The following is a 45,866-nucleotide window of genomic DNA, read 5'->3' on the forward strand; positions in this document are numbered from 1 at the left end:
CGCGCCCGACTGGTCGCGCGTTTTGGCGGTGCAGATAGATGCGGGCACGGCATTGGTGCGTGATTTAGGACCGGTTGGGCCGGGTGCGTTTGATCGGGCTTTGGCCTGTAAAGGGTAAGGGTAAGGGTGCGGGGGCGCTGCCCCCCGGCTGCGCCGTCCCCCGAGGTATTTTTGACCAGAAGAAGCGGTTAGGCCAGCGTGGCGAGGGCCATGAGGGCTGTGATTTCGGCGATTTGCTGGGATGCGCCAAGGATATCACCGGTTTGGCCGCCAATTTTGCGCCGGGCGATCAGCGCCCAAGCGGCGGATGTCGCCGTGATCATGATGATCGCGGGCAGGCTCGCCCAGCCAAGGCAAAGCAACGCGGCACCCAGAGCGACGCCTGTTGCGACCAGAAGCGTTGGCAAGGCCGGGCGGCCGACGGCATGGCTCAGTCCATTGCCACGCGCGTGGGGCAGGACGAAGGCCAGTGCGATCATGGGCAGGCGTGATACTGCGCCGATGGCCAGCGCCGCAGGCCAGAGCATCGTGTCCAAAAGCGTGATCCAAAGCATCCACCGCAGCAAGACTGACACGAGCAGTGCCAGCACGCCGTAGGTGCCGATTTGGCTGTCTTTCATGATCGCAAGACGGCGGTCTTTGTCCCAGCCGCCCCAGAGGCCGTCGATGCTGTCGGCCAGCCCGTCTTCGTGCATCGCACCGGTTACGATCATCTGAACCGCGATTAAGAGCAGGGCGCAGACCCCAAGGGGCAGACCGCACCACATTGCCGCTGCCGCTGCCAATGCTGCGATCGCGCCCACCGCGACTCCGGCCAGCGGCCACGCCCAAGCTGCCCGCGCGCCGCGCGCCGTGGCGTTGGCGGTGTTGACGCGCACCGGCAGGCGCGTCAGCAGGCCAAGGGCGGCGGGCAAATCGCCAAGGGTCATCAGTGCGTCAGTACGGGGCAAAGGCGTGTCCATCGAACAGGGTTTTCTTTCGTCCGCTTATGGTTAGACAGGTCGGGACCGAACCGCAACGAGGACGACCATGACTGCCCCATTTACCACGCTTAACGATTTTCGTGGCCTTCTTGCCGCTGCACCCCGGGCCGATCAGGTCGCTGTCGATGGGGCAGCCGCGAGGAACGGCCAGCTGACCAAACCGCCCGGTGCCCTTGGCCGGCTAGAGGATTTGGCCCTGTGGTTGGCCGGGTGGCAGGGCACGGACAGACCGCGCATTGTCGCGCCGCAGATCGTGATCTTTGCTGGCAATCATGGCATCTGCGCGCAGGGCGTTTCGGCCTTTCCGGCAGAGGTGACGGCGCAGATGGTCGGTAACTTCCAAGGCGGCGGCGCGGCCATAAACCAGCTTGCGAAGGCCTGCGGCGCGCGCCTTGATGTCGTGCCGCTGGATTTGGACACCCCGACGCAGGATTTTACCCAAGGCCCGGCGATGACCGAGGCAGAGGTTGTCGCAGCCCTAGCCGCTGGGTGGGATGCAGTTGATCCGGCGACGGACCTGCTGGTCGTGGGCGAAATGGGGATTGGCAATACAACATCGGCGGCGGCGATTGCCCATGCGCTGTATGGCGGCTCTCCGGCCGCATGGACGGGGCGCGGTACGGGGGTTGATGATGCGGGTCTTGCGCGCAAAACCGATGTTGTCGCGCGCGGGCTTGGTGCCAACCCGGCAGCAGGCACGGATGCGTTGCAGGCGCTGCGCTGCCTTGGCGGGCGCGAAGTTGCAGCCATGGCGGGGGCCATCGCGCGGGCGCGGGTGGACGGCATTCCGGTGATCCTTGACGGGTTCATCTGCTGCGCGGCTGCCGCGACACTCGCCGCTGCGGTGCCCGGCGCGCTGGATCATGCGGTTGCGGGTCATCAAAGCGCCGAGGCGGCCCATGCTACTTTGCTCGACCGCTTGGGCAAGCCGCCGCTGTTGCAGCTGGGCCTGCGCCTTGGCGAAGGGTCGGGGGCTGCGCTGGCGATCAGCATCGTCAAAGCCGCTGCCGCCTGCCATTCGGATATGGCAACCTTTGCCGAAGCGGCCGTCAGCGCAGGCTAGCTATTGCCGCCAGACGAGGTGTCGCCAGGCCGGCGGGGTAAAAGACGCTCTTTTTCTTCTGTCTCTTGGTTCTGGGCGCGGGCGGCGAGGGCGGTTTCAAGATCGCTGTTCAGCTGCCGCGCGCGGGCGATATAGTCGGGGTTGTCGGCAATCGGCACGCCCGGCTTCCACAGCTTGGCCAGATCGCGGACCATGTCGCGGTCAGAGTGATAGAACAGCGTTTCCGCCTCGGCGGCTTCGAAGTCCGTAAGGCCAAGGTTTTCCAGCGCATAGCGGCCTGCCCGCAAGGAACTGTCGAACATTTCGCGCACGATGTCGTCTGCGCCAGCGGCGTAAAGCTCGTAGGTATGCACCCGGTCGCGGGCGCGGGCGATGATGTGCAGATCGGGGCGCACCTTGCGGGCATAGGCGACAAGGCGTGTTGCCATGTCTTTGTCGTCGATGGCGACCAGCATCACGCGGGCGTCGTCGATCCCGGCAGCGGCCAGCAGATCGGGGCGGGTGGGGTCACCAAAGAAACCGCGATAGCCGAATTTCCGCATCATCTGAACGGCTGGCAGGTCATTGTCGATCACAACGGTGGAAAAGCCAGCGGATTGGATCAGCCGGTTCGCCATTTGGCCAAAGCGGCCGATGCCCGCGATGATAACCGCGCCTTGCTCGTCGACCTCGTCGTGTTCATGCTCTTCGCTGTCATCCATGCGGCGGGACAGCCAGTCGTAGCCGATGAACAGCGCGGGTGTGACCAGCATCGACAGGGCAATGACCAGCAGCAGCATTTCCGACAGACTGCCGGGCAGCACGCCTTGTTGGTCAGAGAAAGAGATCAGCACGAAGCCAAATTCCCCGGCCTGCGCAAGGCCAAGGGTGAACAGCCAGCGATCCTTGCCGCGCATCTTGAACAGGAAGGACAGGGCATAAAGCACCGCGCCTTTGATCACGATGATGCCGATGACATAGGTCGCAACCCGCACGGGCTGCGCCGCGAGCAAGGCAAAGTTAATGCCTGCGCCAACCGTGATAAAGAACAGGCCCAGCAACAGGCCTTTAAACGGCTCAAGGTCGCTTTCCAGCTCGTGCCGGAATTCAGAGTTCGCCAGCACAACGCCCGCCAAAAAGGTACCAAGCGCAGGTGACAGGCCGACCGTTCCCATCAGCACGGCGATCGCGGTGACCATCAACAGGGCGAGGGCGGTGTACATCTCCCTCAATTTCGCGTGGTGGATGTAGCGGAACACGGGGCGCGTCAGGTAGACGCCCGTCAGCACGACGGCGGCAACGGCACCAATGGTCACCAGCGTGACGCCCCAGCCGGGCAGCCCGTCGACAAGGGACAAGGCGGCATGGCTATCTTCGCCAAGGTTTCGCACCAGCGATCCATCGGGCGCGATACTGAGCTTATTGCCAGCCACCGCCAGCAGCGGCAGCAGTGCCAGCATCGGGATCACGGCAATATCCTGCGTCAGCAGGACCGAAAAGACAGATCGCCCGCCCCCCGTTTGCATCAGCCCCTTTTCCGACAGGGTCTGCAGTACGATGGCCGTCGACGACAGCGCCATAATCAGGCCAATCGCGAGCGAGGTCTGGATCGGATAGCCCAGAAACATGCCTGCGCCGGTGACGATGGCCGTCGTCAGTACGATCTGCAGGCCGCCAAGGCCGATCAAGCGTCCACGCATATCCCATAGGGCGCGCGGCTCTAGCTCTAGCCCGATCAGGAACAGCATCATCACGACGCCGAACTCGGCAAAGTGTTGGATGTCCTTCGCCTCTGTCCCGACCAATCCCGTCAGGGGACCGATCACGATACCGGCGGCCAGATAGCCAAGCACGCTGCCAAGACCGAGGCGGGCAGCAAAAGGCACCGCAATGACAGCGGCGCCTAGATAAATCGTAGCCTGAAGCAGAAATGTTTCCATGTGCCTGTCATACAAGGCGCTTGGCGTTACGCAATGGTGGTGCAATCACGGAAGGTTTCGAAGCCGTCACAAATGTGCGGCAAACGCCTTAGCCGGGCAGCACGAGGGCGTAGGTCTTTCCGCGTTTAACGAAGTTCAGCGCGGTATCGCCAATCGCCGTGACTTGGCCGCCATCAAGGGCGCTGCCAACTTCGACCTTAACAAAGCGGCCATTGCCCAGACGCACCAGCGCGCGGCGGGCGTTGGGTTTGCCGTAGACACCGACAAGGTTCATCTGGCGCAGGTTCATCGCATTGTCGACGGTCGCCGCTTGCGCCACGCCGCCGGGGACATTGCCGCTGGGGGCGACGATTGTGGGCGGGGCTGGCGTTGCGGCGACGGCTGCGGTGCGGGTTGGTGCTGGGGCGGCGGCCACGGGCGGCGGCGCTGCGGCTTGGCGCGAGCGGGCCACAACCTGCGCAAAATTATTGGGGCGTGCGTCGGGACGGCGGGCGACGCTGACAGCAAGCGCTGTGCGATTGCTAAACGATGACGCTGGGGCGGCGGCGGCGATGGCGGCGGCAACAGCGTTAATATCGGCGGTGACGATGGCACCGGGAAGGGGCTGCGGCTCTTCCGGTGCGGCTTCGACCTCTGGTGCAAGATCAGAGGGACGCAGAACAGGACGAGAGCCGGTATAGGCGGCGATGACGGCTTCAGCTTCGGTTGGGGTGGCGGCGGTGGCGATCAAGCCGCCGGGCCGCAGGCGCGGACGCACCCCAGTATAGGGAAGCGAAACAGGCAAGGTGGGCGCCTCTGCCACGTCGGTGGTCGGCAAAGTCAGCGCCGCCGCATCACCGGGCCGCAGCACCGGGCGCAGGGGCGGTGGCCCGGCGACGAAGGCAGGGCTGCCTGTCGCGGGCGCTGCTTCCGGCTCTGGCGCATCGGTCGGGACGGCAGCCGCAGCGGCCTCTGCCAGATCATCAGGTCGCACCACCGGATCCACCGGGGCGGTCGCCACACGCGGGGTGCCGGGGCGCAGGACCGGGCGCAGATCCGGCGCGCCTGCGATCACCAACGCGCCTTGCGGCGTCACGACCCCTTCTGGCGTGGCGGCGATATTGCCGCGCGCATCGCGGGCAAACACAACGCCCGCTGCGGGCGGCACTGGCTGGTCTGCGATCACGGCGTCGGGGGCAGCGGCGTCTTGGCCGGGCATGTCCGGCTGGTCCAGCGCCTGCGGTACATCGACGGTGGCGACCGGATCGACCCCTTCCAGCGCTGTGCTGCTGGGCGTTGCGGCAATGCGGGGCGCGCGTTGATAGACGCCGGTCGCGGCATAGATGCGGTCCGCTTCGTCAGGGGACAACACCCGCCCGGCGGGGGCGCGCACGATGGGCGCTGGGGGCACTACGGCCGCCATATCTTGTGGCACAATGGCAGAGGGGGCGGGTTCCGCCGCTTGCGCGACCTCGGCCGTAGGGGCGTCAGTTTCCTCTGCGGTGGCGACAGGTGTCTGAGGCGCGACATCTGTTTGCGGCGCAGGTTCGCCTTGCGCCAAATCAGCGGCAAGCGTGTCGTCGAAGGAAGGCTCTTGTGTCGCGGCTGCGATTTGCGGTTCGGCATCCGCGCCGGTGAACCAGCTTGTCACGGTGCCGCTTGGCAACGTCAGGGACCACAATCCCACCAGCAGCATTACCAAGAGCAAGATTGCAGTCAGGATCAACCCGAGGAAGCGCGTTTTGCCGCGTTCCTTGACGCGTCCCTTTGCAGGCTGCGGTGCGGCCTGCGCCTGCGCTGCAGGGCGGTCGTCGATGATCTGCACGCCGGACTGGGCCGCGATGGCGGCTGCAAGTGCGGACACCGGCTCTTTTGCACGCCCATTGGCGGCCACGGGGGCGGGGGGTTCTTTGCGGCGGGTGAACAACGGCTCTTGCGCGGGTGCGGCTAGGGGGGCGGCGGTCACGCCATCGGGCATGGCTGTGGCTTTGATTGCAGGCGCGGTGCCTGTTACCGGCTGGGCGATACGCGGGGGGGGCGATGCGGTGCTCGTGCTCTGTGCCAAGGCTGCTTCGCTTGGCGCGCGGCGTGCGGCCAAAGCTGTCGCGATTGCATTGTCGGCAGGTTGGGCTGATAGCGTGGACCGTTTGGCTGCGTCGATCGTCGGTGCCGCGATTTTACTGCGGGATGCAAAAACTGGTGCGTCGCCTGGCTCGATCGGGTCCGGTACGGCAGCGGGCTGATCTGCCTCTGGCGGCGGCGCAGATGCCTCTGCGGTTTGGGGCGCGGTGTCTTGGTCTGGCAACGCGTCGCTGACCGGCATGGGCGCATCGGACTGCGCGGCTGCTTCAGGCGCAGGATCAGGCTCGATTTCAGGTTCAGGCGCGGGCGCGGCGTCAGGCTCAGCCGCAGGTGCGGATTTTGGCAAATCGACGACGCCGGTTTGGACGACAGGCTTATCGGCCCGGGTCAGGTCCATAGTGCGCCCGGCGGGCAGGGCGCCAAAGAACACCTCTGCGTCAAAGGTGCCCGGTTCGGGTAGGGCGGCGCAGGCGACGGGATTGAACAGATTGTCCGTGGCAAAGGCCGTCGCCTCGACCAGCGTTTCTTGGGCGACAGCGGCGATATAGGTGCTGCCATTCGCGCGCACCGTATCAATGACCAGTTCATTCAGCGCATAGGGCGTTTCGCCGTCCAGCGCGTGGTGCACATCGTCCGCGGTCGTGTCTTCGCCCTGCAAAGTCATGTAGCGGATTTGATCGCTTGGGATCACCAGCTTTGTGCGCATGCCAGAAGGGTCCAGCGCAAGCGCTTGGTCCCGCAAAACTGACAGGGCCGCAGGTAGGTCGGCTGTCTCAAGCGGCACCTCGCCCACAAGGTGCCAGCCATCTGGCACCTGTTGCAGAAGGGCGATACCGTCGAATGAAAGCGAGAGTGCGAAATTAGGTGTCATCGATTGGCCATACGTCCGTGCGCAATACAAGAAATGTTCGGTATTCTTATGCGCAGGCTAACGCAGAACCGGGCCGGGGCCAAGGCGTTCGACACGGCGTTGGCGCTCGCTCGCTTGTGGTAAACCATTTGGAAAGAATAGAGCCATGATTAAGACATTACAGATCGCAAGCCTGCTGCTGTGCAGTGCAGCAATCCCGGCTGCGGCGCAGGACGCCGGGCTGACGGTAACGGGGACCGGCCAAGTCATGGCCAGCCCCGATATGGCCAGCCTGTCGCTGGGCGTTCTGGCGCAGGCCCCGACAGCGGCGCAGGCCGTGCGCGACATGAGCGCGGATATGGACAAGGTCATGGCCAGCCTGACCGCTGCCGGGATCGCGCCCGAGGATATCCAAACCAGCGGTCTGCGCGTTGATGTGCAGCAAAGTTATGACGAGGCGACACAGTCGTCGCGCATTACCGGCTATGTCGCGGCCACAGATGTCAGCGTGCAAGTGCTTGATTTGTCCCAATTGGGGCAGACGCTCGACGCCGTGGTCCAAGAGGGCGCGAACCAGATGAACGGCCTGACCTTCGATTTGCAGGACCGCAAGCCCGCCTTAGACGACGCGCGCCGCGCCGCAGTCGCCGACGCGATGGATAAGGCTGAGCTTTACGCGCAGGCGGCTGGCGTAGCCTTGGGTCCCGTGCAGTCGCTGACCGAAGGCGGCGCATCTGGCGGCGCGCCGCAGCCATATATGCGCATGGCGATGGACAGCGCCGAAAAGGTGCCCGTGGCGGCTGGCCAAATCACGATCAGCGCCGATGTCACTGTGACTTGGGGCTTTGGCGAATAATTAATGTGGGCGGGGCCGAAACCCCGCCCATTGTTTTTAGGCCGTCGCTTTTGACAGCGCCTGATCCAGATCCATAATCAGATCGTCCGCATCCTCGATCCCGATGGACACACGCACGATTTCCGGTGCTGCACCTGCCGCGCGCTGCTGGTTTTCGTCCAACTGGCGGTGGGTGGTGGACGCCGGGTGAATGATCAAGCTGCGCGTATCGCCAAGGTTCGCCACGTGGCTAAAGATCTCGAGGTTGTCGATCAGCTTGATGCAGGCCTCATAGCCGCCCTTGACCGCAAAGGTGAACAAGCCGCCCGCGCCTTTGGGACAGACTTTTTCGACGCGGTCAAAGTACTTGCTGCTCTTCAAACCAGCATAGGTGACATAGTCGACGCGGGGGTCGTCCTCTAGCCACTTGGCAATCTTTTGCGCGTTCTGCACATGGCGTTCCATACGCAGGGACAGCGTTTCAATCCCCATCAGGGTATAGTGGGCGCCCTGCGGGTTCATGGTCATGCCCAGATCGCGCAGACCAATAGCGATCCCGTGAAAGGTGAAGGCTAGCGGGCCAAAGGTCTCGGCGAACTTAAGGCCGTGATACGCAGGCTCGGGCTCTGACAGGGACGGGAATTTGCCCGAGGCGGCCCAGTCAAATTTGCCCGAATCCACAACGCAGCCACCGGTGACAGTGCCGTTACCCGTCAGGTATTTCGTGGTGGAATGAACGACCAGTGTCGCGCCAAGCTCGATCGGGCGGCACAGATATGGCGTGGCTGTGGTGTTGTCGATGATCAGGGGAATGCCTGCGTCATCGGCAATATCGGCAATCGCGCGCACGTCCATGATATAGCCGCCGGGGTTGGCAATCGCCTCGCCAAAGATCGCCTGCGTGTCGTCATTGATCGCGGCCTTCACCGCGTCCAGATCGTCAAAGTCGACAAAGGTCGCGGACCAGCCGAAACGCTTGATCGTCTGGGTGAACTGCGTGACCGTGCCGCCATAAAGCCGCGTGCTGGCGACGATGTTCTTGCCCGGTGCCATCAGCGGAAACAGCGCCATCAATTGCGCCGCATGACCAGACGAACAGCACACACCGCCTGCGCCGCCTTCAAGTGTCGCGATCCGTTCCTGCAGCGCTGCGACCGTGGGGTTGGTCAGGCGCGAATAGATATAGCCGACCTCTTGCAGGTTAAACAGCGCCGCCGCGTGGTCCGCATCGCGGAACACATAGGCCGTCGTTTGATAGATCGGCACCTGCCGCGCACCCGTGGCCGGGTCGGGGCGTGCACCCGCGTGAATCTGTAGCGTATCAAAACCGTAGGTAGGTTCGCCGGACATGTCTCTCTCCCTTTGCAATGCGTTGCGACAGGTTTAGGAGGTTTCAACCCACCACTCAACGACCAAGGAGCCGCCAATGCCTTACCCGTTCCATTTTGCCTATCATGTCAGCGATCTGGACGAAGCACGGGACTTCTATACCGGCGCGCTTGGCGCGGTTGAGGGGCGCTCGACGGACACTTGGGTCGATTTCGATTTCTACGGTCACCAATTATCGCTGCATCTGGGCGCGCCTTTCGCCAATGCCGCAACGGGCAAGGTCGGCGGTCACATGGTCCCAATGCCGCACTTTGGCATCATCCTGCCGCTGGACGAATGGAACAAGCTCGCAGGCCGGCTAGAAGAGCGCCAGACCGATTTCATTCTCGCCCCCTCTGTCCGCTTTAAGGGCGAGCCGGGCGAGCAATGGACAATGTTCTTCCGCGACCCCTCGGGTAATCCCATCGAAGTTAAAGGCCTTGCACCCGACTCGGATATCTTCGCCAAATAGCGCCGCGCCCCCCTTCTTCTGGTCAAAAATACCTCGGGGTTTGGGGCAGCGCCCCAAGATCCGATTTTTCGCCGAAAAATCGGAACCCTCTGTTTTCGCACAATTCCTAGCGGATCCAAAATCCCTTGGCTTTGATCTGATTGCGGATCTGTTGTTCGCGCTTTGGCAAATCATTGCGGTCGAACATCGCGCGCACTTTTTGGCCACGGCCCTGATAGATCATCCGCTTGTAGGCATCATACCCCTTCAGCAGTTTCTTGATCTTATTGGGGGCGGTGACGGCCTCCATCACCTGCACGGCGCGGTCGCTTTCGCGGGCATAGAACAGCGGCAGAATGCGGTAGTGGCAGGTCACATCGCCGTCGAGCCCGTCTAGCTCTGGCCCTGGTCGGCCGCCACCAAAGCTGTGGATCACCAGCGGCAGGACGATCTGGTCCAGCCATGGGTGAAGCGATTGGATCACCAGTTCCTCTGGCGCGTCGTCGCGCACGGTTTTGGCGTAGTCCAAAAACCGCTGGCCAAAGGCCGCCGGGTCCGCGCCAAAGAACCAACCGGCGTTGAAATACAGATACCGCTGCCAGTAATCATCCGGGTGCGACAGATCGAGGCTGGATGCGAAATCCAGCCCGAAGCGGTCGTAAAGCGACTTCCAAACCGCGGTGTAGCCCGGCCAATACAGCTCTTCTTGGGGCCAAGTGCCTTCGCGGCGCATGGACGCGGCGGGGCGGTTGAAATCTAGGGGCAGCTCCGACAGCTCTCCGGTGATCAGGGTGTCGGTGTCAAAGAACATGAACGGCTCGCCCGCAGGCAGGGCAGCCAGACCTTCAATCTTGTTGCCATAAGGATAGCTGCTGCCAAAAACATGGCTGTCAAAGGGCACGACCTGCGCGCCCATCTCAAGCAGCGCGTCGCGGATGTCTTGGCTCATGCGCGGGTCGTGATCCCACAGCGGGCCGGGCTGGGGTTCGACGACGAAAACCCCGCCTGAAAACTGCGGTGACATCTCGCGCAGCGACGCGACAAAGACCAAGGCCTCGTACTGCAGGCGCCCGCCTTGGCCCACGATCATGATGTTGAAGGGCTGCTGGCCCGCTTGCATCTTTGCCATGGTCTATGCGTCCTGTTTGGCCTTTCGGCGGACCATAACGGCTGCAAGGCAGGCTGACCAGACGCGAACAGGACTGGATTAAGATGGGGCAGAACACTTTCGCAGGCGCGTGCGCATTTCTGCCCCTCACATTCGCGGCCAGATCGCTTATGGCTGCTGTAACCTATGGAGGGTGAATGATGGCCTCGTCCAAGAACGTTGTCGAACTGGTTGCCGTATCGCGCGCGAATGCGCAGGCGGCGCAGGATACGATTGGTGAAATTTTGCGCACGGCGGGCGGCGCTGATGTCACCGGCGATCAGGCCGAGGCGCTGCGCGCTGCGACCGTCGCGCTAGAACTGGAAGCGATTGATATCTACACCGCCTTTGAAGCGCGGATGCAGCACCATTTCAAACGCGGACCGTTTTCGCGCAAGCTGCAGGCATTGCTGATTGAAAGCGGCAAGGCTGATTTGGCGGACCGGATTTACCAGTATTATCTGGCAGTGAACGTGCTGAAACATGGCAAGGGCGACAGCTACCGCGCGCTTGTGAAAGACCCGTCGCCTTTGGTCGTGCTGCGGCCTGCGCCGGACGCGGCGTTGTCAGAGGTTGAGGCTGAGGCTGAGGGCGCGGATCGCCCCGCCGGATTGGTGGATGTGACAGATCCCGGTTTCTTTGCCGGGCTGACCGATGCCATCTTGCAGGCGGCTGCGTTTCTTAAAAAGCGGTAAGCGCGGCGGGCCTAAATTTGCGCAGCGCCGCTGGAGCTGCGCACCATCAGCGTGCCTTGCAGCAGCACGTCGGCTGATCCGGCTTTGCAGTCAAATATCGCAGCGATGGACCGCTTGGCCAGTTGGTCCATCGGCTGTTGAAACGACGTCAGGCGCGGCACCACTAGCGACGCAAGGTCGATGTCGTCGAACCCTGTGACAGACACCTGCGCGGGCACTTCGATCTGTAAATCGCGCGCACAGCGCAGCACCCCGATGGCAAGCTGATCGTTCGCGGCTGCGATGGCCGTGACGCGCTGGGCGGCAGGGGCGGCAAAGATTGTGCGGGCGATATCCTCGCCGGATTGATAGCCGAAATGGCCGTTGTGGATTGTCAGTTCAACGGCAGGGTCACGCTGGCGCAGGGCGTCTATGCGGGACTGAAAGCCGGCCAGACGGGCGCGGCCGACAAACGTGTCCTGCGGTCCCGCGATATAGGCGATGCGGCGATGGCCCAGCCCGAACAGATGATCCGCAATCTGCGCCGACCCTTCGGCGTGATCGGTCGAAATCAGGCTGTAATCGGACAGGCGGCGGTCCACGGACACGATGGCTGTGTCGGTGACGTAGCGGTCTGACACCTCGTCCGACACGGCGCAGACGATGATGCCGCGCGGGGTGCGATCCAGCAGGGCCATGATCTGCCGATGCTCTGTCGGTTTGTCATCGTGGGAATTGGCCAGCATGACCATATGATCGCGCACCGCGGCCTCTGTCTCGATCGCTTTGGCAAGCTGGGCGAAATAGGGGTTGGAAATGTCGGGCACGACCAGTCCGATCACATTGACCATATTCGTGCGCAGGGCGCGGGCGGCCAGATTAGGGCGATAACCCAGCTGCGTGACCGCGTCGCGCACGCGGGTTTGCAGGGCGGGTTTGACCGTGGGATCGCCGCTTAGGACCTTGGATACGGTCCCGACGGATACGCCTGCCGTGGCTGCGACGTCCTTGATCGTGGCCATGTTCCGCTCCGTGATACCGCTGGTATCAACGGTTTAGCACTGCTTGGCACCGGACGCACGGCTGGAGATGAAAGTTGTCACCTCGCTGTGTGCGGGCAGGGACGCGGCCGCGCCGCGCCGGGTGGTGGCAAGGGCTGCGGCATGCAGGGCGTAAGTCACAGCATCCGCAACGAGTGCGCCTTGCGCCAGCGCAGTGGCAAGCGCACCGTTAAAGCAATCGCCAGCGGCGACCGTATCAATGGCATCAACCTTGCAGGCCGGGGCCGCACCGGATTGGCCGTCAATGCACCAGACCACACCGTCGCCCCCCATCGTCACAATCGCACCGCGCCCGCAATGCCGGGCAAGCTTTGCTGCGACCTGTGCGGGCGGGATGTCATCGCTAAGGCCGGACAGCAGGCGCGCCTCGGCGAGGTTGGGGGTGACGATGTCGAATTGGCTTAGGATATCCGGGCCCCAAGGTGTGTCTGGGGCAGGGGCGGGGTCCATGACCACCAACGCTCCCGCCGCCCGCGCCAGATGCGCAGCGGCGCTTGAGCCGTCCAAGGGAATTTCGTTTTGCAGTAGCAACACAGATACGCCTGCAAAGACATCTGCCTTGCGGGTCACAGTCTGCGCGGTCACGGCGTCATTTGCACCGGGGGACAGGCGGATGATGTTCTGACCATCCGGCCCCACGTCGATGCTGGCGATGCCAGTGGGCGTATCGTCCAAGCTATCGGCATAAAGCGCGACACCTTGCGCGATCAGCTCTGCACTGGCGCGGCTGCCAAAGCCGTCGCGGCCAAGTGCGCCGATCATGGTGACACGGGCCCCCAGCCGGGCTGCGGCGATGGCTTGGTTTGCGCCTTTGCCGCCCAATTGCACTAGCGTTTCGTGCGCGCGGATGGTTTCACCCACTGCGGGCCAGCGCGGCAGGTAAAGGGTCATGTCCATATTAATACTGCCGACGACAAGAACGCTCAAAACGCAACTCCGCTGATCAGGATGACATTGGCGTAGGGGGTGACCTCGCCAGTGCGGATGAAGGCGCGGGCGCTGGCTGTGCTTTCCTTGAACGCCTCATGCGTCAGCGTGCTGCGGGCGATAGGTCGGCCTTGATCGGCAGCCCAGCCATCACAAGCCGCAGTCAGATCGCGGGTCAGGTCGGCAGAGGCTTCTTGCGCCCAGACGATGCCTTCGATCACCAGTTCTGCGCGGATCGCCTGCAAGACCTGATCAAAGCACGGCACGCCCGCTGTGACAGCCAGATCAATGACCGGCACCCCCGGCGGCACAGGCAAGCCTGCGTCCGCCACGACGATGCAGTCGCCATGCCCAAGGGTCGCAATCAGTGCGCTGAGGTGGCGGTTCAGAAGGGCCGTGCGTTTCATGATGCGCTATACTTTGCACGGTAGTGGTCAAGGATGACGGCGACGATGATGACGACGCCGGTGATCATCTGGCGCAGAAAATCGCTGAGCCCCATCAGGATCAAACCATTGGCCAGCACGCCGATAATAAAGGCCCCCAGCAACGTGCCGATCACCGAACCGCGCCCGCCTGCAAGGCTGGTGCCGCCGATGATCACGGCTGCGATAGCGTTTAGCTCGAACCCAATGCCGGCAATCGGGCTCGCGATGTTCAGGCGCGCCATATAGATGATCGCGGCGAAACCGGCGGCCAGACCGCTGATCGAAAAGGCGATGACCTTGTACCAAAACACGGGATGCCCGGCGAGGCGGACAGCTTCTTCGTTATTGCCGATCCCGTACAGCAGGCGGCCAAACACAGTGCGGTTCAGCACAAACCACGCGATCAGCGTCATCACCAGCGCCACGATGAACACCACGGGCACGCCGCCGATCAGCATGGAGCCGAATTCCTCGAACGCGAGGGGGAAGGCATAGATGGTTTCGGCGTTCGACACCTGAAGCCCGGCGCCGCGCGCGATATTCAACATGCCCAGCGTAATGATAAACGACGGCAGGCCCCAATAGGCGCTGATCACGCCGTTGAGTAATCCGCAGATCATGCCGACGCCAAGACCCGCAACACAGGCCAGCAGGATCAGTTCTGTGTCGCCAAAGCCGGGCAGGGTGATCGCCTTGCCTGCGACGACGGCGGCGAAGGCCATGACCGACCCGACCGACAAATCGATGCCGCCGATCAGGATGACGAAGGTCATGCCGACGGCAAGGATAAGATTGATCGTGATCTGCGTCAGGATGTTGGTGATGTTATTCGCGGTCAGAAAGTATTCTGACGAAAACGAAAAGATGACGATCAGAAACAGTAGCGCCAGACCAATGCCGGCGTTGTTGATCAGGGACCGAAGGGCCGCCAGCTTTGGGGTTGCGGTGGTGGGGGATGCCATCAGCGGGCTCCTTCAATTTGCAAGTCTGCGATGGGGGAGGTGTCACTCTGGCCGTAAGCCAGATTGAGGATGCCCTCTTCGGTGAAATCGGGGCGGTGGACTGTGCCCATGATGCGGTGGTTGGCCATGACCATGATCCGGTCGGACAGGTTGGTCAGTTCCGGCAGTTCCGACGATACGATCAACAGGGCGACGCCTTGGGCGGCCAGATCGCGCAAGATGGCATAGATTTCGGCTTTGGCACCGACGTCGATCCCGCGGGTCGGCTCGTCCAGAATCAGGATGCGGGGATTGCGGGCCAGCCACTTGGCCAAGACGACCTTTTGCTGGTTGCCGCCCGACAGGCTAGAGGCGGGATCGCGCACAGAGCCGCATTTCAGCCGCAGCCGCGCGCCGCCTTCCTCTGCAATTTGCTGTTCGCGGGCAAAGCGCAGCAGCCCGCCTCGCGATATGTCCTTCATGCTGGCCAGCGCGATATTTGCGGCGATGGGCATATCAAGGATCAGGCCCTCGTCCTTGCGATCCTCGGTGACGAAGGCGATGCTGGCAGCGATGGCGTCGCGCGGGTCTTTGAAATGCACTGCGCTGCCGTTGCATTCCAGCGTGCCCGACAGCACCGGATCTGCGGCTACGATACCGCGTAGCAATTCCGTCCGGCCCGCGCCGACAAGGCCCGCGATGCCAAGGATTTCGCCGTAGTGCAGATCAAGGCTGACGCCCGCAGGGTTTGGGTCAGAGGCGACGCGCAGACCTTTGAGCGACAGCGCAACATCGCCGGGGATGCGGGCGGCGGTGGCGGCGCCCATCTGGGCCTCCAACTCTCGGCCGACCATGTTGCGCACGATGTTTTGCGGCGTGGTGTCGGGGATGTTCTCGGTGATGATCGTCTCGCCGCTGCGAAACACGGTGACGCGGTCACAAATGGCAAAGACTTCATCAAGGTAGTGCGTGACAAAAACGACGGTGACGCCCCGGTCGCGGATGCCGGTGACGATGTCGAACAGGCGGGTGGTTTCACGTTCGGTTAACGTAGCCGTCGGCTCGTCCAGGATCAGGATCGCACTGTCCGATTGCAGGGCGCGGGCGATTTCCACCAACTGACGATGCGCGATGCCAAGGCTGCTGACAGGGGCGCGCACGTCAACGTCGCTTAGCCCGATGGCGTCCAGCGCAACGCGGGCGCGGCGGTTCATCTCTGGCCGGTTCAACAGGCCGAACCGGTTGCGCGGCATTGCCTCGATCGAGATGTTCTCGGCCACGCTCAGGTGTTGCAGCAGGTTGAATTCTTGATGCACGACCTGCAATCCGCTGGCCTTGGCATCATGGGGGCTGGCGGGGCGATAGGGCGCGCCGTTCAGCGTGATCTGACCCGCGTCATGGGGAAATACCCCGGACAGGATCTTGATCAGCGTCGATTTGCCGGCACCGTTTTCGCCCACAAGCGCGTGGATTTCGCCGCGTCGCAGGGAAAAGCTGGCACCATCCAGCGCACGCACGCCGCCAAAGTGCTTTTTTAGACCCGTGACGGTCAGGATGTCATCCGGCGCGGCGACAGGGTTGGGATCAGGCACAGCTGAACACATCAAAACGACCACTTCTTTTGGGGGTATAGAAAAGGGGCGCGCCCGGCGGCCGGGCGCGCCGGACCGCTTACTTGGTGACAAGCTCGATAGGGGTCGTGACCCAGCCTTCCAGCTCTGGTCCGCCAGCGACGACCTCCAGCGCAAGATCGATGGCATTCGCCGCCATTTGCTGGCCGAACTGGTCAACCGACGCCAGCATGCGTCCGTCTTCGATCATGGGCAGCACGGCGGGGATCGCGTCAAAGCCCACAACGATGATGTCGCTGCGGCCTGCGTTTTCCAGCGCCTTGACGACACCGATCGCCATGGAATCGTTGGCGGCCATGACGCCCTGCAGGTCAGGGTGCGCGGTCAGCATGGTCGAGAAGACTTGGTTCGCCTCTTCGGTTTCCCAATGCGCAGTGCGGCTGTCCAGCAGGTCAAGGCTATGCTCTGCCACGGCGTCTTCAAAGCCTAAACGGCGCTGCGTCGCGTTGTCTGCGCTGGGGTTGCCTTCGATAATGACAACTTTCCCGCCAGCACCCAAAGCTTCGGCAAGGGCATCGCCCGCCATCTTTGCGCCGCCGCGGTTGTCGGGGCCGACAAAGGCCAGTTCCAACCCTTGCTGCGCCTTGGCGTCCGCGTCCAAGGCGACGTCAAAGTTGACGACCGTAATGCCGGCCGCGATCGCCTTTTTGATCGGGCGCACCATAGCTTTGGAATCGGCAGGGGCGATGACGATGGCATCGACGCCTTGCGTGATGAAATTCTCGACCGCGTTAATCTGGCTTTCAAAGTCCGTCTCGTTTTGCATGCCGACAGCGCGCAGTTCATAATCGCCGCGCTGGGCTGCGTGGGCCTCTGCGCCTTCCATCATGTTCTGGAAAAACTCGTTGGCCAGCGATTTCATCACCAGTCCCACGACGGGTTTGTCCTGCGCCATTACGGGTGCAGCAAGCAAAGCGATAGCGGCCGCAGCCGAGGCTGCGATTTTTGTAAAAGTCATTGGTTCCCTCCCAAGGATATATACCGCGCCGCCCCTAATCTGGTGCGATGCGATAGGGGGGAACTGACCATAGCGGCGGCGGATATGTCAATATGAAACGTTTCATATTTGCAAAAACGTCGATTGGGGCCGTTTGGGGCAGGGCAAAGGCGCGCGGTTGGTGCTGTTACAAACAGCTGTAACCGACTAGGTACGCTTGAAATGCGATGTGACTGCGCGCCCATGACCCAGAGAGCCTATCCCCTATGTCTAATCCGAGCATGAAAGTGGTTTTGGTCACGCCCGAAATTCCGTTCAACACAGGTGCAATTGGACGGACCTGCGTCGCGCTGGACCTAGAGCTGATCTTGATCAAGCCTTACGGATTTTCATTGGATGAAAAATCAGTACGCCGCGCGGGAACGGATTATTGGAAGCATGTTCACCTAAGTGAATATGAGAGCTGGCAAAGCTTTCTGGACGCACGCAAACCACCGCGGGATGGCCTGTATTTCTTCGAGGAACACGGTGCGCAAAGCGTCTTTGATCCGGTGTATCAACCTGATGCCTATCTTGTCTTTGGTTGTGAATCTGCCGGGCTTCCGGCTACAATCCTGAATGACATGGACGACCGTGTCTTTAGCCTGCCGATGCGCAATCCCCTTGTCCGATCGCTGAACCTAGCAAACGTGGCGACGGCTGTCGTTTATCAAGCAATGCGCACCCAACTGGGCGGTTGAGTGTAAGGTAGGTCATCCGCGACTTGTAAGTTGCGCGCGGCCGCAAAGCCCTGCTGCGCGCCAGGTGCAAGATAAGATGATTGGGTAACGCCAAAGGTTCGCAGAAACCGCATCAGGTTTTGCCGGATCAGGGATCAGGCCTACGTTAAGGGTCGTGTTCTGGGCGTATTCAGATTTTTCAAGCTGCGAAGGACAAGATAGATGACTGAAGTGAGCAAGCTGAAACAACCTATCGTGCGACACTCGGCCTCGACCGGGGCGGGCAGCCCAGATGTCTGGGGCATTTACGAACCGGGCACGGGGTCGATCCAATATATTTGCGCCGATCCAGCGACGAAAAAGGCGGCGCTGATCGATGTGGTCTGGAACTTTGACCCTGCCAGTTTCGCCACAAGCACCGAAAGTATCGATCAGGTGCTGGACCTTGTGCGCGACAACGGACTTGTCGTTGACCGTGTGCTCGACACCCACCCGCACGCCGATCACGTCATGGCCTCCACTTTGTTAAAGGCCCGCACTGGCGCGCCGAATGCCATCGGCGAAAAGGTGCGCGATATCGCAAAGCTTTGGCGCGATATCTACAACACGCCGGACGCCTTTGATCCTGATGCGGATTTCGATGATCTGTTCGCCGACGGGGACAGTTTTGCCCTAGGCGATCTGACGGTGCGGGTGATGCTGTCGCCGGGGCATACGCTTGGGTCGATCACCTATGTGTGCGGCAATGCGGCCTTTGTTCATGATACCTTTATGCAGCCGGACAGCGGCACGGCGCGTGCCGATTTCCCCGGCGGCAGTGCCACCGATCTGTGGGAATCGTTGCAAGCAATCCTCGCGCTGCCGGACGACACCCGGCTGTTCGTCGGTCACGATTACGGGGCGACCGGGCGGGACGCGCCAGAATGGGAAGCGAGCGTGGCGGACCACAAGGCGCACAATATCCATGTCAGCGACGGCACCGAAAAGGCCGCCTATATCAAAACCCGCATGGACCGGGACGCGACGCTGTCGCTGCCGCAGCGCATGCTGGCCGCCTTGCAGATCAACCTGCGCGCCGGGCAACTGCCCGCAGCAGAGGATGACGGGGCCGCGTATCTGAAAATCCCCGTCGACAAGTTCTGATCTTGGCGGACTGCAGGCGGCCGCGGGTGAGCGCCACCTGATCCGTCAACACCGCGCACGCTTTGCGCATCAGCTTGTGCGGGCGGCCAAGCGGCAAGCCCGACACAGCTTCGGTGGGTGGATGAAGTTCGAGAGCCGCGGTTCGGCTGAATACTTGATCAGGGGCCCTCTGTACGCTCGAATCGGATGTCATACGGTCGTCGCTCGCCCAAGACAAAGGATACGCTGCGCGCTTTCCGAGCGGGGCAGGCGCGGGCGCAAGATCAGATTTCTGGGTTCCGCCAACAGCTGTCAGACCGCGCGCCTATCTTGCGCGTCAGCGGGTTAATTTAGCAAAATTGTCCGCAAGCAGTCCCTAACTGTCTGTGAAAACTAGTGAAACCTGCGGCTGCCGGGCATTTCTGTGCGGTTGAATAGCCGTAAAGCAACTGCCTGCGTCATTCGGGGGTGGGGTGATACATTTTTAACACGCCTATTGCGGATCTTGATCCAGATCAAATCCGGTTCTTTCAGGAAACCATACCGTTAATACAAATTCATATTTGTGAATTTTGCGCGATCACAGGCCCGTGCGGTCTTGCGCGTTTGGGAGCACTGAAGGGGAAACAAATGAAAGTTATAAACTACAAGCTGGGCACAGTCGCACCTGCTGCGATATTGGCGCTGACGTGTAGCGCGTCATGGGCGGATACATTCGATACGAATCCCCTGATCGGCACATCTGGCGATGGTCTGATCTTTTCCGATCCAGCAGAGGGCGTGTTGGAACCGGGCCTTAAAGCTGTCACCTTTACCCAGACCAGAATTCCTGACGGTTCGGGCGGTTTTACCTACGTTGATCCGTTCGAAACTGTCGTCACTGACTTTTCCACGCTAGACTCGCGCGGTGCTGTGCCGAACTGCCTGATGGCGAACAACCCAGACATTTATTGCGATTCCGAAGGCGGTAGCGGCAAGCGTATCAAGACGCAGTTGACCGGCCGCAATCCATTTGACATCACGCTGCGCACAACCGCCAGCGCGGATCACCCGTCTGTCGATTACTTCACATTTGGCAAAGTCTCGAACTTTACCGGTGCGCGTATGACCGGTTTCTCTTTGGAATTGCTGGATGCTGACGGAAACCCCATGGGTCAGCTTGACCCGTCGAACGCCGTTCTTTTCAACCTTGATGCAGCAGACATTGGCCTCGGTGCCAGACTGCCTGACGGCTTGTTCGGCGCAGGCGGGCAAGAAGGCGAAGTCGGTTTCTTTTCTGACGGCCGCGCATCGCTCGCCTTGACGGCATCCGACGACGTCCTGACATTTGGCGCACTGAGCAACGAAGACTACGTGGCGAATTTCGGCACTGGCTTCATCGACAACACAATGACCCCGGACGGCCTGTTCTGGGATGACAACAACGATCCTGCAGACGAGGCGGCCCTAGTCGCATGGAATAACATCGCCGGCGGTGGGTGGACCTATGGCACGTTGGGCACCGATGCCGATATCGACGCACGGCTAGCCGAACTTGCATCCACACTTGGTGTCGATGTCGCGGCATTGGGATATGTCGACGGGCAACTTGTGCCGAGCGAAATCGTCGCCCTTGCCGAAGCGAACGGGCTGTTCGAAGTCGCCGAGGTCGAAGACCTGCGCAACGCCAACCTGAACTACACAATGACGGTCGGCACAGTGGATGGTGGCGAAGTCACCCTGCGCATCGTTCCGGTCTTCGCGCCCATCGTGTCGGGCGCACAGGACGACTATCAGTTCCAACTGGCCGGCTACTTTGATGCGGCGGCAAATCTGCCCTACTGGGACCTTGGCAACGCAGCAGAATATCAGGCGGCCATCGCGGATATTATGGCATTGCCCCAAAGCGAGCGGGCAACAGCCCTGAACAGCGTCGGCTTTAGCTATGCGCCAGCCTTTTCCAGCCTTGGGCTAGAAGCGGCACGCAATCAGGTTTCGACGATCACCTCATCCATGCCATGGGGCCACCATAGCGGCGAGGTTGACGCCATTTCCAGCAAGGGCAACGCGAATTCGTGGTCGATGCACGACGGCCTTTATGGCTTTGCCGCCGTGGGCGGATCGCAATCCTCGTTTTCGCCAACGATAGGATCGGTCGGCTACGACATTGGCCTCGTATCGGTCACGGCCGGTATCGAGAAACACATCAAGGGTGCCCATGCTTCAGTGGGTCTTGCTGTCGGGGCGGCATCTGGCTCTGCTGACGCTTACCAAGGACTTGGCGAAATCGACACCGACGGCTTTTCACTGACGGCATTTACCCGTGCAAAGTTTGGTCAGGGCGGTCTGGTTCAGGCGTTGGTCGGCTATCAGAACCTTACCTATGACTCGTCGCGGTATGTGATGGGCCAAACGGCAACTGGCAGCACAGACGGCTCGCAAACTTTCGCCGCGCTGAAGCTTGACTATATGAAGGACATGGGCGCGTTCAAACTAGGTCCAATCGCGTCGCTGGAATACTATAGCGGTTCAGTCGATGCATTCACGGAAACCGGTGCTGGCCTTTGGAATTTGGACGTCGCAGAGCAATCAGCTGATACGCTCCTTGCTTCGGTGGGTGTGCGCGGTGAATACCAAATGCCAAACACGGCGACCGACAGCCGCATGACGGGAAGCTTGGAATACACCAAGGCATCCGGCGATGACATGGTGGTGCAAAGCGGCTTTGTCGGCTTGCCGGGTCGATCCTTTACCGTCGCGGGTATGGATGACGACATGGTAAATGTCAGCTTTGGCTTTGAAAGTGTCCTGTCGTCGAACGCATCCAGAAAGGTCGCATTCCAAGGCGGCTACCGCGGGTCCTTTGGTAGCGAATATGACAGTCAGCAAGTGCAGGTTGGATTGAACATCCGCTTCTAATCTTCGACTTTGACTGACACGACATGGAAGCGGCACCCGAACTGGGCGCCGCTTTTTTTAACTGATCCGCGCTAGGTTTTCTGTAACAAATTACGTCGCTTAATGCGAATTGAATGAAGGCAGCGGTGACACGTCCAGCCGTGATAAGCCTCGGGCCTGCTTTCCTCATTCTTCTGCCTAAGCTGTTGCTGCATCCGTCGATCCTAATAGCTGTGCAACGCGATCTGCTGAACCGTCAGGGGATACGGCCTGAAGCGGTCGCCGCCCAATGGTGCGTGCAGTTCGGTTCTATTATCGAGGTAAGGCTTCAAATCCCAGGGGTGACGAGTCGTTCAAAAGAACCGGCCATCACGTTCCGTAAAGTATCGAAATCTGCCCGCTATCATGCAGCGTTTTGTAACCCCGAAAAGGGACAATGCGCCTGTAGCGTAAGGGTCTTTTTTGTTATCAAGGGGTTCAGATGGTGCTGTGAGAGAGGATTGAACTCTCGACCTCACCCTTACCAAAAGTGTAACCCATAAAGTTCGTCTTATTAAAGCGAATTGTGTCATGTAACAGATACAGAAAATTAAGTCCTGTATTGACTCATATTTGTAGCATGCGAAAATCACGGAGGATAGGGCAGGCCTCGCAAGTTGCTCGATGGGCACGAAAAGCGCCGTTAAACTGCAATCTCGTGCACACCCTTGCGTGATCCTGCGAAAATCGTATGATGAACGCGAAATTCTTTATGTAAGGGTGCCGAAATGTCCGAGAAAATGCTGGCTTGGCTCTATCCGCTTGCAGTCACCGCGTTTGCGATCTGCGCGATGATGCAGCCCGTCTTTCTGATCAACACCGAGCACAGCGCACTGTCGCTTGACGAACTGATGATGACGATCGCGCTTTTCGCTTCTGCCGCCGCCGTTGCATGGACATCCTTCGCCGCGGGCGAGATGATGAGCGGCGGTGACGGGATTCTGATCCAGATCTGGATCTTCGCTGGTGCTATCGCGCATATTTTCGTGCTGATGTGCAGCTTTTTCTTCGCACTTGTAGCGTGGATTGCAATCGCCGGCGGCGGCGAGTGGCTTCTGCTCACATGGTATGTCGCAGTGCCGATCAGCTGCCTGCTGCTGCTCGACGCTATGTAACCTCGAGTGCGGCGTGACATTCGCGCCAGCAGGCCAGCGTTTCGATGCGGCTTTCTGCGGGATCACGGTATGTCGAGCCGGGTCCAAGAAGTTTCGCTTGATCAGGGTGAGTGCAGGAGAGTTCAGCGCGCGGCATCGGTGATGCCGCGGGCGCTGCCGCGCGGGATGGGAAGACTGGAAGAAGAAACAGAAGTGCATGGCCAGCGAATATCTCAAGCGGATTAAACTGGCGGCACTCACTTGGCCTCTTGCTATGGAAATGACGGACGTTGATCTGGAGACGCTGCTGTTCCATCCGGTCGGTGGCGTCACTCATCTTGTCGAGGCACATCCCGAGCAGGGCTCCTGTTCGTGCCTCGGCATCATGCGCCTGGCGCAGCCATACGGGCCTGACGCGCTGGAGGCGGCCTGCGAGCGCGCCCTGACGATCGGGGCACAGTCCTATTCCTCAGTCCATTCGATCCCGAGCGACATGGCTTTTCCCGGTGCCGGGGCGCCAATCAGCACGACGTTCTCAGCTGCGTCCATGAACTCGCACCGATGGAGTTGCCGAACGAGGGCTTCGTTGACGTCGCTGGCGGCGAAGCCGAAACCGGAGAGGTCCTTTTAGGAAGGAAAGCGCGCGGCCTTCATATAATACCCTTGTACCTGGCGAAGGCGACAGTCTCGCCGTACCAGTAAAGCGCGAGGTCGGGGAAAATCAGGCTCAAAATTTCAACCTTGTCCGGGATCGCGTGGACGTAGTTCGAGCGCCCATTGCAGATGTAGTCTCCCGATGATGCGATCAGTGGATGTGTCGGTGACAAACGACAAATAGATAAAACCTTGGACCCGCAATGTCGATCTCGATGATGCCGACGGCAGGCACAGGAACTATGGCCCAACCTGCATCATCCTCGCGGGTGCGATCGACAATCTCTACCGGCAGAAAAAAACATCCCATGTTGCACTACCGTCCACAGCGAATGCGATCTCCGGTGCATAACGGGGATTTCGCAGCCATTTGAAAACAACATTCGCATTCACGGCGTAACGCCATGCGACCTGTGCCACCGAAACGCCGGGAGCCGTCGTCTGCAAGCAGATCGACCGCTTCTCTTCGTCCGTCCAAAGTCGCTTGGTCCGCCGTGCCATCGACTGCCCCAGAGTGCCCGCTATCCATGTTGGACACTATCGAACACTCTCTATGCGCGGTAGAGCAGCAACGCCGGACGTTTACACATAAAACATGCCAGACACCGCCGCTCCGACGGCACCTGGGGCGAGGATCAGGCGCAGGTTTGCGAAAGTCGACAGCATCAGCGTGTCCAAATGTTGCGCCAGTTGGACTTCAAGAACGGCCCCAAAAGACCGGTGGCTGGGCGCTGAGACGCGCAGTGTCGCTGCGAGCTGCACTACGCTGAACCGCCGGTCGATGCGATACAGCTCAGCCGCACCGCTCGCCGGGTTGCAATCGCGGCGTGATCAGTCGAGCCGCAGCGCGTCTGAGATGCCGTGCATGAAAAGCGGATGGTGATGCCCGTAGACCTGCATCACCATCTTCGTATCTTTGTGCCCCAACATCCCCGCGACTTTATGAGGGTCCACGCCCGCTTGCATCGCCCACGTCGCCGCAGTGTGTCGCAGTGCGTGCGGCGTAATAAAATCAGGGTTTAGCCCCGCGTCAATGACCGCTTTGCTGAACCCGTTTTTGATGCTGCTCAGCGGCTTGCCACGATATTCAATCACGAAGTCTGTCACGGCTCGCTCACGGGAGATCCGCAGTTCGTCGATGATCGTGCCTGCGATCGGCACATGCCCCCGTGCCTTCTGCCGCGGCACCGGTGCTTTTGCGCCGGCGCGGTGCTTGCGCGGGATTGGCTCAGCTCTGCGACGTAGATCGACGAGTCCATTCTCGAGATCGACTTGCGACCAACGCAGCTCGAGAAGTGCTTTGTGCCGTCCCGCAGTCGCGAGAGCGAGGCGGACAAAGAGACGGACGTGCGGCTTACTCGCTGCGGCAACCAGCCTTTCAGCTTCATCGCGCATCAGGAAGTCTTCGCGCGGCTCAGATGCAGACGGCAGGTCGAACGGGGGAACCGGAAGCGACGTCACACCGCGCCGCAGCGCCAGCGCCCAAGCCGCGGTCAACGACGATAGGTCCTGGCGGATTGTCGGCTCCTGCACTTCTTGCAGCCGTTCACGCACAAACTCTTTAGCCCAGTCCGGTGTGATCTCTTCCAGATGCCGCCGGCCGTCGCGCTTCCGAAGCCGCGCAATGAGATACCGCCACTTGTGCTCGTATGTATTCGCGTTGAGAGTGCGACGCTCTTGTTCGTAGACGTCGAGCACATCGGACAGCCTGACGCCGACTTTTGCCGCGACTGCCGCCTGCTTGTCGGAAATATATCTATGCAGGACGGCCGTTGCGCGACCGCGATCGGTCTCACGTGTGCTCACAAGTTTGTCGCCGTCTCTGATGTAAAGCCGGGTCGATCTCGTGTGCGGCACGAGGTAGGGCTTCGATTTTGACATGTTTTCTTAATCCCTATGCGGATTTACCAAGCCCATGACTTGCGCTGCTACGTCGAGCGGAAGATCGACATCAAGCTGCAGGCGGACCATTTCTGAGCTTTTCGGAGATGGCGTTATCCTGAACGCCTGCGGCGCTTCGACCTCTTCATCGTTTTCCACTGTCTTGTAGTCGCGGACCGGGTCGAGCTCAGTCACATCGACGCCGAAAACGCGGGCTATTGCGGCCAGCTTGTGCGGCGGTGGCATTGTCTTGCCGAGCATGTAGCGGCCGTATGCGTCTCTTTGGAGGCCGGCCCTGCGAGCGATCTCTGCTTGTGTGAGGCCTGATCGCTTCGTCAGTTGCGTGAGCTTGAAACTGATGTGCTTCAAGAGCTCTTCGTCAGATTCCATCTTTTCGATCATCGTTTTCCACTCAGCCGCGGAAATAGAATCGATGTCGAACGGTTCGTCTTGCATAGCTCAGCTCCATTCCGTCAATCTTCGCAGATTTGACGCGAAAAGTGTCTGATGTCAAATTAGATCGTTGACTGCTTAACTCGACTGGAAAAGAGCCGTTGAACTGAAAAAAAGACGTGAGAAGCGACTTTTTCTATATTGTCGACGAGTAAACGAGGCGCTGTCGGTTTTCGGGTAAACGCCATGCGAGCCGCATCCCGACAGCCTTCAAGTTCGTTGTCGCGCCGTTCACGCGCATGCTGCAGAGTGACACCTTAACGATCGCTGGCGCCGCTTGGCGTGACAGCTGCGATGTTCAATCCGTCAGAGGTGCGGGCGAACTGTCGTGGCCGCACTGCAACAGCGGTCTATCCGAGCGTGTCAGGTTCATGTGCGAGCTGCGCGGCCAACTTCGTGCGGCGGGATCGGCTGCACGGGTGTGTTGCGCGGCAATGCGAAGGGTGCTGTGCTGTAGAAGATCGGCAAACTGATCGACGCGGTGCCGATGTTGACTTTGATAGAAAATACGGTGTGCCGAGGGACGGGATGCGCTGTGGTTTTGTCGCGGTTTCCCGATCAATCGCAGCTGCTGCGAGACATCTTCGAGCCGGGGCGGCCGCGGGTAGTCTTGGACTTTCTCGATGGGAAGGGTCGGCATGTCCGAATCCTAAGTTCTTTGACATTGGTTCAAAACGTGACGAAATGGGTGTCTTCATCAGCGACTGGCGGCCCACTGAAGTCCTCCTCGTCCGGAATCCGGCCAAAGGCGATCTTGGCGCCGACATAGCCACCGGGGACCTCTGTCTGTGGTCCCAGCGACAGCGCCTGCGGTCCAAGCTTTGCACGCAGCCCGTCCATCAGATCGCTGACTTTCTCCCACTTGGCGCGGTCTGCCGTCTCAGATGCGCCACCTAATACGCCGGGTGATGCCGCGAGCAGGTCGCCCATGACCTCGGTGGTGCCGATCAGGCCGTGGATCATCACGCTCACCGATCGTGGCTGAAAGGGCAGCCTGAGCTCTGCCTCTGCAAGTCCCGCGCCGAGAGCTGTCATGAAAGTGTGGTCGTCGCGGGCCGGTGCGAATGATCCTTCCCAACTCCAGTGTTTGTCGTCCGATCGCCGGCCAGATGAATCCCGGGCTCCGCCGCCTTTAAAGCTCAGCGTCAGCTTTGTCGCGCGAACGTCGGCGCGGCGGACACGGCGGCCGGCGCTTTCAGTCAGCAGCCGCGCACAGATCTTCACCTTCTCAGGATTGCGCCAGTCCCGTGGCAATATGCGGCTGTGACCGAACATGCTCTTTTTGGTGGCCGGGCGTTCGGTGTGGTAGCCATGTAGCCCGTTCCAGAACCGCTCTCCCTCGACGCTGCCCCAGATCGCCCGCGCTTGTTTGGGGGCCAGCGCCCAGAGACCTGCAAAGTCATGAACCTGGGCTGCCTCAAGGCGCACGCGCATGCCCTTTGAGATGCCTGGGAGATCACCAAGGTCTATGCCGGACAGAGCCTGCGGCAGATCCTTGGCTTTGATAAGCTTGAACCCGTCCGGCTTATGCAATTCAGCTGCGATCTTGGCCAGAAGTTCGGTCGGTGCCATCCCGATCGAGCAGGTCAGCACGTCACTGAACGCGGTGGAGAGTGCGGTCTTCAGTTGCTGGGTAAGACCTTCAGCGCGTTCGCCTTCCGAAGGCAGCAGGTTGCAGACGACTTCGTCGATTGATCTCACGTGGGCGACGGGCACGACGGTTTCGATGACGTCGAGGATGCGCTTGTGCAGGCGCACGTAGACGTCGTGTCGTGCCACGACAAAGACCATGTCCGAGACGATCTCGCGCGCCTGTCGGATTGTCGCACTCGATTTGACGCCCCGCGCCTTGGCCTGGCGGCTGACCGCGATGCAGCCGGTGTGCAGCGCATCCAGTGGCACGACACCGACGGGACGGCCGCGCAGGTCCGGATTGAAATGCTGCTCGGCCGACGCGAAGAAGCTGTCGAAATCCAGATAGAGCCGCTCGATGCCGCGTGCCTGACCGCGTGAATGCTGTGTCATCGAGAGCTCCGGACTGGGAATGGTCATTATAGGCTTTGGTGCGTGTCGGACAATGCGACACGTCGCAAGATGCGGGCGCTTGGAAATCCGTGACCGTCTCACGAGCGCTGCTTGACAGGCGACACACTGGTATCAGATAGAGATGGAACATAACAAGAACAACACAGGAGTCGTGGATGCCCCTTCATCCCATCGAAGCCCCCATATTGGCAGACCGGCACATCATTGGCATGCCTGCCATGCGTGTTAGTGCAGGGTTTCCGTCTCCCGCAGGTGATGATCTCGAAGACGAGATTGATCCCATCGCTTGGGTTGTGCGGCACCCCGAATCGACCTTCTGGTGGCGCGTAGAGGGGGATTGCCTCTGGGATGTCGGCATTCGTGACGGTGATATCATTGCTGTCGATCGTGCAGGCAAGCGGCGGCTGGGACGGGCTGTCCTCGCGGTGGTCGAGGGGGCCGTAACGGCGAAGATCCTGCGCAAGCGAGATGGCAGATTCTACTTGGCACCGGCCAACAGCCGCGAGTCCTATCCGGACATCGAGCTCACCGAGGACAGTGAGATCTGGGGTGTCATTGCCGGCGTCGTGCGGCGGTATGATCTGGCGTGACCCGGCCCATCGCGATTAGCGATAGCGCGAACTTCTATGTCAGCGCCGAGCGGATCTTTGATCCGACGCTGAAGAACGTGCCCGTCATCGTGCTGTCGAACAACGACGGCTGTGCCGTGGCGCGCAGCGATGAAGCTAAGGCTCTGGGCATTAAGATGGGGGAGCCGCTGCACCTGATCCGTGACAAGGTTGAGGCGCATGGTATCCGCGTCTTCTCGTCAAACTACACACTCTACGGTGACATCAGCCGGCGGGTTGTGGAGGTCTATGAGGATTACACGCCCACGGTCGAAATCTACTCGATCGACGAGTGCTTTCTGGACTTCACCGGGTTTAAGGATCGCACCGCCCATGCCAAGGCGCTCCGGCGTGATGTGCTGCGTCGGGTGGGTGTGCCGGTGCGTGTCGGTATCGCGCCGACGAAGACCTTGGCGAAGTGTGCCAATGACATCGCGAAGAAGAACCCCATTTTTGCGGGTGTGCTGGACATGATGGATTTGGCGCTGGCCAACTGGCTGCTACCGCTGGTGCCGGTCGGTGACATCTGGGGGATCGGCCACAAGACGCAAGCCAAATTGCAGGGGATCGGCATCGGCACGGCGGCCGAACTGCGGGACATGCCGCTGCGGCAGGCCCGCGCCCTCGGCACCGTCGTGCTGGAACGGACCGTGCTGGAGCTACAGGGAGAGCCCTGCATCGCCTTCGACGATGTGGAGCCGCAGCGCAAGGGCATGGCGGTCACCCGGTCCTCCGGCACGCCGATGAAGGACTTCGATACGCTGTTTCAGGCGATCACTGCCCATGCGACACGTGCCGCAGAGAAGCTGCGGCAGCATGGACTGGTAGCGGGGACGCTGACGGTGTTCTTTCATACGAACCGCCACCGTCAAGATCGACCGCAGTATGCGGGCTCAAGGTCGACCCGGCTGACGCCGATGTCGTCGGACACGTTCGAACTTGTCGGGGCGGCGAAGCGCTGCGCGTTGGCCGCATGGCCGAAGATTGGTGCGGCATCCTACGGGTTCACTAAGGCCGGCGTCATGCTCGATGATCTGCTGCCCTTTGAGCAACGGCCGCTGACCTTATTCGACGCCTCTCGGGAGGGATCGCCAGAGCTGATGCAGGCCTTGGACGAGGTCAACGAGCGGTTCGGCAAGAAGACGATGGTCTTGGCGAGCGAGGGACTGTCGCGATCCTGGCAGCTGCGCGCGGATCACCGCAGCCCGCGCTACACGACAAGGCTGAGCGATTTGCCGGTGGTGAGGTGATCTTGTCCCCCTAGGGAATATCGGAAATGATTGGAACAACGCAGACCGGCCCCTGCACTTCCCACAAAATGATGCGTTTTCCCTCTCCGATAGGGGTATCGACATATTCATATAGACGGCCAGAATAGACCGCCCCTTCGGCATCGCCACTAGGCACTTGAAGGAAATACGTCCGTTCAAGCCGACCCCCTTCATGGATGAGCGCGCGCATGCCGCCTATCGTGAGCCAATCATTAGGATTGGCTGTCATGACACTCGATGTCACGCTGACCAGACCACCTGATCCTAAGGAGACCAAAAAGGGTAGGCCAGCTGTCGCGTAAGTCAAAATCGCAGATGCGCCGAAGGCAAAAACCGCGACCCGAGCATTATTATCTGAAACTTCAGATTCTCGAGATATAAGCCATCGCTGCAGCTGCCCTGCGATTTTTGCGTCTACGGGCACGATCGTCGGGTTTGGCAACATGCGCCGACCACCCTCAAGAACTGTCTTATCGATATCAGGTCGGGAAACAACGGCATAGCTTCCCCGCCGTGCCAGAGAGAAATTTTCAAAGCGCAAGTCACTTCGATCCGCTTTCGGGTATGGACTGAGTGCTGGAGCACTAAACCACTTTGACAATCCAACCGGATCATATTGACCAGATTTGGCTTGCGCAATCCATTTCGCGTTTAGGCAGCCAGCGGCATCCGCAGGACCAAATGCAAAAACGCTTACAAAAGTTACACAAATAATTTTTAAAGAATTTCGCATCTTATCTTGGGAAACTGAGACAAATTATTTCTTCTCTAATAGTATTGTTTCTCCCGCAGTCATTTTGCAGCCTAACCGTTGGAATCTTTTTTGGCGGTGACGGCGGTGGTGTGACAGGTTCTACAGGAACCGCTTTAATCGACACATCATCCGGACTTATAACATATCCAGAATTTTGCGCTATGGCAATCAACTCTGCATCTTGGCGACACATCCGAGATGAAAATCCGCTTTCACAAAATCTGCGATTCCATGTATCAAGTCGGTCATAGAAAACAAGTTCTTGAACAAGTGCCAGCATCGTGACTTGTCTTTCTTGCGCATTCTCAATTTCATTCAATTTCGTAATCGAAATATTTTTCGGGTTAAAGCTGTCAGCGGGTAAAGGCGTTTGCGCAACGATACGATAGAAGTTGAGGAAAAAATCTTCTGAGAAGATTGCATTATTGCCGTCGACGATGTCATCAGTTGCAGCCTCTCCAGAGAGACCGCCGACATGTAACTCGATATCATCAACTGCCTTGACCAGATCCTGCACTTCCTGAACCTTCATCGCAGCATCTTCGTTAATAGGGTCTGACCGAGAGGTTGCATTAGCTCCAACAGAGTTGGTTTCCAATCCAGACGGGACGCCGCCGCCTCCGGTGGAAGAGTTGGATGGTCCAGCATCTCCTGCACTCTCCAGCTCTTTAAGTATCTTTCGCAAGTCCTCAGCGACGGCACTTACTGCCTGGACTTGTCCACATTCTCGCGTCCTGTAGCAATGGTCGAATACGCGCTCCATGACAAAAAGATATCGCTGAACAATTGCTTTATTGTGAGATACTCGTTCGATCCCACCGAATATCTCCAATGAATTTTAATTATATTCCTGAATCCGTGAGCTTGCAGTCGTCATTCCGTGATTTACCTATTCGAGTAAAGCACTTAGCCTTCATCTGTGATTAACCTCGCAGGTGAGCTCAAGATGACCGACTTTGTTATTAAGAAACTGCCCTACGACCTCAGTTCCCACGCCGGACTGGCTTTGATCGGCAAGCATCTCAAGCGCATCAAGATCAACGCTCTGATCGATCCGGCGTTTCCGGTTCGTTCTGGTATTGCCAACAGCGCCATCATCAAAAGTTACGTGGGCCTGCTGTGTTTGGGTAAGAACGATTTTGACGCCGTGGAGAATTTTCGCAGCAACGCCTTCTTTATGCGCGCCTTGGGTTTGGACAGCGTGCCTTCGAGCCCGACTTTACGCCAACGCCTGGACACCCATGCGGCGTCCTGGTTCGATCTGGCAGCTGAATTGAACCAAAAGCTGCTCTCGAGCACCGTCAACGGCAAGCCTATAGATTTTGGCGCTTTGGCTTGTGGCTATACCCCAGTTGATCTTGATACCTTCGCGATGGACAACAGCGCGACCAAGAAAGAGCTGGTGGGGCGCACCTACGCGGGCGTGGACGGCTACTGCCCGTTTGCTGTGTATCTGGGCAGCCTGGGCTATTGTCTGGAGTTGGCCCTGCGTCCGGGTGTGCAGCATTCGGCATCCGAGAGCGAATACAACTTTGAGCGCGCCTTGCCGATGGCGGCAAGTCTTGTATCGACGCCTTTACTGGTGCGCGCAGACTCCGGCTTTTGCTCCTTGAAGCTGATGCAGGAAATAAGCACGCAAGCCAAAACGATGTCGCGCGAGATTGCCTTCATCATCAAGTGGAACCCGCGCAGAGCACCAGTGGAGACGATTGCTGCCGCAAGGAAAGCTGACACCGGGACACAATGGGTGATGCATCGCACCGGCAAACGTGAGTGCGTCTGGCAAGAGCATCTGGATTTGGTCAAGGTCGGCAATCAGACCAACCCGGCACGCCGGGTCTACCGTTTGACCGAAAGGACCCTTGATAAGCATGGCAACCCTTTGCTGTTGCCCGCATATATGCTGGAGGGCTGGACCACCACATTGCCAGCGCGCCTCGACCCGGCTGACATCATTGCGCTGTACTGCGAGCATGCCACGCATGAGCAGTTTCACTCGGAGTTCAAGACCGACATGGATCTGGAACGTCTGCCCTCTGGCAAGTTTGATACCAACTACCTGGTGTGCCAATTGGCTGCGGTGGCGATGAACTTGCTGCGCATAATTGGACAAAACACGCTCAATGAGCCTAACGCGCCTGTCCGTCATGTTGCCAAGCGCAGACGCATTAAGACGGTGATGCAGGAGATGATGTTCAAGGCCGCCCGCATGATCAAGCATGCTGGGCGCTGGATACTGGGCCTGGGGCAGAGCGACAGTGGGTTTGCGGTGTTTGAACGCCATTACCGCCAGCTCAGACCTACATAGCCAAACAGACCGCCTCAAAAAACAAAACCCTTAAATCCGTTATGCCTGTGGTGAACAGGTGGACGGAGTCGTCACCTCTATGAGCCCCAAGGGGCAACATTCCGGCCGGAAATCACTACATGCGCACCCGTTTGGTGTCGCGACTGAATGGGATGGGAACGTGTGCGAGATATTCCCTCGGTATTCACACAATTCAGAACAAGACATGTCTCGCGATACGCACGTCACGGATTCAGGATATTCTTTTAAACCTGCGGGAAGTGCTTCGACTAATCCATATAAAGCTAAATCGCTGCGGCGATAGCTTTGCTCAATTCTGTCAAGAAGGCGAAATAGATCCAAATATGTGCTATACATTAGGTCGACATCGGCGAGTGATTGCGGCGAATATTGCGCGAGACGTTCTCCGGCTCCATTGTTCTTGAGTTTTACCCAACCCGGCAAGGCAGAATAAGGTGTTAGGGTAACGCCGTAAGCGACAGGATTTAGCATCACGTCAAGAGGTTCAATGGCGGATGCTACGTCTTCAAATTTGGTAACAACTACGGGGCTCGCCCCACCTTCTTGATCTACTTTAAAGCGAAATTTGGTTGCGTTGAATCCTTCGGTGGTGTTATCAGCTGTTTCTGTAGAAATGGATGCGCCCCAGCCGCGTGTACTGACACTGGCCCGCACCGCTTCCTGCTCAGTGCGATTTGCCGAGGCATAGGTAGCAAGAACATCAATGCGGGCTCCGCGATGAATTGCGCTGACAAAATAGTCACCGCATAACCCTCGGAATTTTTCAATACTTAGCGTCACATTAATATTATCTCTTCCAGACGTTAATGTTTCTTGTGCACGTGGAGAGAAATCGACAATTGAGCCGCCCTGCCTTTGCTCGTTTTCACGAAATTGCCAAACCTGGGCAGGGGGGGCGACACGGGTTCCGCCAAAATCCATTCTGTAGGTTAGTAGGTAATTTAGAAAGTCAGTATTGATCTCGACGTCTGTGGACCTTGCGTAAGATGCGCTTACGCTGACCCCGAACCCGCTACCTCCGCCTGATACTGAGATGCTTTTTGCTCGTCGGTATGCATAGCTATCGTGAACTTCTCTAACGTCTAAATCAAACGTAGACCGTTCTATTGGATCTTCCGCAAAAATTAGGCACTGGGCATTCACCCCTTGGCTCAAGATGCTGTCCCAACCCTGTCCTAAGGCAAGTCCGTCGGTAGGATAGGGGATTGTAAATGGTCGAAGACTACTCGCGATTTCCTGTGAATCTGCAGAGGTAGTAGCAAACAATAGTCCAGCAAAAAGGATTGATCTTAACATGGCGGTTCAATTCCAACTCGCAAGTTGCGAAACGAAGGTTTCCACTGTTCAAATTAATTGTCGCTCAACCATGATGTAAGGTCAATGACAATCCAGTCATGACATCAATTTGCTTGTCTACTTAATGTCAGACGGCGGTTCTTATAGGTGAACCGGTAAAACTGAACAGCCGGCGAAGTTAAATATTCCTCGCAAGAGCAGCATGATGCTGCAGGCGAGGAGGTGACCATGACGAGACGACCGCGCCGGAATCACAGCCCGGCTGTCACGGCAAAAGTAGCTTTGGCCGGATCAGTGTGAACGAACTCTGATCGAGCTGGCGCAGGACTTTGACATCCATCCGAACCTGATCAAGTAGTGGTGTGAACAATTACTGGAAGGCGCGACCGGCGTTTTTGGCGATAACTAAAATTCTGAGCCCCTTTTGATGATAGACGTGAAGACGCTGCATACCAAGTTCAAATAGCTGGCGCTGGCTGGGAAGAGATGTGCCCGTCATTCAAGTGTCAATCGGCAAGTTCCTCGATCGCGCATTCAGTTGTGAGGCGCGTAAAATCCGGGATAAGTAGCTCCCTCGTAGGGCTTGCCGTGTCGCTTGCAATGTCGTCCGCACGCATGTCTGCGAACACCTCCTGCTTCAACTTCATGTAGCGTGTCACGCGCTCATGATAAGGATGATCGCGATTGATCGCGGCCTCTTTCAGCGCGTCGCAGTGATCATTGTGCCCGCTGCCTGACAGCTCAAAGCTCACAACAAAGCGATCTTCTTTAAAGCGGTTCAATGCCGTCCCAATTTTCCCGGCATACACGTGTCCGGCCGCATCGTTATCCGTCGCAAGCGTTACGCTCGAGAGCCTTCGGTCGCGGGAGAGCAGCTCAAGATAGCGGACAACATCGCGCTCACCGCCGCTTCGCACAGCGACGAAGTGTGCATATTTGCAGTGGAATATCGAGTATGCCATTGCGTCGAGGGGACTCTCGACGACAACGACGTGTGCTGACGTCGTTTGTCCGCCGATCCAAATTCCAGCCCGGCCACCGGTGCTGAAGGATTTCCAGCTCTTGCCCTTCTCCTCAAAGCCGGCAAACTCCATACGTTTGCTGGTAATTTCATCAGAGAAGCGAAGATAAGGAAAACGGACCTTGCCGCCGATGGTCTGGCGGACCTGACCTTCGAAAATTTCGTCGAACATGTTGATCCAGCGCATCTTCAGATAGTCCGGCACGTCTTCACCGCAGATTACGGGATGCGAGCCGGTCAGATATTCGCTGTAGAGCTGGTCTGGCGCTTTCTTTTCGTCGATCGCTACTGGGGTTGGGTAGGGGTAAGTGGAAGAGGAAATAAGTGCGAGGTTTGCGGCGGGGGTGCGGGGGCCTGCGGACGGGGAGAGGGTAGGTCCGGTGCAAGTTCCGAGGATCTCGCGAATCTTGACCCGAGCGTGTCCGATCGAACCGCTCACGTATTCCTGCGCGACGTGCAGAACAGTGCCGCGGTCCCGATTCAGGATCGTCGATCCCTCATGAAACTTGAACATCCACACGCCTGCGCCGGTGCGGAACGTGTGCAGGTAGCGGCTACCGTCGCCGAAAATGTCGCCAACTCGGCCACGGTGCTTCGTCGTCGCCACTTCCGCTGCGCTCAACGACTGCCAGCCGAGCGCTGGCAGAAGGCTACGGATGTCATGCCGCTTAAATTGCTCAAGTTCTTCGTTGTCATTAATAAAGGTCATGTCGTGTACTACCGTTAAGTTAAAAAAGTAATTCGCTAAACATACGATAAAAGACAAATGTGTAATAAATGGGTCACCTTGATCGACATCACATAACCGTGATCTTCCGATCGACGGCGTTGATCGCTCCTGAATGCTGCGGCGCCGGAGTCGGGCTGCGGGGGCAGGCTGACATCTCTTTTGGAACGATGTGATATGTGTCAGCCCATTCATCTGTGGTGAGGTCCGGCGTCGGCGCAAAAGCTCGGTCACGTTTGTGCGCAATAGCGCGGCGTAGCGGGCCTGCGCGGGCGAGAAGGTCAATCAGCATCGCGGAAGTTCTCTTCGTAATCGGCACTGCGGTTGGCTTGGGCGCCAATGCGGAGCGGATCGTGCGCGGACTCAGAGGGGTAGAAATCAACATCCGTCGGTCTCGCCGTGCCCGGAATGCCCTACGGATCGCCGGGCATGGGTCCAGAGGATGAACGGGAAGCCTACGACGTGATCATGATCTACAAGAATTGAGGCACGGAGATATTTCTTCAGGTATGATGCTGCCTGATAGCACGGGGCTCAATAGCAGGTCGCTGCGCATATTCTATACCGCGCGGTTGCAGCGAAGGTCCGGAAAGTTTTACCGGACGTTAGTGCCGTGTGCGGCGAAGGTCCGTAGTGAGCTCTCTTTACCGAATGCCGTCCCGCAGCATTTTGCGATTGCAGAAAAACTTACCCTGGGTGAACGGCCCACAGGAGACATTGGCTGAGCAATAATTGCTGCAGTGAAGCTAACCCTATCATCGACGCCCTGCGCAGATAGGCGCGATGCCGATCCCGCCGCTATAGTCTCGTCGAGACTTGCAACTGATTTTGCCCGTTAATCTACATGAAGAAGGTTTTGTTCGAGGACAGATGGCAAATGAAGATCATTGCGAAAGTTTCACGCGGGCCGCAGAAAGGCGAAATTGTCACGCCGCATCGACTCAAAGACGGGACATATGTTGTGTCTCCTACGCGTTTTGAAAAAGACTACATCCGTGTTGCCACCTTAGAAGACTTTGCGTCACAAATTCGCCGAGGCTTGAAGGGGCGCATGTCTCCGCCTGCCGTAAAAGGGCCGCGTTTGTTCAGCCCGTCCGCAATAAACATTGAAAGCTAAAGGCCCAAACCGTACCTTCATGCAACTCGAGGCGTAGGTCCGGCCTTAGCCCACCTTGCCAATCTTCTGCTATGCAGCAAATGTCTGCTATCGATAGATGGCCGAAAACCCCAATATTTCTTTAACTTCAGGGCGAATTTTTGACCTTGAATAAAAGGTATTTGGCGCACAATTCAATTTCGAGACCTTTAGAAGGCTCTTGGATGCCAAAATATGATGGAAAATAAAAATGACGATGCTTGCGCTGAAATCTTTGGCCAGCTTTCTTAAAGAAATTGACGGCCCGGAATTCAAGGCCGGAGAATGGAGTTCTCCTTCGAAATCTACAGAAGGGCATATTCAAATGCCTTATGTAATTTCTAACAGATTTAATCGGCTAGCGCCGCACTCCGGTATCGACACTGCTCGGCGTGTCATTGATTCAAATGTCGCCTTAAACGACATGGTGCTCAGGCAAGAAATCCTTCTTCGCGGAACCATCTGCTCGACGTACCTTTTTGCACCAATCATCCGGCCAATTGAGAATTCGACATTGTCCATGCGATGCGGATGAAGCGCAGACACGCAGACACGCAGACACGCAGACACGCAGACACGCACCAGGCCTTATTTTGTTCAATTTACATATTAAGAATCACAGGAAACTTGAATTTTCTTACCCATAGTAAGAAGAATGGCAAAACTCTGGTTTGTTTTCATATATAGACTCGGTGCCTTTGCAGGAAAGATCCAGTCAGTAGACACTGTCGTTTATCTTGCTAATTCATGCAATTTCTTATTGTGCATGCCAATATTTTCTTAAAGGTGATAACTAATCGGCCCTAAGTATCAGCGCAGGCTGGGCCTCAGAGCCCCGTAACGCAAGTCTTACTATGGAAAGCGCGCATATCATTTTTGTATCGTGGTGCTCGACCCACGAAAAAACAAAGCCTCCTATTTTGGCTTAAGCTTTGAATAACCAGAATCCAGTGAATTTTTCGAAACTGAGGCCTCAATTTGGCCTGGGAATGGCTGGGCAGTCGCGCAACATATAGGCGTGTGAATCATTATTTTTTCAATCTAAGGTATTGACCCCAAGAATGTTTTGTAACCAATAGGCTTTCATTGGCAACCGCTAAAGTTGATTTACAACGACGTCGAAAACAGCGCAGGAAAGAAGAAATCCCATGAACAAGACCACATCAGTATTTAACCATAAAACCTTTGTCCGCTCGAGTGTCCGTCGCTTTGGTGCCGCCGCTGCCCTTGCCTCCATGCTGTCAGCTTGTGCTGGCGCTGCGGTCTCCCCAACAGGTGCTCCAACCGTCCAAACTGCAACGGATCGTGCTATCGGCCAGTGTGTGGCTACTGTTGCTGGCGGCGCTATCATCGGTGCTTTGATCGGAAAAGATCGCAAGTCCGGTGCGCTGATCGGTGCTGGTATCGGGGCAGGGGCCTGTGCGGTTCTACTGCAGGTTGCAAGCCGTGAAGACAAGGCACGCATCGCCGCTGCTGAGCAGGAAGCAATTCGTGCAAATGCGAGCCGCACGGTGTCTTTCCAGACCACAAGCGGTAAAAAAGCCACCGTCAGCACCCGTGTCGCATCCGTGAAGCCACCAAAGCGCAGCGCGCCAGTGGTAGCAGCAGCTCCTTCCACACCGACGGCAGCTGCTCGCCCGGCTCCCGTTGTCACCGCAGCGGCCGCTGAGCTGTCCTACACCGCATGCCGCTATGCCACCCAAACCATCACCGTCGATGGTCAGTCCTCTGACGAGTCCAAGCAGCTCTGGTGCCGCGTCGACACCGGCGACTGGCAGGCGGTAGCAGGCTGAGAGAGAAAATTATGACACACGAAACAGAAGCCTATTGCGCGATCGACTTTTCACCGTCGGGTGCCGCCGCCGCTGATCTCTTTGCAAAGCTCCCAACCGAAGCTCGGTTGGGTCAGCTTGCTCTATCTGACGTCATTGGATCTACGCCAGGCAACATGACGCAGGGGATGTGTGAATGGTATGAAGGCCACATAGCACCCGTGCGTTCTTCCGCCCTAGAAGGTGTTCAATCCGTTCTGAACGGCATCGACACTAAGGCCAACGGCAAGCCAGTGTTCGTTGAGCGCGAGAAAGACAAAGCCGAAGACGATCTTCTCAAAGCAAAGCGCGACGCGGTCAAATCGGTTCGCGACACACGCAAGACTGAATTCACTCGTCTCGAAAAGATTCAGGAGAGCGAAGACAAAACGCGCGATCGTTATGAAACCCTGCGCAACACATTGGATCGCGAACCACGGCAGTGGAATTCGTTCCTCTATGTCGGATTGCTGATGATCATCGGCTTGGCTGAGCTTGCGATCAACTGGGAAGCGTTCAACGCGATTAAGTTCTTCACGCCAGCCGTTGCAACCGGAACGGCACTCATTCTGGGTTTTGCGCTCGCTGCATCGTCTCACTACACGGGCTCCGTCATCCGCCAGTATAAGTCACTGTTCGATCCTGCGAATGATGACATGGATCGTTTTGCTGGCTGGAAAATGATCGGCATGGCTGCCTCCACACTTACGATTGCACTTGGTCTGGTTGCGTTCAGTCGCTTCTATTATCTGCAGCAGGTGGCAAGCTCCAACATTTTTGGCGACGCGTCTATTGGCCTGCTGAAAACCGTTGGTGGTTCAATGATGTCAAACATTCTTGTTTGGATGGTCGGCGTCCTCATCGCGTATATGGCGCATGACCAAGTCCCAGAGTTTCCGGCCGCGCTGAAGGACCTGGAGCGGTTCACTAAGAAGCGTGAGGCACTTCAGAACTCACTGGACAAGCCTCTGGCACGTCCTTTCTCGAAGGCTGAAGCTCAATACAAGAACGACATGGAGCGCATCAAGCAGCGCTCAGCGTCGCTTGCTTCGGTTCCTACCCAAGTCGAAGCTCGTGGCCTGATGCAAAAGGTCATGGAGCAGGATGCTAAAGTGAAGGCCTTGCTTGCAACCTATCGTCACCGACTGAAAAACGATGGCCGTCATGATGCGGTCTTCCTCATGGATGAGGAGCTGGGACGCACTGACAACAAAATCGAACTCAACCATGAATCCTATTCGCAAAAGCCGCTGGTGATGAAGTATGTTTAAGATCAACTCTTTGACGCGAAAAGCCTCGACGATCGCTCTGGCTATCGCTTGTATGGTTCCTGCCGTGTCGGCCGGCGCGCAAACCGTCACCGATACGACGGCGTGCAACTATGAGGATCTGCCAACATCTATCCGGCAGACCCTCATCGTGATCGACGGCAATGTCGTCACTCATGAGGACAAGGGATCCGCACCGAACGAAGCAAACAACGAATGGCGTAGCTTCTTGCGTCAGTTCTTGGATGCCGCAAATCCCGAGATCAACAGCCGCATGGCACCACGCGAATACCTGACTCTTGCCATGAGCAATCCTGACGGCTCCGGCATGACAACGATGTTCGCTGGCTGCATTCCAACATTCTCCGCCGAGGAGGATGCTGTTAAGCAGGAAAATGACAGCGCGATGGGGACTTTCTTCGGGAGTAGCTGGAAGAACACCCGCACAAAGATGGCGGAAGAATTCGTCCAATCTGCGTCGCGCGGTATCATCGAGAAGACCCAAGGCGTGAACGAAAACACCGATGGGGTTTCGGACTTTGCAGAAGGCTCGCTCGTGCGGTCCCTGAAGCGTTCGCAGCAAATCGATGCGTCCAAGGGTATCCCGCGGGTTATCTTCTATACTGACCTGTCCAAATATAGCTTCCCCGATGGTGATGCTAGCGCTGTGCGGCGCCAAGCGTTTGCGGATGCTAAGGCAGCCCAGATCGACCTGGGACGCTCGGAAGTTCATGTGATGTCGGAAGCTAACCCAGAGACCGATGGCAACGTCGACTATCTGCCAGCCTTCTTCTTGGGCTCGAAGGCAGAGCTAAAGACGTTGCAGCCAGCAACTGGAAGCCTAAGCACAATCGGCTCTCCTGTGTCAGTCGAAGTCTATACTGGCTCCGTGCGCATGGGCGGCTCAGAGCCATTTCCGGCACGTATGCGGGTGGCGACAGACATCAACGGCCAGTTGGTCAACTCCTGGATGGAAGAAACGCGGACTCAAAGCCGTTATGTGCCTGTCGAAGGCCAGCTTTCCTGCTCCGGTGATACCTGCGAATATATCGGCAAGCCAAACTTCGGGGTGGTCTGGGCTGAAAACACTGCAGATCCTGAAGCCATGTGCGGGGATAAAGCTCCTTTCGGAGGCATGCGTATTCTGAAGTTTGAAAAGACGGGCGACGAGGTGACTGGTGAGCTTACCGACACCGTATGCTATTTCGAAGGCGGTGACGATAATGTCGCTTTTGATTTGAAGCTTGTTCCCAACGGTCAGTGGTAAGGTCAGAAAATCATGAAATCTCTCATCAGACATGTCTCCATACCGGCGCTGAGCGGGCTCTTTTTGCTCGCCCTGACAGGGCAAGCCCTTGCTGAGTGCCCCCCAGGTTATCCAGAGGGGCTTCCTTGCCCGATGGAGCCGTGGGAATCAGTTGGTATGGAACATCTAGACCGCATTTCTCGCTTGGAACGCCTGTCTGATGAGAGCGATGCCTTTCAGTATTTCACTGAGACAATTACCGCCGCGGAGCATGGTCTAGCTGATTTTCCAGCCGATATACCCGTGCTCCGCGTCGTCGCAGATCAAGACGCCTTCTTTGATACGGCATCTGACAAAATCAGACCCGAAGCCGACAAAATGCTGAACATCATCGCTGCCAGCCTCAATCTGGAGCCCCCAGATGTCACTTTATTCGTAGCCGGCCACACGGATAGCCGCGGAACGGTCGAGGACAACGCAGAGCTAGGCCTACGGCGCGCTCAATCGGTCGCAACCTCATTGATCCAGCGCGGCATCAAGCAGGCCAGCATCTATCGCATCTCTTTTGGTGAAGCTGTCCCACTTGCAAGCAACGATACTACTGCAGGTCAGGCGGCCAACCGGCGCGTCGAGTTCCTGTTCAGCGCACGCCCTGCGGCCATCGTAAGCCTGTTAGAGCGCCAGAAAGTCGTTTTGTGCGCTGAGCACGCGTCTGACGAATTGGGTGACTGCAGGATCGGCATAACTTTCGACGCCAACCGTGTGCAGGTAACTGCCGATGGTGAACGCAAATTGGCAGAGTTAGAGGATCGTCGCGAGAGACTGAAACTCAATCCACCGGCGACAGAAGTTGAAGTCGAGATTGAGCGTAAAGCGATTGAAGCCGAGCAGGAACGCATACCCGTTGTGATATCGGTTGAAAAAATCGAAGTTACCATCACGTCCAACCCCGAGAAAGGCGTCACTGAACGCATCCCGGTAAAAATCACTGCCAATCCTGAGCTGGAAGAAGCTGAGTGAAAATCATGAAAGCGGCAGCACTTGCTGGATTGCTCGCTGCGACAGCTTGCTCATATCTACCTTCTCAATCGTGGGCCCAATCTGACGCTACCGTAAGCGGCGTCAGATCATTCCAGCAGGCTGCTGAGGCCTGCCGGACCTCATTTCCGGGCGCCGGTCGCAACCCCGGCGACGCTGGAGGATGGCTATTCGAGCCGTCTACGTCGAGATTGTGCCTCTACGGAACCCTTGAGCAAAGCGATCTAGACCGGTTCAGAAACGTGATGACCGGGCAGAAAGTCACCAACCTGATTGTTCGCTCTGCTGGTGGTCCGGTTGAACGCTGGCTGACGGTTGGCGAAGTCTTAGCCGGCAACGTCGAAACGATCTATGTTGACGAGGCATGCTTCTCTAGCTGTGCAAACTACGCGCTGGTCACCGCGCAGCAAGTCGTCGCTCCCGAGGCTTCCATGGTCGTATGGCATGGTGGACCAAGTAGTCTGAACGACAAACTCGATGATGACGACTACACAAGCTTTGCGAGGCGCACAGACAGGCTATACGCCAAGGCTGGCATCTCAACTGAAATCCTGAGCCTCACCGAAAAAGAACCAACCGCCGAACAAATGGCTTTGGTCACTCAGGTCGCACCTGAAGCCGCAAGAGTTGCTGGCTATGCGATTAGCCCTGATAGACTGACCCGCTGCTACGGGTTCAGCTCACTAAATGAAATGTGGCATGGAGGCAGTGACACAGACCTCATAGCCTTGGCAAATTCCAAAGCTCGTTCAATGGCTGTCTTGGAGTTTCCAGGCGACACAGCGGATTGCAGGGGCTTCAGCCTTTTAGAGCCGGAATAACCACCTCAGGTTGATCCCGTTGCTCTATGCAATGGTCCGTAACCACTCCGTTGTGACCTCCTGCCTGATTTCCGGCTGATTTGCTAAGATACGTGCGGTAGTGAGGTCTATCGGAGGTTGAAAAAGACGGATATCGGTTGTTTCTGGGGTTTAGCATCACGGAAACTTGATGTTATGTAGTAAGCCATTGGTTTTTCGAGTTAATCGGAAAATCTGAACTATATAAGGCTCTACACGTGCACTACTATCAATTTCTAGGCTTACTGTTGTTTATGGCTGCTGCTGGTATCGCAGTTAATACGGAAAGCGTTGCGATGTTTTTTTGGTCGTTTCTACTTATTCCGGCGGCTTTAGCTATAATACCCATGATTTTAAGGGGTTCTGCATCCGCAGCGGGGAATGCTGTTGCTAAGGCGGGTGAGAACCGTCGCGCTAGTTGGGAACGTTTACAACGCCAACACATTCACCGCAGCGACTTCATGAAATCTCTTCAGGTTATGAGAAAATTTGACTTACTGACGCCCGAACAAGACGACAGGATCAGAGCTGAAGGTGAGCAATCCGTATTTTCCAATCTGCCGGTCAGGGAAGCAGAACAGCGTGCTTTTTTCAAGAATGCTAGTTTGAAGGACGCTGAAGTTCGTTTGAACTGGCTCGCAGCGGAAGAATTTGTAAATCAACGGGAAGCGCAGGAGATCCAAACGGCGATCGAGGCTAAATATGATCCAGAAATCAAGCGGATCTGCGATATGCTCGATATTGAAGAGTAGGCTGACGCTTTTCAAACCGTTGTAAAAAAGAAGCCGCTCAATGGTCCCTATTTGGAGATCGTTGAGCGGCTTTTTTGCAGTCTGTGGCTCGTTTTAATGCGGGGCAGGGGGCCTCTGTGCTTCCGCCAGGATCCTTCTGTAGTTGGCTTCCTGGGTTACATCGTAACCACTCCGTTGGGACCGCCTGCCCGATTTCCTGATGATTTGCTAAGAGACGTGCTTAACGACGTCGTTAGCGACGTATCTTAGGTGGGGATTGGCGATGCGTGGTGAGACACTTGGGTTTGAACGACGGCGGCGCTGGAGCGACGAGGAGAAGCTTAAGATTGTCATGTCGGTGGGCACCAATGAGACTACGGTCACGCAAGTAGCTCAACGCCACGAGATCACCCGGCAGCAGATTTATGCGTGGCGCCACGAGATGAAGAAGAAGGGGCTGTGGTCCCCGGATGGTGGTGGGCTCTTCCTTCCTTTCGATATTCCTGCATATGGCGTTCCCACCATCGCGGACACGCCCATCATTGCCGCCTCGATGGCGGTCGAACTGCGCCTGTGCAACGGTCGCAGCCTGCACTTCGACAGCAGTATGGCTGCGGTGGCGCTGACGCAGCTGATCCGTGCGGTGGAAGCGGCATGATTGGTCCGGGCACTGGCGTTCGCGTCTACGTGGCTTGCGGTGTCACGGACATGCGCAAAGGCATTGCTGGTCTTGCTGCGCTGACTCAGGATGTGCTGCGCCAGAAGCCGACGGGCGGTGCAGTCTTCGCCTTTCGCGGCCGCAGGGGCGACCGGCTGAAGCTTTTGTATTGGGACGGACAGGGGTTTTGCCTATATTATAAAGTGCTGGAACGCGGCCGCTTTCCCTGGCCTGCGATGACCGAGGGTGCCGCCCGTCTGACCTCCGCACAGCTGGCAATGCTCTGGGAGGGGATTGATTGGCGCAGGCCGGATTGGGGCGCACCGCCGGCCCGCGTGGGCTAAATATATAAACCGAAACGCCTTGTTTTTATAGCGCAGGCACCTCCCATGTGGTAGGTATGCGCATGTCGAATTTAACGCAAAACCTCCCCGATGATCCCGCCAGATTAAAGGCGATGATCGCTGTTTTGCAGGCGGAGAACGCCAAGATCTCGGCGACATTGCGGGTCCACGACCAGCTGGTTCAGGCCCTGCGCCTGCGGATCGCCAAGTTGCAAAAGCTGGCTTTCGGCAAGTCCTCGGAAAAGATCGAGCGCGAGATCGAGCAGCTTGAACTGGCTCTTGAAGACCTGCTGGTTGCCGTAGCCGAGGAAGATGGAGCGCCCATCGACGAAGGACACAATGAGCCGTCTCCAGAGGCTGCAGATGCGCCCGCGCTGCGTCGACGTCCACGTGTCTCGGATGCGACACCGCGCGAGCGTCGTGAGCTTGATCCCGGCACATGCTGCGCTGACTGCGGCGGCGATCTGCGGGTTGTGGGCGAGGATGTCAGCGAGCTGCTGGACATGATTGCAGCCCAGATGAAGGTGATCCAGATCGCCCGGATCAAGAAGTCCTGCCGGCGCTGTGAGCGAATGGTGCAGGAGCCTGCGCCCAGCCGGCCAATCCCGGGCAGCATGGCAGGTCCGAAC

42 protein-coding genes and 3 pseudogenes (1 of these 45 cut by a window edge) are annotated in these 45,866 nt (G+C 58.2%); 25 read left to right on the top strand and 20 right to left on the bottom strand.

What is annotated here, in order from left to right; all coding sequences use genetic code 11:
• Window positions 1-118, top strand: the 3' end of a protein-coding gene (locus tag BM131_RS08290; protein ID WP_090188193.1) for an FG-GAP repeat domain-containing protein. It extends 653 nt beyond the left edge of the window; the window shows 118 of its 771 coding nt (coding positions 654-771); its start codon lies beyond the left edge, outside the window; the stop codon is at window positions 116-118.
• Window positions 119-188: 70 nt separating this feature from the next.
• Here BM131_RS08290 and cobS read toward each other — a convergent pair whose 3' ends face one another.
• Window positions 189-950: an adenosylcobinamide-GDP ribazoletransferase gene (gene cobS / locus BM131_RS08295; RefSeq protein ID WP_342713957.1), complete on the bottom strand. Its 762-nt coding sequence runs from the start codon at window positions 948-950 to the stop codon at window positions 189-191.
• Window positions 951-1,029: 79 nt separating this feature from the next.
• Here cobS and cobT point away from each other — a divergent pair, with 79 nt between their 5' ends.
• A complete protein-coding gene (gene cobT, locus BM131_RS08300) occupies window positions 1,030-2,046 on the top strand; it encodes a nicotinate-nucleotide--dimethylbenzimidazole phosphoribosyltransferase (protein ID WP_090188199.1) in 1,017 nt (338 codons plus the stop codon).
• Here cobT and BM131_RS08305 read toward each other — a convergent pair.
• Complete coding sequence (locus BM131_RS08305; protein ID WP_090188202.1) at window positions 2,043-3,965, bottom strand: cation:proton antiporter domain-containing protein; 1,923 nt, start codon at window positions 3,963-3,965, stop codon at window positions 2,043-2,045. The two genes, cobT and BM131_RS08305, sit on opposite strands and share 4 nt — an antisense overlap.
• Window positions 3,966-4,053: 88 nt before the next feature.
• Window positions 4,054-6,897 (bottom strand): hypothetical protein, encoded by a 2,844-nt coding sequence (locus BM131_RS08310; RefSeq protein WP_090188205.1) that lies wholly within the window; start codon window positions 6,895-6,897, stop codon window positions 4,054-4,056.
• Window positions 6,898-7,042: 145 nt separating this feature from the next.
• Between BM131_RS08310 and BM131_RS08315 the strand changes: the two genes are divergently transcribed.
• Window positions 7,043-7,732: an SIMPL domain-containing protein gene (locus tag BM131_RS08315; protein WP_090188207.1), complete on the top strand. Its 690-nt coding sequence runs from the start codon at window positions 7,043-7,045 to the stop codon at window positions 7,730-7,732.
• A 36-nt stretch (window positions 7,733-7,768) separates the two neighbouring features.
• Here BM131_RS08315 and BM131_RS08320 read toward each other — a convergent pair whose 3' ends face one another.
• Window positions 7,769-9,061 (bottom strand): O-acetylhomoserine aminocarboxypropyltransferase/cysteine synthase family protein, encoded by a 1,293-nt coding sequence (locus tag BM131_RS08320; protein WP_090188210.1) that lies wholly within the window; start codon window positions 9,059-9,061, stop codon window positions 7,769-7,771.
• Between the two features lie 76 nt (window positions 9,062-9,137).
• On the opposite strand from BM131_RS08320, the gene BM131_RS08325 reads away from it, so the two are divergent.
• Window positions 9,138-9,551, top strand: coding sequence for a VOC family protein (locus BM131_RS08325; protein WP_090188213.1), 414 nt, complete (start codon window positions 9,138-9,140; stop codon window positions 9,549-9,551).
• Window positions 9,552-9,657: 106 nt separating this feature from the next.
• On the opposite strand, the gene BM131_RS08330 is transcribed toward BM131_RS08325, so the two are convergent.
• A complete protein-coding gene (locus BM131_RS08330) occupies window positions 9,658-10,659 on the bottom strand; it encodes a hypothetical protein (RefSeq protein WP_175499229.1) in 1,002 nt (333 codons plus the stop codon).
• 176 nt (window positions 10,660-10,835) lie between these two features.
• On the opposite strand from BM131_RS08330, the gene BM131_RS08335 reads away from it, so the two are divergent.
• Complete coding sequence (locus tag BM131_RS08335) at window positions 10,836-11,372, top strand: hypothetical protein (RefSeq protein ID WP_245754181.1); 537 nt, start codon at window positions 10,836-10,838, stop codon at window positions 11,370-11,372.
• Window positions 11,373-11,383: 11 nt separating this feature from the next.
• Here the strand turns inward: BM131_RS08335 and BM131_RS08340 are convergent, their stop codons facing one another.
• The 6 genes from BM131_RS08340 to BM131_RS08365 all read right to left on the bottom strand — a co-directional run bounded on the left by BM131_RS08340 (window position 11,384) and on the right by BM131_RS08365 (window position 17,297).
• Window positions 11,384-12,373: a LacI family DNA-binding transcriptional regulator gene (locus BM131_RS08340; protein WP_090188218.1), complete on the bottom strand. Its 990-nt coding sequence runs from the start codon at window positions 12,371-12,373 to the stop codon at window positions 11,384-11,386.
• Between the two features lie 33 nt (window positions 12,374-12,406).
• Window positions 12,407-13,339, bottom strand: a complete 933-nt coding sequence (locus BM131_RS08345; protein ID WP_245754182.1) for a ribokinase — start codon at window positions 13,337-13,339, stop codon at window positions 12,407-12,409.
• Window positions 13,336-13,746 (bottom strand): D-ribose pyranase, encoded by a 411-nt coding sequence (rbsD, locus tag BM131_RS08350; RefSeq protein ID WP_090188221.1) that lies wholly within the window; start codon window positions 13,744-13,746, stop codon window positions 13,336-13,338. Before rbsD ends, BM131_RS08345 begins: the two co-directional genes overlap by 4 nt.
• The gene (locus tag BM131_RS08355; protein WP_090188223.1) at window positions 13,743-14,729 is read right to left on the bottom strand and encodes an ABC transporter permease; all 987 of its coding nucleotides are present in this window, start codon (window positions 14,727-14,729) and stop codon (window positions 13,743-13,745) included. The genes rbsD and BM131_RS08355 overlap by 4 nt, the downstream gene beginning before the upstream one ends.
• On the bottom strand, window positions 14,729-16,300 hold the full coding sequence (locus tag BM131_RS08360) for a sugar ABC transporter ATP-binding protein (protein ID WP_245754183.1): 1,572 nt from the start codon (window positions 16,298-16,300) through the stop codon (window positions 14,729-14,731). The genes BM131_RS08355 and BM131_RS08360 overlap by 1 nt, the downstream gene beginning before the upstream one ends.
• Before the next feature lie 79 nt (window positions 16,301-16,379).
• Window positions 16,380-17,297, bottom strand: coding sequence for a sugar ABC transporter substrate-binding protein (locus tag BM131_RS08365; RefSeq protein ID WP_090188229.1), 918 nt, complete (start codon window positions 17,295-17,297; stop codon window positions 16,380-16,382).
• A 245-nt stretch (window positions 17,298-17,542) separates the two neighbouring features.
• Here BM131_RS08365 and BM131_RS08370 point away from each other — a divergent pair, with 245 nt between their 5' ends.
• The 4 genes from BM131_RS08370 (at window position 17,543) to BM131_RS08385 (ending at window position 23,148) form a co-directional block, all read left to right on the top strand.
• Window positions 17,543-18,016 (top strand): tRNA (cytidine(34)-2'-O)-methyltransferase, encoded by a 474-nt coding sequence (locus BM131_RS08370; protein WP_090188231.1) that lies wholly within the window; start codon window positions 17,543-17,545, stop codon window positions 18,014-18,016.
• A gap of 201 nt (window positions 18,017-18,217) precedes the next feature.
• Window positions 18,218-19,138 (top strand): MBL fold metallo-hydrolase, encoded by a 921-nt coding sequence (locus BM131_RS08375; protein WP_090188233.1) that lies wholly within the window; start codon window positions 18,218-18,220, stop codon window positions 19,136-19,138.
• Between the two features lie 609 nt (window positions 19,139-19,747).
• A complete protein-coding gene (locus BM131_RS08380) occupies window positions 19,748-22,015 on the top strand; it encodes a choice-of-anchor F family protein (protein ID WP_090188235.1) in 2,268 nt (755 codons plus the stop codon).
• 746 nt (window positions 22,016-22,761) lie between these two features.
• Entirely contained in the window at window positions 22,762-23,148 is a 387-nt protein-coding gene (locus tag BM131_RS08385; protein ID WP_090188238.1) for a hypothetical protein, read from the top strand.
• Between the two features lie 466 nt (window positions 23,149-23,614).
• Here the strand turns inward: BM131_RS08385 and BM131_RS20510 are convergent.
• From BM131_RS20510 to BM131_RS08415, 5 genes and pseudogenes are all read right to left on the bottom strand, one after another.
• Window positions 23,615-23,772 (bottom strand): annotated as a pseudogene (locus BM131_RS20510) (ATP-binding protein); the annotation flags it as partial.
• Window positions 23,773-24,066: 294 nt separating this feature from the next.
• Window positions 24,067-24,282 carry a transposase gene (locus BM131_RS20515; RefSeq protein WP_245754184.1) on the bottom strand — a complete coding sequence of 72 codons (216 nt, stop codon included), beginning with the start codon at window positions 24,280-24,282 and terminating at the stop codon, window positions 24,067-24,069.
• Between the two features lie 330 nt (window positions 24,283-24,612).
• Window positions 24,613-25,662 carry a tyrosine-type recombinase/integrase gene (locus BM131_RS08405; protein WP_090188242.1) on the bottom strand — a complete coding sequence of 350 codons (1,050 nt, stop codon included), beginning with the start codon at window positions 25,660-25,662 and terminating at the stop codon, window positions 24,613-24,615.
• Window positions 25,663-25,668: 6 nt separating this feature from the next.
• Complete coding sequence (locus BM131_RS08410; protein ID WP_090188244.1) at window positions 25,669-26,118, bottom strand: helix-turn-helix domain-containing protein; 450 nt, start codon at window positions 26,116-26,118, stop codon at window positions 25,669-25,671.
• Between the two features lie 666 nt (window positions 26,119-26,784).
• The gene (locus tag BM131_RS08415) at window positions 26,785-28,140 is read right to left on the bottom strand and encodes a Y-family DNA polymerase (protein ID WP_090188245.1); all 1,356 of its coding nucleotides are present in this window, start codon (window positions 28,138-28,140) and stop codon (window positions 26,785-26,787) included.
• A gap of 176 nt (window positions 28,141-28,316) precedes the next feature.
• Between BM131_RS08415 and BM131_RS08420 the strand changes: the two genes are divergently transcribed.
• Window positions 28,317-28,751, top strand: coding sequence for a LexA family protein (locus BM131_RS08420; RefSeq protein ID WP_090188248.1), 435 nt, complete (start codon window positions 28,317-28,319; stop codon window positions 28,749-28,751).
• Window positions 28,748-30,019: a Y-family DNA polymerase gene (locus tag BM131_RS08425; RefSeq protein ID WP_090188251.1), complete on the top strand. Its 1,272-nt coding sequence runs from the start codon at window positions 28,748-28,750 to the stop codon at window positions 30,017-30,019. The genes BM131_RS08420 and BM131_RS08425 overlap by 4 nt, the downstream gene beginning before the upstream one ends.
• A gap of 10 nt (window positions 30,020-30,029) precedes the next feature.
• On the opposite strand, the gene BM131_RS19940 is transcribed toward BM131_RS08425, so the two are convergent.
• Window positions 30,030-30,773 (bottom strand): hypothetical protein, encoded by a 744-nt coding sequence (locus tag BM131_RS19940; RefSeq protein WP_139222602.1) that lies wholly within the window; start codon window positions 30,771-30,773, stop codon window positions 30,030-30,032.
• A gap of 1 nt (window position 30,774) precedes the next feature.
• The gene (locus BM131_RS19945; protein ID WP_175499233.1) at window positions 30,775-31,479 is read right to left on the bottom strand and encodes a hypothetical protein; all 705 of its coding nucleotides are present in this window, start codon (window positions 31,477-31,479) and stop codon (window positions 30,775-30,777) included.
• Between the two features lie 261 nt (window positions 31,480-31,740).
• Here BM131_RS19945 and BM131_RS08435 point away from each other — a divergent pair, with 261 nt between their 5' ends.
• On the top strand, window positions 31,741-33,102 hold the full coding sequence (locus BM131_RS08435) for an IS1380 family transposase (RefSeq protein ID WP_090188256.1): 1,362 nt from the start codon (window positions 31,741-31,743) through the stop codon (window positions 33,100-33,102).
• A gap of 39 nt (window positions 33,103-33,141) precedes the next feature.
• Here BM131_RS08435 and BM131_RS19950 read toward each other — a convergent pair whose 3' ends face one another.
• A complete protein-coding gene (locus BM131_RS19950) occupies window positions 33,142-34,419 on the bottom strand; it encodes a hypothetical protein (RefSeq protein ID WP_139222604.1) in 1,278 nt (425 codons plus the stop codon).
• A gap of 228 nt (window positions 34,420-34,647) precedes the next feature.
• Here BM131_RS19950 and BM131_RS19955 point away from each other — a divergent pair.
• Window positions 34,648-34,825: pseudogene (locus BM131_RS19955) on the top strand (transposase); the annotation flags it as partial.
• A 100-nt stretch (window positions 34,826-34,925) separates the two neighbouring features.
• On the opposite strand, the gene BM131_RS08440 reads toward BM131_RS19955, so the two are convergent.
• Complete coding sequence (locus BM131_RS08440; RefSeq protein WP_175499235.1) at window positions 34,926-36,149, bottom strand: toprim domain-containing protein; 1,224 nt, start codon at window positions 36,147-36,149, stop codon at window positions 34,926-34,928.
• A gap of 402 nt (window positions 36,150-36,551) precedes the next feature.
• On the opposite strand from BM131_RS08440, the pseudogene BM131_RS08445 reads away from it, so the two are divergent.
• From BM131_RS08445 to BM131_RS08495, 12 genes and pseudogenes are all read left to right on the top strand, one after another.
• Window positions 36,552-36,653, top strand: a pseudogene (locus BM131_RS08445) (DUF411 domain-containing protein); the annotation flags it as partial.
• 391 nt (window positions 36,654-37,044) lie between these two features.
• On the top strand, window positions 37,045-37,284 hold the full coding sequence (locus BM131_RS08450; protein ID WP_090188261.1) for a hypothetical protein: 240 nt from the start codon (window positions 37,045-37,047) through the stop codon (window positions 37,282-37,284).
• Window positions 37,285-37,513: 229 nt separating this feature from the next.
• The gene (locus tag BM131_RS19960; protein ID WP_139222606.1) at window positions 37,514-37,837 is read left to right on the top strand and encodes a hypothetical protein; all 324 of its coding nucleotides are present in this window, start codon (window positions 37,514-37,516) and stop codon (window positions 37,835-37,837) included.
• 613 nt (window positions 37,838-38,450) lie between these two features.
• On the top strand, window positions 38,451-39,095 hold the full coding sequence (locus BM131_RS08455) for a hypothetical protein (protein ID WP_090188264.1): 645 nt from the start codon (window positions 38,451-38,453) through the stop codon (window positions 39,093-39,095).
• An 11-nt stretch (window positions 39,096-39,106) separates the two neighbouring features.
• Window positions 39,107-40,384: a flagellar protein FliT gene (locus tag BM131_RS08460; protein WP_090188266.1), complete on the top strand. Its 1,278-nt coding sequence runs from the start codon at window positions 39,107-39,109 to the stop codon at window positions 40,382-40,384.
• The gene (locus tag BM131_RS08465; protein WP_090188269.1) at window positions 40,377-41,648 is read left to right on the top strand and encodes a hypothetical protein; all 1,272 of its coding nucleotides are present in this window, start codon (window positions 40,377-40,379) and stop codon (window positions 41,646-41,648) included. Before BM131_RS08460 ends, BM131_RS08465 begins: the two co-directional genes overlap by 8 nt.
• Before the next feature lie 12 nt (window positions 41,649-41,660).
• Window positions 41,661-42,647, top strand: a complete 987-nt coding sequence (locus tag BM131_RS08470; RefSeq protein WP_090188273.1) for an OmpA family protein — start codon at window positions 41,661-41,663, stop codon at window positions 42,645-42,647.
• 263 nt (window positions 42,648-42,910) lie between these two features.
• On the top strand, window positions 42,911-43,486 hold the full coding sequence (locus BM131_RS08475) for a hypothetical protein (RefSeq protein ID WP_090188275.1): 576 nt from the start codon (window positions 42,911-42,913) through the stop codon (window positions 43,484-43,486).
• A 236-nt stretch (window positions 43,487-43,722) separates the two neighbouring features.
• Entirely contained in the window at window positions 43,723-44,256 is a 534-nt protein-coding gene (locus BM131_RS08480; protein ID WP_090188278.1) for a hypothetical protein, read from the top strand.
• A 262-nt stretch (window positions 44,257-44,518) separates the two neighbouring features.
• Complete coding sequence (gene tnpA / locus BM131_RS08485) at window positions 44,519-44,893, top strand: IS66-like element accessory protein TnpA (protein WP_090188280.1); 375 nt, start codon at window positions 44,519-44,521, stop codon at window positions 44,891-44,893.
• Entirely contained in the window at window positions 44,890-45,237 is a 348-nt protein-coding gene (gene tnpB, locus BM131_RS08490; protein ID WP_086055032.1) for an IS66 family insertion sequence element accessory protein TnpB, read from the top strand. The genes tnpA and tnpB overlap by 4 nt, the downstream gene beginning before the upstream one ends.
• Window positions 45,238-45,299: 62 nt before the next feature.
• A partial coding sequence (locus BM131_RS08495) for an IS66 family transposase zinc-finger binding domain-containing protein (protein WP_175499237.1) occupies window positions 45,300-45,866 on the top strand: 567 nt, incomplete at its 3' end.

Source organism: Loktanella salsilacus (assembly GCF_900114485.1).
Classification (GTDB): domain Bacteria; phylum Pseudomonadota; class Alphaproteobacteria; order Rhodobacterales; family Rhodobacteraceae; genus Loktanella; species Loktanella salsilacus.

Bases quoted from the DNA above. Each gene is read 5' to 3' on its own strand.
- BM131_RS08455 (WP_090188264.1), top strand. From the start codon at position 38,451: ATGAACAAGACCACATCAGTATTTAACCATAAAACCTTTGTCCGCTCG.
- BM131_RS08440 (WP_175499235.1), bottom strand. From the start codon at position 36,149: ATGACCTTTATTAATGACAACGAAGAACTTGAGCAATTTAAGCGGCAT.
- BM131_RS08330 (WP_175499229.1), bottom strand. From the start codon at position 10,659: ATGGCAAAGATGCAAGCGGGCCAGCAGCCCTTCAACATCATGATCGTG.
- BM131_RS08315 (WP_090188207.1), top strand. From the start codon at position 7,043: ATGATTAAGACATTACAGATCGCAAGCCTGCTGCTGTGCAGTGCAGCA.
- rbsD (WP_090188221.1), bottom strand. From the start codon at position 13,746: ATGAAACGCACGGCCCTTCTGAACCGCCACCTCAGCGCACTGATTGCG.
- tnpA (WP_090188280.1), top strand. From the start codon at position 44,519: ATGCGTGGTGAGACACTTGGGTTTGAACGACGGCGGCGCTGGAGCGAC.
- tnpB (WP_086055032.1), top strand. From the start codon at position 44,890: ATGATTGGTCCGGGCACTGGCGTTCGCGTCTACGTGGCTTGCGGTGTC.
- BM131_RS19950 (WP_139222604.1), bottom strand. From the start codon at position 34,419: ATGTTAAGATCAATCCTTTTTGCTGGACTATTGTTTGCTACTACCTCT.
- BM131_RS08365 (WP_090188229.1), bottom strand. From the start codon at position 17,297: ATGACTTTTACAAAAATCGCAGCCTCGGCTGCGGCCGCTATCGCTTTG.
- BM131_RS08380 (WP_090188235.1), top strand. From the start codon at position 19,748: ATGAAAGTTATAAACTACAAGCTGGGCACAGTCGCACCTGCTGCGATA.
- BM131_RS08405 (WP_090188242.1), bottom strand. From the start codon at position 25,662: ATGTCAAAATCGAAGCCCTACCTCGTGCCGCACACGAGATCGACCCGG.
- BM131_RS08355 (WP_090188223.1), bottom strand. From the start codon at position 14,729: ATGGCATCCCCCACCACCGCAACCCCAAAGCTGGCGGCCCTTCGGTCC.
- BM131_RS08375 (WP_090188233.1), top strand. From the start codon at position 18,218: ATGACTGAAGTGAGCAAGCTGAAACAACCTATCGTGCGACACTCGGCC.
- BM131_RS08335 (WP_245754181.1), top strand. From the start codon at position 10,836: ATGATGGCCTCGTCCAAGAACGTTGTCGAACTGGTTGCCGTATCGCGC.
- BM131_RS08320 (WP_090188210.1), bottom strand. From the start codon at position 9,061: ATGTCCGGCGAACCTACCTACGGTTTTGATACGCTACAGATTCACGCG.
- BM131_RS08470 (WP_090188273.1), top strand. From the start codon at position 41,661: ATGAAATCTCTCATCAGACATGTCTCCATACCGGCGCTGAGCGGGCTC.
- BM131_RS08340 (WP_090188218.1), bottom strand. From the start codon at position 12,373: ATGGCCACGATCAAGGACGTCGCAGCCACGGCAGGCGTATCCGTCGGG.
- BM131_RS20515 (WP_245754184.1), bottom strand. From the start codon at position 24,282: ATGGCACGGCGGACCAAGCGACTTTGGACGGACGAAGAGAAGCGGTCG.
- cobT (WP_090188199.1), top strand. From the start codon at position 1,030: ATGACTGCCCCATTTACCACGCTTAACGATTTTCGTGGCCTTCTTGCC.
- BM131_RS08385 (WP_090188238.1), top strand. From the start codon at position 22,762: ATGTCCGAGAAAATGCTGGCTTGGCTCTATCCGCTTGCAGTCACCGCG.
- BM131_RS08465 (WP_090188269.1), top strand. From the start codon at position 40,377: ATGTTTAAGATCAACTCTTTGACGCGAAAAGCCTCGACGATCGCTCTG.
- BM131_RS19940 (WP_139222602.1), bottom strand. From the start codon at position 30,773: ATGCGAAATTCTTTAAAAATTATTTGTGTAACTTTTGTAAGCGTTTTT.
- BM131_RS08370 (WP_090188231.1), top strand. From the start codon at position 17,543: ATGTCTAATCCGAGCATGAAAGTGGTTTTGGTCACGCCCGAAATTCCG.
- BM131_RS08415 (WP_090188245.1), bottom strand. From the start codon at position 28,140: ATGACACAGCATTCACGCGGTCAGGCACGCGGCATCGAGCGGCTCTAT.
- BM131_RS19960 (WP_139222606.1), top strand. From the start codon at position 37,514: ATGACGATGCTTGCGCTGAAATCTTTGGCCAGCTTTCTTAAAGAAATT.
- BM131_RS08305 (WP_090188202.1), bottom strand. From the start codon at position 3,965: ATGGAAACATTTCTGCTTCAGGCTACGATTTATCTAGGCGCCGCTGTC.
- BM131_RS08460 (WP_090188266.1), top strand. From the start codon at position 39,107: ATGACACACGAAACAGAAGCCTATTGCGCGATCGACTTTTCACCGTCG.
- BM131_RS08450 (WP_090188261.1), top strand. From the start codon at position 37,045: ATGAAGATCATTGCGAAAGTTTCACGCGGGCCGCAGAAAGGCGAAATT.
- BM131_RS08420 (WP_090188248.1), top strand. From the start codon at position 28,317: ATGCCCCTTCATCCCATCGAAGCCCCCATATTGGCAGACCGGCACATC.
- BM131_RS08310 (WP_090188205.1), bottom strand. From the start codon at position 6,897: ATGACACCTAATTTCGCACTCTCGCTTTCATTCGACGGTATCGCCCTT.
- BM131_RS08410 (WP_090188244.1), bottom strand. From the start codon at position 26,118: ATGCAAGACGAACCGTTCGACATCGATTCTATTTCCGCGGCTGAGTGG.
- BM131_RS08325 (WP_090188213.1), top strand. From the start codon at position 9,138: ATGCCTTACCCGTTCCATTTTGCCTATCATGTCAGCGATCTGGACGAA.
- BM131_RS08475 (WP_090188275.1), top strand. From the start codon at position 42,911: ATGACCGGGCAGAAAGTCACCAACCTGATTGTTCGCTCTGCTGGTGGT.
- BM131_RS08435 (WP_090188256.1), top strand. From the start codon at position 31,741: ATGACCGACTTTGTTATTAAGAAACTGCCCTACGACCTCAGTTCCCAC.